Origin of the sequence: Bradyrhizobium icense (assembly GCF_001693385.1) — a bacterium.
Taxonomy (GTDB): Bacteria; Pseudomonadota; Alphaproteobacteria; order Rhizobiales; family Xanthobacteraceae; genus Bradyrhizobium; species Bradyrhizobium icense.
Window position 1 is genome coordinate 5,895,769 of record NZ_CP016428.1, and the last position, 54,690, is coordinate 5,950,458.

Here is a 54,690-nt window from a genome sequence, read left to right on the forward strand (position 1 = left end):
ATACCTATTTAGACGGCTATAGATGGTTTGCAAGCGGATCTTTTGAGAGGGCCCCATGCGCCTGACGTCGTTCACGGATTTTGCGTTGCGCGCCCTGATGCGGCTGGCGGGCGAGCCCGGCCGTTCCTTCGCCACCAATGAGATCGCGGCCGAGTTCGGCATTTCGCGCAATCATCTGGCCAAGGTGGTTCGTGACCTCTCCGACAGCGGTTTCATCTCGACCCAGCGCGGCGTCGGCGGCGGCTTCATGCTGGCCCGCCCGGCCCAGTCGATCACCATCGGCGAGGTGGTGCGTGCGCTGGAGGGGCCGCCGCTGGTCGAATGTTTTCGCGAGGATGGCGGTAGTTGCGTGCTGAAGCCGCGCTGCCGGCTGAAAGCGAAGCTGGCTGCCGCCCGCGAAGCCTTCATGCGCGAGCTCGATGCCACGACGCTGGCGGAATGCGCCTACCCCGCGCAGCCCAGACGCAGTCAGGTGACCGCATGAAGCCCATAGAGAAGCATCAGGGCCTGCACATGAAACCGATCGAATTCGAGAATGGCACCGTGCAGATTGATGCCGTTATCGTCGCTGAAGGCCTCGGCCTTGCGCTGCCGCTCCTTCAGAAGGAGATGCGGGCGGGCAGGATCACGAGCTTTGCCGAGCGCGGCGTCGATGCCGACTTTGGCCGGCATCGGCTGACCTTCCTGTCCGCACACCGGCGGTTTCGCGTCGTGGTCGACGAAACAGGTACTATCGTCCAACGATCCGCGGTCGACTTCGGCGATTCGTCGCTGCCGAAATCGGTGCGCAAGCCCGGCGGATAAGGGCTATGCCTGAAGGGCCGGCGCTGGCGCGGAGGCTGGCCGTTTCCGGCTGGCGGGCTTCTTGCCGATGCCTCTGACACGGCTGCTGCCGTTCAGATGCTTGCCGTTCAGTGAATGGCCGTTGAGCTTCTTCGACTTCCGCTCAGCCTCTGCCTTCAATTTATCCTTTGCTTCCGCCTTGGCCAGCTTCTCCGCCTGCTTCAGCGCCTTGCGCTCGGCCTTGGCCTTCAGCCGTGCCTTCTCCGCCCGGGCCTCAGCGCGCTTCTTCTTGCGCTTCTTTTCGCAAGAGGCGCATTTGCAGCCGATCGGCTTCAGATAGGCTTTGAAATAGTCGGTGCCGTAATCGTAATTGATCTCCTCGCCCGGCTCGATGTTCTTGATGGCGCGAATGAACACCTTGCGCTTGCGAGGCTTGACGTCGGATTCGGCGTTCGGCTTGCAGGAATGGTTGATATAGCGGGCGATGTTCTTGCGCACCGAGCCGTCGATGGTCCAGCGGTCGTTCAGTTCGAACAGATATTTGTTCTCGATCGCGTCTTCTTCTTTCTTTTTCGAATCAAGAAGCGGCCCGAAGTAGCGGATGATCTTGGTGCCCTTCTTGATCGGCTTGGTGGCGAAAAGGCCAAGTCCAGTGCGGGAGCGGCCGACGCGATAGGGCTTGTTCGACGGTATGGAAGGCATGACGACTGAATGATGCACGCTCGAGAAAACAAGGAATTGCGAAGCCGCCCTTCTAGGACGATTCCGCGGCAATGTCAGGTGTTTCGCACATTCGCCTTGAACCTTCCCCAGATTGCACTGTCTACCCCCAAAGGTTCCACACAAGAAAGTCCAGATGAAACGCGCCTCCCATCGACAGCTCGCCGTGCCGGCCGCCATGGCGCTCTTCGCCGCGGCATCTGGCCTGATTTCACTGGCCAACGCCCAAACATTCGGCAGCAGCTACACGTCGACCGCGCCAAAGGACTGCCAAACGGTTGGCAAGCCCGAAGCCGACGGCAGCACGACGCAGGTCTGCCCCGGTAAATCGGGGTTGGTGGTGCTGATCAGCGAGGGCGACCTGCGTGAAACCGTCTCGGTCGGGCGAAACCGCGAGACCGCCGCCAAGGAGCCGGCCGCGGAGGCATGGTTCGGCCCTTTCAATTCGACCGGCCACACCGTCGAATGGCGGGCGGTCGACGGCAGGCCGTTCGCGATCATTCAGCGCTGGCTGATCGCCGACAACAACGACCTGGACAAGACCGGAAGCCCGATCACGAAACCGATGCTCGCCGTGACGCGGCTGCCGCCCGGGCCGGTCTGCCACGTCGCCTATATCGACGGCCAGGCCAACCGCAATCCCAACGAGCTTGCCCGCCAGGCCGCGGACGAATTTGCGCGTGATTTCAAGTGCGGCAAGGACGAAGTGAAGGTGATTGGCGAACGCGGCCGCGCGGTGGAATTGGCAAAGCGGTAATGGTAGACGCAGTCTGGCGCTTTCTTGCCGCATTAACGTCAAAGCTTCAGGCTTGAGTGCTTGAACCTTGTCAGACCTTGTTATTTCACCGCATCACCCGGGGCAGCGATGCACGTAAAACTCCTGGCACTCCTCATCGCCGGCATCGCCCTCTCCGGCTGCTGCGCCTCCGGAACTGGCTGCTCGACGCAGACCGCGGGCGCGCCGATTGCCTGGGACGGGTTAGGTGAACCACCGACGGCAGACGGTGAACAAGCCGGGGCAACCAAGCCGAAGCGGAGGACAGCCCGCAATCGCGAGATCATCCTTGGCCCGCTGAACGAAGCCGCACCGAGATCGGACGCCAGAGCGCGCTACGACGAATGGACACGTCAGCCCAACGAAGACGCGGAAGCCGACGCAAGGCTCGCGCGGCAAACCAAGATTTGCAGGGGCTGCTGAGCGGCACGCCACACGCATCGTCGCCGCGCAGCTACGTTACGCCCGCAACGAACTCCCGCAAAGCCGGCGTCCTATGGTCCCGGCGGTCGCGGCACTGTCGAACGCAGCATCGCGTCCAGAAGCTGGTCGACGCCCGTCCCCTCGGGTAGCCGGTGCAGGATATCCTTGAGCCTTCCGTCAAGCAGCAGCGTGGTGAAGCCGTGCACCAGCGACCACGCGCGTGCGATCGCGGCGGCCCGGTCCAGTGTCAGCGCCTCCAGCACCTCGCCGGTCAGCTTCTCGTTGCGGCTGAGGCTCACCGCGGTCGCCAGCCCCTGGAATGAGGCCGTAGCTGCCTCGTGCAGCGACGGCCGCGTCATGTCGAGCCGCTCGGTACGGAACATCAGCCCGTACATGCCGGGGCGCGCCTGCGCATAGGCGACATAGGCCTTGGCGCGCGCCATCGCCTTCATCAGCGGGAGTGTTTCGGTATTGCCCGCCGCGATCATCGCCTCATTGAAGCGCCGAAATCCGATGGCAGCAAGTTCGCTCAGGAGCCCGGTGAGATCGCCGAAATGATGGGTCGGCGCGGCATGCGACACGCCAGCCTCGCGCGCGACCGCCCGCAGCGTCAGGCCCGGCAGCCCCTCGCGTTCCAGCACCCGCTCCGCTGCAGCGAGCAAAGCGTCATGCAGATCGCCGTGGTGATAAGGGGGCTCGCCGGCCGAACGGCGACGCCGGCTCGCCGGCCTCTCCGTTACAGGTTTCGCCGCGCTGCGCCTTGCGGCGGGACGGATCGTTCTGGTTTCTCGCGATGTTCTTGCCATGCGACTCGTTATAACCGCAATTTTTACACTGTAAAGATTTGCTTGACGGCAGCTCGCAACATCCCTATTGTTATCTTTACGATGTAAAGATTAAGCCGGAGGAAACGCGATGCTCGACCAGGTGACGACCGAGATGGCCCGGACCAATCTGGCGCCGATCCCAATGGAACGCGACGCGCCACATCTCAAGGTGACCGGCGAATTGCCGCGCGAACTCAACGGGACGCTCTATCGCAACGGCCCAAATCCGCAATTCGATGCGCCCGGCGCCCATTGGTTCGTCGGCGACGGCATGCTGCACGCCTTCCATCTGGAGAACGGCCGCGCCAGCTATCGCAATCGCTGGGTCCGCACCCCGAAATGGCTGGCCGAGCACGACGCCGGCCGCGCGCTGTTCGGCGGCTTCGGCCGCAAGCTGCCGGGTGCGCCGGCCGGGACCACCGACGATGGCGGCGTCGCCAATACCAATGTCATCTTCCACGCCGGAAAACTGCTGGCGCTCGAGGAAGGCCATCTGCCGACCGAGGTCGAACCGGGCACGCTCAATCGACTCGGCTATTGCGACTACAAGGGCGCGATCAAGGGTCCCTTCACCGCGCATCCGAAGATCGATCCCGTGACCGGCGAGATGGTGTTCTTTGGCTACAACGCCGCCGGCCCTCTCACCCCCGCCCTCTCCTTCGGATCGGTCAATGCCTCCGGCGTCGTGACGCGGTTCGATCGCTTCGAGGCGCCCTATGCCAGCATGGTGCACGACTTCATCGTCACCGAAAACCATCTGCTGTTTCCGATCCTGCCGATCACCGGCAGCATGGATCGCGCGATGCGCGGCAAGCCGCCCTATGCCTGGGAGCCGGAAAAAGGCGCGTATGTCGGCGTCATGAAGCGCAACGGCCCGGCGAAGGATCTCGTCTGGTTCCGCGCCGAGAGTTGTTACGTCTTCCATGTCATGAACGCGTGGGAGGAAGGCAACCGCATCATTGCCGACGTGATGCAATTCGAGGAAGCGCCGCTGTTTACCCATCCAGATGGCTCGAAGACCGATCCAGCGAAGGCGCGCGCGCGGTACTGCCGCTGGACGTTCGACCTGTCGGGCAATACCGACCGCTTCACGCAGACCTATCTCGACGATCTCACCGGCGAATTCCCGCGTATCGACGACCGCCGCGCGGGACTAGCGAACAGCCACGGCTGGTACGCCTGCGCCAATCCTGACCTGCCGATGTTCGGCGCACTGTCCGGCATCGTCCATGTCGACGGCACTGGTAAACGTCTCGGCCATCACCTGCTGCCCGCCGGCGATACCATTTCCGAGCCGGTGTTCGTGGAGCGCGGGCCTGATGCCGCCGAAGGCGATGGTTGGCTGCTCGCCGCCGTCTGGCGCGCGCGGGAGAACCGCAGCGATCTTGCGGTGTTCAACGCGCAGGACGTCGAAGGAGGTCCCGTTGCGCTGGTGCACCTCGGTCACCGCGTGCCCGACGGTTTCCACGGCAATTGGGTCGGGGCGGCGTAAGTCAGCCCGTTATTCTCCGATGTGCAATTGCACATCGGAGGCATCGCGCAGCGACGAGCCCGGAATCCAGAGGCTAATTAATCTCCAGATTCCGGGTTCGCGCTAACGCGCGCCCCGGAATGACGTGTTGATAGACACACGAACACCCCATTTTGACACCGTAAAGATTTTCCTTGACGAGTCCGACGCCCACCCCTACGGTATCTTTACGATGTAAAGATTAGCTCACCGGGAAGCCGTCATGACCATCTTCCTGATCCTCGCCCCCTTCGGCTCGTTCGCCCTGCTGATGCTGGTGACATCGGCCGAGATCAGCCTTTTCGTTGCGGCCACAATCTGTCTCGCCGTCATCGGCATCGACGTTCATCGCGGTCGCTCGATCAAGATGCTCGGCGCAGGCTCGGTCGTCATATTTGCCGCGCTCGGCGGCTACGTCGCCTGGGTCGATCCGAACCTCAGCCATTCGGCTGTCAAGCTGACGGTCGATGTCGGCGTGCTCGCGATTTCGCTGGTCTCGCTGATCATCCGCAAGCCGTTCATCCTGCAATATGCGCTTGAGGAGGTCGATGCCGAGACGGCCAAGCAGCCCGGTTTCCTGAAAGCGGTGTATCTCATCACCTGGGCCTGGAACGCCGCGTTTGTCCTGATGATCATCGGCAATTTGCTGACGATATATGTCCCGGGCTTGCCGCTCTGGTCGGGACTTGCGATCGCGTTCGCTGCCCGCAACAGTGCCGTCTACTTCACGGCATGGTATCCACGATATCGCAAGACGAAGTATGGTACGCCGCCTGCGAGCGTCCTCCCCTGCATCCACTGAATCAGACTTCCAACCGAAACACGATCAGCAGAGAGCAAGACGATGAAGGACGTATTCGCCAGACTGGGTGCGGATTTCTTCTCCACCATCCTGTTCATCGCGATCTACCTGACGACCGACAACGTGCTGCTGGCGACCGGCGTCGCGATCGTGGGCGCAATTGCGCAGGTGATCTACTCGCGCGTCAAGGGCAAGGAGCTCGGCTACATGACATGGGCCAGTCTTGGGCTGGTCATCGTGCTCGGCAGCGCGACGCTTCTGACCCACGACCCGCGCTTCGTGCTGGCGAAACCTGCCATCGGGCATTTCGCGATCGGCGTCATCATGCTCAAGCGCGGCTGGATGTTGCGTTACACGCCCTCCATCGTGACGCAGACCGTTCCCGAATATGTCACCTTCGCGGGCTACGCTTGGGCCGCACTTTGTTTCTTGCTCGCTGCCGGCACCATCGGCGTTGCGATGACCGGCGACATGAAGCTGTGGACGTTCTACGTGACCGTCGTGCTGGTCGGCGCCAAGATTGCCGCCTTTGCAATTCAATACATTGCGTTTCGTAGTTTGGTCGGCAGCCGGCTTCGCGCCGCCGCCCAGCGAGCCTGAAAAATACGCGTCAAAAGCGCTTGAGACGATTGGGCTTGTGTGGCGAGATAGGCTATACCGCACACGAGTTTGGCGGATCTCGCAGGCCATTCCGGCTTGCCGTGGGAAGTGTCGGGGAGACAAAGATGGCCGTGGACGGAAACTGGAATATCACCATGAGCACGCCGATGGGCGAGCGCAAGGCGACGTTGTCGCTGCAGAGCGCAGGCAACACGTTGACGGGGACGCAGGGCGCCGACGGCAATTCCGGCGAAATTTTTGACGGCACCGTCAACGGCGACGACGTCGCCTGGAAGATCTCCATCACCAACCCGATGCCGCTCACGCTTGCCTTCACCGGCAAAGTTTCCGGCGACAGCATGTCCGGCGAAATGGGCATCGGCCCGATGGGCAGCTTCCCATTCACGGGGGCGCGGGCCTGAGCCCCGCGGCGCGTCAGAACCAAATCTGCATCGACAAGCCATGAGCATCAAAGGGCGGCGATCCCTCGGGAACGCTGCCCGAGGGCTCATGCGCGGCGAGAGCTGCAGCACAGGCGTCCAAGACATCATCTGGCTTTGCTCCAGTACCTATGCGGGCGCGCGTAAGCCACCGTTCGATATCTTCGAAGCCTTCCCGCCTCAACAGCTTTTGGCGCAACAGGATTCCAGCTTCGGATTTCTTTGACTGCAGCGGTTCACCGCCGTTCAATCGCTGAAACACGAGTTCGGGATGGGTTTCACGAATATCGAGAGAAGGATTTGCGCGGACAAAGGCATCGACCTGCATGATCTTGGAGCCGAGATGCCAGAGCTGACGAGACACGCGCTTCTGTCCACGCCGCAGCGCCTCGTCATTCGCCCTGTCTGGGTGATCGAATTCTTCCCACAGCCACCGCCGCGCTCCGTCAAAGACACGGCAAGTATGGGGCCGCAATTTCTCGCGAGCCAACAAGTCGCAGCATCGTCGGCCGTCGTCGCCCATACCGATTGGGATGTCGATCGCTACCCGGTCGAATGGAGTAGATAGCGCGTCGGCAATATCGCAATGGAAACCAATCTTCCGCTGGCCGTCGTCCAACGACACGGCGACCCAGCCCTTGCTGAATCCGTCGAGGCCGATCGCCCTCACCCCAGATTCAATTCCTTGAAGAAGTCGTTGCCCTTGTCGTCGATGATGATGAAGGCCGGGAAATCCACCACTTCGATGCGCCAGATCGCTTCCATGCCGAGTTCGGGATATTCCACCACCTCGACCTTCTTGATGCAATGCTCGGCGAGATTTGCCGCCGCACCGCCGATCGAGCCGAGATAGAAGCCGCCGTGCTTCTTGCAGGCCTCGCGCACCGCGACCGCGCGGTTGCCCTTGGCGACCATCACCATCGATCCGCCGGCGGCCTGGAACTGGTCGACGAAGGAGTCCATCCGCCCCGCCGTGGTCGGGCCAAACGCGCCGGACGCGTAACCATCGGGCGTCTTCGCGGGGCCGGCGTAATACACCGGATGGTTCTTGAAATAATCCGGCAGCGGCTCGCCCCGCTCCAGCCGCTCGCGCAATTTGGCGTGGGCGGAATCGCGCGCGACGATCATGGTGCCGGTCATCGAGACCCGCGTCTTGATCGGATAATTCGACAGCGTCGCCAGGATTTCCTTCATCGGCTTGTTGAGGTCGATCTTGACGACCTCACCGCCGAGCGACTGCTCAACCGCCGGCAGATACTGCGCCGGGTTATGCTCGAGTTCCTCGAGGTAGACGCCGTCCTTGGTGATCTTGCCCAGCACCTGGCGGTCTGCCGAACAGGAGACGCCAAGCCCGATCGGGAGCGAAGCGCCGTGGCGCGGCATCCGGATCACGCGCACGTCGTGGCAGAAATATTTGCCGCCGAACTGCGCGCCGACGCCGAGCGACTGCGTCATCTTGAGAATTTCCTGCTCCATCTCGAGATCGCGGAACGCGTTGCCGTCGGCCGAGCCGTGGGTCGGCAGCGCATCGAGATAGCGCGCGGAAGCCAGCTTCACCGTCTTCATGCAAAGTTCGGCCGAGGTGCCGCCGATCACGATGGCGAGGTGATACGGCGGACACGCCGCGGTGCCGAGCGTGAGCACCTTCTCCTTCAGGAACGCCAGCAGCCGGTCCTTGGTCAAAACCGACGGGGTCGCTTGGAACAAAAAGCTCTTGTTGGCGGAGCCGCCGCCCTTGGCCATGAACATGAACTTGTAGGCGTCGTCACCCTCGGCGTAGATCTCGCACTGCGCCGGCATGTTATTGGCAGTGTTCTTTTCCTCGTACATCGACAAGGGAGCCACCTGCGAATAGCGCAGGTTACGGCGCAGGTAGGCATCGCGCGCTCCTTCTGAGAGCGCCGCCTCGTCGTCGCCATCGGTGATGACGCTGCAGCCCTTCTTGCCCATGATGATCGCGGTGCCGGTATCCTGGCACATCGGCAGCACGCCGCCGGCGGCGATGTTGGCGTTCTTCAGGAAATCGAAGGCGACGAACTTGTCGTTGTCGCTGGCCTCCTTGTCCTCCAGGATCGAGCGGAGCTGCTTCAGATGGCCCGGCCGCAGGTAATGATTGATGTCGCCAAAGGCCGCCTCCGACAGCGCCCGCAGCGCCTCGCGCGATACCACCAGCATGTCCTTGCCGAGCACCTTCTCGACCCGCACGCCCTCGGTCGTGATCTTCTTGTAAGGCGTGGTATCCGGCCCCAGCGGAAACAACGGCGTATGCTTGTAGGGCGGAACGGGTTTCTGGTCGGGAAAAGCGGTTGGGGCGTTCATGTCGATATCTCGGGTTGGAGCCGGCGGCAGCCGGAACGGCGCCGCAGCGATAGACCCGTTCTAAGCATTTTTCGACCAAAAGGAAGGTTTTGCTGGCCCGGCAGACGAGGCCGAAGCGGCAATTGCGGCCGCCGATCGGCGTTTGAACCGTTCTTGGCCATCTCCAGACAAACCCGAGATTTCCGATGGTCCCTGAACCGATTGCGACTGTAATGAACTCCGCCATCACATTGCCCGACGCAGCTTCCGTCCCCGCGCGCCCACTGCGTCTGCTCGGGCTTTATCTGTTTCTGATCATCATTGCCGCGATCGAAGCCTTCGAAGGACTCTCGCATTGGCCGATGCTGTTCGGCGATATGTCGGAAGTTCCCGGCCCTGGCATCGGTGGCGCGATCATCAAGGCGTATGTGGTCAGCCATCCCCTGCTGGCGCTGGCGGCGCTGGCGTTTGCCACCGTTGGCCGGCTGCATTATGCCGTCATCGCACTCGGCGCGCTCGTGCTGATGAACTGGCTGAACTACATGCCCTCGGTGGTGCGGCACGGTTTCGACTTCAGCGGCATCGCCGCTTTGCAGACCCCGGCCCAGGTCGTCGCGTTTCCGCTGATGGCTGCCTGCGCCATCGCCCTCGCCGCACGCGGGGAGCGGCTGGGGCTTGCCACCCTCCTGGCCAGTATTCCCACGCTGATCGACGTCCTCACCGTGATCGTCAATGTGCTCGGCGTGATCGTCTTTGCGATCGGCATCATGATTTACGGTTTCTGACGCACATCAAGATCAAGTTGACTTCCGCGCGCCGCCCTTGCAGGAAATCCGCGCGCGGGCTTCAATGGCGCAAAGGGGCATTCACAATGGCTTTGGGATCACTATTTCGCCGACCGACCTTGCTTGCCGCCACACTGGCGCTGGTTGCGATTGTCGGCGTATCGCCGGCACAGGCCGACCGCTGCGACGATATCGCCAAGGAGTTGAAGAACCAGATCGACGGCCTCAAGATCAGCGTCAATACCGGCAACATGATCTATCTGACGCATCCGGCGGCGAAAGAGCTGTCGCTCGGCTGCCGCGGCCGCAATTATTCCAACGAGCTCTACGCCAAGACGGACCGCAAGCCGAAGCCGCAATTCTTCGAACTGGTCGCCTCCGCCGGCGCCATCATCTTCACGATTCCGAAGCCCGACGTTGCGACCGGCTCCTCACGCTGCATCAAGCGCATGGGCATTCTGCGCGGCGACAAGGTTTCCATGCGCTTCCGCCGACTCAACATGGAATGCACGCGCACCAAGACCGAAGCCTCGATCGCGGTGACCCGCGGCAAGGACGAATAGGCCCAAGCCGCTCCCGATCCGGCGCATTCTAACGATTCCGCGAGCCGTCCGTTCACCATTGAACGGGATTGACCGCGTCGGCGCGGGATTGCCGGGCCGGATTCACCAACCGTTCGTTTCAACCCGGCCAGTATCGGAGGCAGCCAAAAGGATGCTTCCGATGAATGTCTCCCCTGTCCCCGCAACGGTGGTGGTCAAACCGCCTGAAGTCCCCGTGTTCAAGGCTCCCGACAAGATCCCCGACGTGCAGAACGGCGCTGCCGCCGACGGCACCCGCACGCCGCAGCCGACGCTGATCGCTCCCCTGCCGCCGGGTCAGGGAACGCGGATCGACCAACTGGCTTGAGCCAACCATCCAGTTATCGTCACCCGCCAACGGGTCGGCGCGTAGCGCCGCCCGATGACAGGCGGGTGACAAGTATTCCAGAAACGTCGCCTTGAGCCGATAGGCTGCAGCGCACTGGATACCCGCCTTCGCGGGTATGACGGGCGGAGGAAAGCGGACACCCCCACCTCATCGCCGCAAGTTTGCCGAAAAAATGCGCGATCCTGTTGAGCGTGGGGCCAATGGAACCCGCGCATGATCGCCAAGCTTTTGCTGCAGAACACCGTCGTCGTCCTTGCCATGGGCGCGCTGTTGTTCGCCGCGGCGGGTTCGCTGGACTGGCCGGGGGCGTGGGTGATGTTGATCGTCAGCGCGATCCTCGGTCCCGCCTGCGGATTGTGGCTTGCCAAGATCGATCCGGCGCTGTTCGCCGAGCGCATGCGGCCGACATTTCAGGCCGACCAGCCTGCCGCCGACAAGAAGTTCATGCTGATATTTTTCGCGGCGCTGCTGATGTGGTTTGTCGCGATCGGCCTCGACCGGCGGACCGACGCCTCCGATGTTCCGCTGCCGATGCAGGCGCTCGGCCTTGCGATGTTTTTACTCTCGATCGCGTTCATCATGTGGGTGTTCCGCGAAAATTCGTTCGCCGCGCCGGTTGTGAAGGTGCAGGCCGCGCGCCATCAACGCGTGATCTCCAGCGGGCCCTACGCCTTCATCCGCCATCCCATGTATAGCGCCGTCATGCTGTACTTCATCGGAATCCCGCTGCTTCTGGGATCGTGGTGGGGTGTGGCGTTCGCGCCGGTATTCGCCGTGCTGTTCGCCGTTCGCGCCCGCATCGAGGAGCGCGCATTGGTCGAAGGGCTTCCGGGCTATGCTGACTACGCCGCCCGCGTGCGCTATCGTCTGGTGCCCGGAATATGGTGAGATGACGAAAGCTGACCGCGATGCCCGATAGCAAGACCTATACCGGCGGCTGCCATTGTGGCCAGGTGCGCTTCGAATGCACCACCGACCTTTCGATGGTCACCGCCTGCAACTGCTCGATCTGCACCAAGAAGGGTCTGCACTTCACCTTCCTCGACCCGAAAAGCTTTCAGCTCCGCGCCGGCGAGGAGAACCTGAAGGAATATCTCTTCAACAAACACGCGATCCATCACCAACTTTGCGTCGATTGCGGCGTCGATGTCTTCGCGCGCGGCAAGAAGCCCGACGGCACCGACGTGGTGGCGGTGAATGTGAGCTGCTTTGACGGCATCGAGCTGTCGAAGTTGACGATGACGCCGGTGGATGGGAGGAATATGTGACGGCGGAGTGGTCATTCCGGGGCGATGCGTAGCATCGAACTATGGTGCGCAATTGCGCACCTGAGGTCTGGTGCTGGCGCACCACCCCGGAATGACGGCTTCAAGCATCCAGCGCCTTGTACCTTCGGAAAATCCCCTCCTCGTTGAATTCAATCCTTCGATCGCTCGCCAGATACGCCTTGATGTTCGGCCGCACCGCGACGCGGTCGCGCAGTTCGACGAGACCGGGAATTTCGCTCTCGAAGGCCTCCATGCGGTTTGGAAATGCATAGCGCAGGCCTTCGACGATCTGAAACAGCGACAGGTCGACATAGGTCAGGCGGCGACCGGTGACATATGTCCCGCCATTGGCCTGCAACAGGTCTTCGAAGTAGCCGAGGTATTTCGGCACACGCGACTTCCAGAATTCCTCGGTGCGCTTCTTCGCCGGCGCCTTCTGCTCCTCGTAATAGAGCGACGGCCCGAGCGGATGATGGGTGTCGTGAACTTCAAGCACCAGATCGGCGATCGTGAGCTGCAATTGGTGCACCCACAATTTGCCGGCTTCCGCCTTTGGCGCCAGCCCGTGGCGCGATCCGAGATACAGCAGGATGTTGACGGTCTGCCCGATCACGAGCTTCCCGGCTTTCAGGAACGGCGGCGCGAAGGGCGGCGCTCCCTTTCCCGCTTCCATCATCCGCGTCATCGCGGCCATCCCGTTGCCGTGGCGCGCCACGTCGACGTAGCCGGCGCCGGCTTCTTCCAGCGCGAGGCGGACGTATTCGCCGCGGCCTTGAATCATTGGCCAGTAGTAGAGCTCGTAACGCATCGATGACACCTCCGCTGCCGGTTTGACCGACCTAACAAATCATCCTGCGGTTCGTTCGTCACGCCAAACGCGGCATCCGCGCGACCGATGCGGGATGGAACGCCTCGCCCAGATCTCCACAGGTCCGAATCTGTCCGAATGCGAGCTGGCGTGTTAGGTTGTTCCCGTTTGAAGCGTCGGTTTTCACAACACCACAGGAGAATGTGATGGCGGACAACAAGAAGCGCGGCGGAGCCGATCGCGGGCTGATCGCGTTGAGCGAGCCTTATGAGGTCGCCTATTGGTCGAAGAAGTTCAAGGTCACGCCCGCCAAACTGAAAGCCGCTGTCAGCAAAGCAGGACGCTCCGCAAAGAATGTCGAAGCTTACTTCAAGCTGCAGAAGCACAAAGCTGCCGACAGGGCACGGATCGCGTTGAGCCAGCCCTATGAGGTCAGCTACTGGTCGAAGAAATTCAAGGTCACGCCGGCCAGGCTGAAGGCCGCGATCAAGGCCGTCGGGCATTCGTCGAAGGCGGTCGGCGCACATCTCGCCAAGGCCAAGCGCAAGGCGCCCAAGAAGGCGAAGAGGAGTGCAAAGAAAAAGGCCGCCTAGCGACGGCCTCAAGCCCGACGGTTATCGGCATCAGCACCGATCGCTTGGGCGCGTCGTCGACCAGGGCGACGGCCAAGCGACGGCGACTGAGCGGCGCCTTAGGAGCCGCAGGTGCTACAGCACGGCGCTACGGGGACCTAATGAGCGGAGCCGATATCAGTCGGGCATTCGCACGACCCGCTGGCTCGATCCGACACGCTTGTCAGGTATCGGATCGACTGCAAATGGTTTCAATCGTCGTCGTCGTCACGGTGCCAGCGGCGCATCGGGCCGTAGCGCTCGCGAACGGAGTTACGCATGTATGTCGGTCGTCCGCGATCAGCGTCGATGCGGACGCTGCGCCGCTGATAAATTGTCCGTCCACGGCCGTCGTCGGTGGTGATTGTATCGACGCGGGTGTGAACGCCATTCGACGAGTTAGAGCTGGAATTCGATGACGTGTTGCCGGCCAGCGCCATCGGCGTTGCCAAGACGGTAAAGACCAACGCGGCAAGGACTCGTTTCATTGCAAGGCCTCCGGATGCCGATTGGCAACTCGCCAAACACTCAGGGGTTCCGCAATCGACCCCACCAAAACCTATGTCGATTAATTGCTTCCCGCGCGTGCAACCCCGGGCGAGCATGACGGAAGACGCAGCAAGCGTCAGAAAGCGATCTTGCCAGGGCGGACGCGGGGATTTGCGGGAAACCGATCAGGGTGGTTTCACGATCGAGCTTTGCCGCCCGAACGGCGGCGCAGGGGGACCTTTTCATGCACCGAAACGCAATCAACCGCATCGCCGCGCTTGCCGGCTACGTCGCAATTTCCTGTCTCGCTGCCGGATCGAACGGCGCTTCGGCCGCCGAACTGCTCAAGGCTCGCCTTGCGCAGAACCTGGCACCTATCTCTGCCCTTGCGATCGTCGCCAAGTCAAAGGGGATCTTCGAAAGGCACGGGTTAGACATTACGGTTTCCAATTTCACGTCCGGCAAGCAGTGCCTGGATACTGTGGTTGGCGGCGGCGCCGATATTGCGACGACGGCAGAGGCGCCGGTCACTGCCGCCGCCATGGCCAACCAGCCCATCGCCTTTGTGGCCGGCATGGAATACTCCGATCTCAAGACCGTCGTGGCAGCAAAGTCCGGCATCAAGAGCAAAGCCGATCTTCGCGGCCGGAAGATCGCGTTTACCGCCGGTACCGGCAGCGAAGTCTATACCGCGACGCTGCTGAAATCGGCGGGGCTGACACCCAACGACGTTACGCTGGTGAATTTGCGGCCGCAGGAAATGCTGCCGGCGCTGGCCGCCGGCAGCATCGATGCGTTCGACACCTGGGAGCCTCATATCGCCAACGCCAAGAAGGCGCTCGGAGCAGCCGCCGTCGAACTCGACACGAAGGGTACCTACTCCGAGACCTTCAATATCGTCGTCATGCGTGCCTACCTCGATGCCAACCCGGCCCTCGTCAAGAGATTCATCGCGGCCCTGATCGAAGCCGAGACCTGGGTCAAGGCAAACCCGAATGATGCGATCGCGACGGTGGCGGATGCCGTCGGCATGAAGCGCGACGACCTTCAGCCGATCTGGTCCGACTACGTGTACCGCGTGCGGATCGATGACAGGCTAATTGAAATCCTGAAGACCCACGCCGCGTGGCGTCTCGCCAGTGGCAATCATCCCCCGGGGGCTGTGATGCCGGACTTCAGCAAGGTGATCGTTTCGGAGCCGCTGAAGAGCCTCGACCCGGCGCGCGTCACCGTCACGTCGAAGTAGGATACTCGTCCATGAAGCATGACGGTGCCTTGAAGGCCGACGAAGACGGCGGCGAACGTGCCCGCGCGCGCTCGGATGCAGGCCGCTTGCAGCGGCTCAATATTCTCATCGGCGCGCTTTCCATCCCGTTGTTCGTACTGCTCTGGGAACTGATCGCCCGGTCCGGCATCGTCAACATCGTCCTGTTTCCGCCCCCGTCAGTGGTCGCGGTCGCCATCGTCGAATGGATGCGCAGCGGACAATTTTTCCTGGACCTGACTGCCAGCCTTTACCGGGTGGCGACCGGTTTCACGGCGGGGGCGGCACTCGGGATCTTCCTGGGAATTATGACCGGTCAATTTCCGATCGTTTCGAGCCTGCTGTCGCCGTTGTTCCACATCCTGCGCCCGATCCCGCCAATCGCATTCGTGCCGATCGTCATCCTCTGGTTCGGCCTGTCGGAGACCGGCAAACTATTCCTCGTGGTATGGGGCGTGTTTTTTACGGTGTGGCTCTCCACGCATATCGGCGTACAGAAGGTGGATCGCGGCCTGATCCGGGCCGCATTGATGCTGGGCACGCCGCGGCGGCAAATGCTCCAGGAGATCGTGCTCTTGGGAGCATTGCCCTATATCGTGGTCGGATTGCGCACCGCGGTCAGCATCGCCTTCTACACCCTCGTGGCGGCCGAACTTGCCGGCACATTCGCCGGCATCGTCTACCGGATCGAGATCGCGCAACAGAATCTGCAAACCGGCCAGGTGATGGGCGGTCTTGCTGCGCTCGGGCTCATATCATTCGTTGCCGATCGAATGTTTGCAGCCCTCGCCGAACGCACCGTGTGGTGGCGCTGATGCAGCCCGGCCATCGATCGAATGCAAAGCTCTCTCTTGCCAGCCTGCAACCGGCCGCGACGGCCGAGCGGCGCGAACCGGCCATTCAGGTTTCGAACCTTAGCATTGTCTTTGACACCAATCGCGGCCAGCTAATCGCAGTGGACCGGGTTTCCTTCGACGTGCCGCAGGGTGAATTCGTGTGCATCGTCGGACCGTCGGGATGCGGAAAGTCGACCGTGCTCAATACGATTGCCGGGCTCGAAGTGCCGTTCGAGGGCAATATCCTGGTGGACGGCTCGCCGGTGCGCCGTCCGCGCCCCGATGTCGGCATGGTGTTTCAGCAGCCGCATTTATTCCCGTGGAAGTCTGTCCGGCGGAACATCGCTCACGGCCCGCGGATGCTCGGAAAATCGGCGAAAGAAGCCAATGCGATCGCGGATGACCTGATCGCGATGGTCGGACTCAAGCGCTTTGCCGACGCATTTCCGAACACGCTTTCCGGCGGCATGCAGCAGCGCGTCGCCATCGCGCGAGCGCTCGCAAACCAGCCGCGGGTGCTGCTGATGGACGAACCGTTCGGAGCCCTTGATGCCCAGACCAGGGCGGTGATGCAGGACAATTTGCTGGAGCTGCGCGACAGGATCAAGGCAACGATCGTCTTCGTCACCCACGACATTGACGAGGCAATCGTGCTGGCCGACCGCGTCCTGATCATGAGCGCCGGGCCGGGACGCATTCTTCGCCAGCTCGATGTCGATCTTCCGCGACCGCGATCGAACGCGATATTGCTCGAACCGGCCTATCTCGCGCTCAAGAAGGACTGTCTCGACGTCATCCGCGCCGAAGGATTGCGCGCATTCCGCCAATCGGATGAGACTTGAAATCCGCTTGGCATGATCCTTGAATAACTGGATCCGTCTTTCGGAGACGGAGGCGGCGATGCACGGGGCAAATACACTGGTGGCGGCCGGCGTGATGCTGGCGGAATCGGACATCATGGTGAGGCCCCTGCCCAGCCTGCTGGATGGTCTCGGCAAGGCCGATTGCAATCGGCTTCGCGCAATCGGCCGTGAAAAGGTACTAGAACCCGGTCAACTGGTCTGGAGTCAGGGTGATGAACAGACCGGCATCTACCTGATCGGTTCAGGACGCATCCGCAGCTACTACGCCGCACCGTCGGGACGCGAGGTTACCCTCGCCTACTGGTTTGCGGGCAATTTCGTCGGAGGCCCCGATCTGTTTGGGACGGGGCCGCACATGTGGACGTCGGTCGCCGTCGAGCGAAGCCAACTAACATTCCTGCCCGGGGCCGCTTTGCGAAGGCTTGCGCTGGAATCCTCTCCCATCGCCGTCGCCCTGCTCGACGCCCTGGCGTTCAAGGCGCGATGCTACTCCGCCATGGCGCAGATGCTCGGAACCCGCTCCGTGACAGAGCGGCTGCACCGTTTGCTGATCTTCCTGTCGCACATCTATGGCGTCAAGCGAGGCAACGAGATCGTCATCGGCACCCCGTTCACCCATGGTGACCTTGCAAATCTGATCGGATCTACGCGGCAATGGGTAACGGTGCAACTGGCCCGACTCCAGGAGGAGCGCATCATCCGGTACGACCGGGCCATGATCTCGATCCTCGATCTTGCAAGTCTCGATCAGGAGATGAATTAGCTTTCGTTTTCCGGCGTGCGAGATCTGAGTTCGAACGCCGCGCCGCCTCCGTCGGGATCGAGCCGTCGCGCCAGGTCGATCAATTTCCGGTCACACCAGGCCGGAGCCAACAACGTGAGGCCCATCGGCATGCCGTTCGACAATCTCGCATCCGGGATCGCCACCGCGCAAAGATCGAGCAGATTGGCAAAATACGAGTAGTAGCCCAGGCGATTGTTGAGCGTGACCGGATCGCGGTGCATGTCGTCCAGTGTAAACGGGCGCGGCGCCGTCGGGACCACGAGGGCATCGAGATCGGCGAAGATGTTCTGCGCGGCGCGGCGCAGCCGATACAGACGGTGAATGGCCGCAAAGGCGTCCATGGCTGAATAGCTGGATGCCGATCGCAACACCGTCTTTGTGACGTCCAGCAAGCCGCCGTTCTCGACATCCGTCAGCGCAGCGATGACCGAGCGGCGCTCGGCGACCCATGGGCCGCTGAACATCAATTCCCCGGCTTGTTTGAAGGGCGCAAAGTTGATTTCGACCGCCTTGCCGCCGAGCCGTGAAAAGCGCATACAGGCGCGCTCATAGAGTTCGGCGCATTCGTCCATTCCGAAGCACTCGATATCCGCCGAAGCAATGCGGCCGAACTGGAAGGCCTTGCCGCATCCAGCGGCCGTGGAATGCGTTGCGGGGCGGCTGTAGGGGTCTTCGGGATCAAACCCCTCGATGACATCAAGGATCGCTTCGCCGTCCATGACGGTATTGCAGAAGATAGAAACGCAATCGATCGTCGGGCAGTTGGGGACCAGTCCGCGCGACGATACAAGCCCGATCGTGGGCTTGATGCCGACGACCTCATTGAAGCCTGCCGGAATGCGCCCCGAGCCGCCGGTGTCGGTGCCGAGCGCAAACACGACGTGGCCAGCCGCAACCGCAACCGCGGACCCGGAACTGGAGCCACCCGAAATATAGCGCGCATCGGCAACCGACGCGCAGGAGCCGTAAGGCGAGCGAGCGCCGGAGAGGCCGGTGGCGAATTGATCCAGGTTGGTCTTGCCGAGACAGATGGCGCCGGCAGCAATCAGCCGTTCCACGCTTTTCGCTGAACGCGACGGCATATAGCTGAAGGCCGGACATGCGGCGGTCGTCGGCATCCCCTGGACATCGATATTGTCCTTTACGCCAAAGGGAATCCCGAGCAGGGGCAGGTTTTCGCCGGCCCTGGCGCGCACCATCAGCCTGCGGCACTCTTCGCGCGCTTCCTCGTGAGGGCGAACATGGATCCAGCAATTGCGATGGGGCTCGCGCTCGATGCGCTGGTAGGCCATCTCGATTGCCTTCAGCGGATCGGAGGAGCTCCCGACGCTGTCGAGGAGCGTTTCAACGCGTGCATTCAACTGGTTCAACGAAATATCTCCCTCTTCATCGGCGCCGTGAAGTTGCGGGAGAGCCGTGGGGGCAACAAGCAATTAAGCGCCTTGCCCGAACAAGATGCGCCGGCAATCGGATACGGCACCACCTCGCGTCAATTCGCCGCGAAGCAATAGAACAGCCCGTCGCCGCCGGTGCTCCTCAGGTCGGCCTGCGAACAGCCGCCGTCGGGCCCGCGCGAGGGATGCGATGAATTCCAGGATTTCGAGGCGTCGTCATCGCCCAGCCCCATGCGATCGGAATGTCCGACCATTGCGGCGCCTTGTGTCGAACTCGTCCAATTCCTGCAGGTGCGATCTTCGCCGGCGGTAAACACGGGTGCCGTCGGGCTGCGATCCCGTCAGCACGTCGTGGCGATTGGGCGTATCGCCACGGCCGTTGATCACCTCGCCCTTCCGAGCGCGGTCTGCTTGGTTAGGCCGTTGGCGCCGGCAAGACCGCCGAAATTGCCGATGCCGTTGGTGGTCACGAAGAAGCTGGTCCCGCAAAGAAAAAGGCGCTGCGGAACAAACCGCAGCGCCTTCTTCGTGTTGGTACAGGCGATCAGCTCGTCTGCTGGATCGCCGAGAGTTCCCAATCGCCGCCACGACGGCGGGCGAAGGTCCAGACTTCGGTGGCCTCGATCGGGGTTTCGCTGCCCGCGACCAGACGGCCACTGGTGCGCTCAAGGGTCTTGTCGACCAGCGAGAACCGCATCGCCACGCTGGCATAATCGGTTTCGCCTTCGCGCCAGGCTTCCGCGAGATCGCCCTGCAGCAGCTTGACGTCGGACACCTTGTTGACGTCGTTGCGGGCCTTGTTCTCCTCGAGGTCCTTCGAGAAGTACGACACCATCTCGGGCGTCGCGAGCGTATGCAGCTTGGCCACATCCTCGTTCGACCAGGCGGCCTGAACCTCGCCGAGCAGTCGCTCGAAGGCTTCATAGTCGGCCGGCTGGATTTCCAGCGCCGGCTGGCTCGAACCCAGCCCAAAGCCACCCAGTCCGGAGCGGAAGCTGGTCTGGGCGCCGGGGCCTTCAGCAGGCCCACCAGTAGCAGACGCGTTGGCATAGGCGGAGGCCGGTGTATGGCGGCGCTGCCACCACGACATCGCCAGACGCACCACGATCACGATCAGCGCGATCTGCAGCAGCAAGCCGATAATCGAAGACAAGCCGCCGAGGCCGGAGAACAATCCGCCGCCGAACAGCATGCCGAGCAGGCCCGCGCCGAGGAAGCCCGCGGCGAGGCCGCCGAGCATGCCCATGCCGGGCCGGTTGAAGAACCCGCCCTTGGCTGCCGCGCCCGCGGCCGGAGCGCCCACAGCGGGACTGCCCGGCTGGGTAAAGGTGCGATTCATGGGTTGTGCCGCATTTGGCGCGGTGGTCGTGCTCGGGGGTGCCGAATAGGTCCGCGATCCCCGCGAACCGGAGCTGCCGCCCTTACCAACGCGGGCGTCAGCCGCATCGATTGTGATCGCCAAAGGAACCGCCACGGACAGGACAATGGCCATGGCCCGTACAATTCCGCGCGCAGTCTGCGTGAAATTCATGTCTTTTTCCTCGTTCCCCGGCATGGGGAAGTGCCCCTAAGATGGTCAGAGCTGCCCAAAAGTGAAGCCATTTCCGGGAACCAGCGCTGCGGCCCTCGGTCGCGGGGATGTGACGATTTGGCCGTGAATCAATGATTAACGCGATGACGGGCACGGCCGGCACCCTGCCCGGCTGGAACCGATTAGCGCCCGGCCAGACGTCACGACGCCGTCATCGTTTCCTTCACCTTCTCGACCAGCGCTGACAGCGCAAACGGCTTCGGCAGGAAGGCGAATTGTTCGTTCTCCGGCAAGCTTTTGTCGAAAGCTTCTTCAGCGTAACCTGAGACGAAGATGATCTTGAGATTTGGATTGCGCTTGCGCATTTCGCGCAGCAGCGTCGGGCCGTCCATTTCCGGCATCACCACGTCGGAAACGACGAGATCCACCGCACCGTCCTTTTCGTCCAGCGCCTCCATCGCCTCGATGCCGTTGGAGGCCTCGATCACGCTGTAGCCGCGCGAACGCAGGCCGCGTGCGTTCAGCGAGCGCAAGCCCTCCTCGTCTTCCACCAGCAGGATGGTGCCCTGCCCCGTCAGGTCGGGCCGCGGCTTCGGCGGTTCGGCCGCCCCTTCCTTGGCCGCACCATTGGCGGCGTGCGCCTCCGGCTGCGCTTCCAGTTCGGGCCGATGACGCGGCAAGAAGATGCGGAAAGTGGTGCCTTCGCCCGGCGTGGAATCGACATAGATGAAGCCGCCGGTTTGCTTGACGATGCCATACACCGTGGAGAGGCCGAGCCCGGTGCCCTTGCCGACCTCCTTGGTCGAAAAGAATGGCTCGAAGATCTTGTCGACGATCTCGGCCGGGATTCCGGTGCCGGTATCGGAAATGTCGATCCGCACATAATCGGCGGCCGGCATGCCCTTGTGCGAAAGCTGGGCGGCTTCGTCTACCGTCACGTTGGCGGTCCTTACCGTCAGCTTGCCGCCATCGGGCATCGCATCGCGCGCGTTCACCGCGAGATTGACGACCACTTGTTCGAACTGCGAGACGTCGACCTTGACCGGCCAGAGATCGCGACCGTGCACGAGGTCGAGCTTGACCTTCTCGCCGATCAGGCGGCGCAGCAGCATGGTTAGGTCGGAAAGTGCATCGCCGAGGTCGAGCACCTGCGGCCGCAGCGTCTGGCGGCGCGAGAACGCGAGCAGTTGCCGCACCAGCGTCGCCGCGCGGGTCGCGTTCTGCTTGATCTGCATGATGTCCTGGAACGACGGATCGGTCGGCTTGTGCGCGTTCAGGAGGAAGTCGTTCGCCATCATGATGGCCGAGAGCACGTTGTTGAAGTCGTGCGCGATGCCGCCGGCGAGCTGGCCGACCATGTCCATCTTCTGCGACTGATTGATCTGGTTTTCCAGCGTGCGGCGCTCGGTGGTCTCGAGCAGATAGACGATGGCGGCTTCGGTATCGCGCTCGTCCTCCTCGACCGCGGTGACGAAGAACTGTCCCCAGCGCTCCTTGGCGCCGTCGAGCATGACTTCCACCGGCGCGATGTCGCCCTGCCCTTCGGCCGCCTGGTTGATCGCCGAGATCAGAAGGCTACGCTCGCGCGCATTTACCGTGCGGAAGATCGACTTGTTGGCCGCACCATCGGAGCCCAGGCTTTGCGCAAGCTTGGCGAAGCGGGCGTTGGCGCGCACCACCGTACCGCCGCGGTCCACCGTCGCAATCGCCATCGGCGTATGGTCGAAGAACCGCATGAAGCGGACTTCGGCGGCTCGTTCGGGGTCGGAATGCTCGTCGCGCGTGCGGCTGATCACGAGCGTGCGCGATGAACCGGGCGAGCCGTCGGCGCCGAAGGCGAGCTTGTGATAGAGCCGGACCGGCATGGTCTTGCCGCCGCGCATGCGCAGATCGATGTCGAATACTTCGGTTTTGACCTCGCCGGGTACCGCGACGATCGAGGTCAGGAGCGCGGCGCCATCGCCGGAGACGATATCGGTAAGCTTCAACCCGCCGGATCCAATCTCGGCGAGATCGTAGTCGAGCCAGTTCGCCAGCGTGGCGTTGACATAGATGACGTCGCCGGCCGGATCGACCGAGAAGAAGCCGCATGGCGCATGATCGAGATATTCGATCGCGTGCTGCAGTTCCCGAAACACATCTTCCTGGCGCTCGCGGTCCCGCGTGATGTCGGCGATCGACCACACCGCGTATTTTGCTTCGCGCTTGCTCTGGCCGAGCGGGCGAACCCGCATCCGCAGCCAGCGGCCCTGCGCGCCGTCAGAGCCGGCGATCCGGACCTCCTCCTGCTGCCGCTTGCCTTCGCGGGCGGCCTTGAGCAGGCGGAACACGGCTTCAGAGACGTCGGGATTACCGATGAAGACGCGCTCGACCGGCCGCACGTCCTGCGGCGTGGCCGCCCCGGTCAGCGCCTGATAGGCGGCATTGGAATAGACCACGTGGCCTTTGGGGTCGGTCACCGCCAGCCCGTCATAGGCGTGATCGGCGATGCGGCCCATCACCGGATCGTCGGAGGTGCGGTCGGTGAAGCGGATGATACCGGCGGCAAAAGCGAACAGATTGAACAGGCCGACCATGGCCAAAAGGGCCAGCACGCCGAGGATATAGGGCTGGGCCTGGGCGCGGCCGATGGTCATCAGAGCCACCGCCATCGCGACAATACCGGCGGCTACCAGCAACACCAGCACGATGCTGCCGCCCCGCCGCGCCGGCTCGTGGGCCGCGAAGGGCTCGGTGGGCGGATGGCTGTCGGTTTCGGCGGTCATCTGAAGAGGCACTGCCCGTCGGCAAGGAGGTGACGCGCTGATCCGCGCGCCGCTCCTGAGTGCCTGAATCGGACCCGCAAGCGCAAGTCCATCAGGCGGTTATTTGACAGATTGAAGGCATTTCAAGGCGTTTTCCAGCGGTTCCCCTCACATCCTTCGGCTAGCAAACCCGTTCCTGAGGCGCATGACATAACCGATGATCTCGGCGACCGCGTGATAGTGCTCGACCGGAATCTCCTCGTCGATATCGACAGTGGCATGGAGCGCGCGCGCCAGCGGCACATTCTCCACGATCGGAATGTCGTGCTTCCTGGCGATTTCCCGGATCTTGAACGCGATGTTGTCGACGCCCTTGGCGACGCAGACCGGCGCCGTCATGCCGCGATCGTAGGACAGCGCCACCGAATAGTGGGTCGGGTTAGTGATGACGACGCTGGCGTTGGGAACGGCGGCCATCATGCGCTTCTTCATCCGCTGCACCCGCAACTGCCTGATACGGCCCTTGATGTGGGGATCGCCTTCGGACTGCTTGAACTCGTCCTTGATCTCCTGCAGCGACATCTTCTGGCGCTCGAACCACTGCCGGTACTGGAAGAAATAGTCGGCGATCGCGACTGCCGCCAGCATCGCCACCACTGCGCCCATCAACTGCAGCGTCAGGCCGGTGGTAACGCCGAGGATCGCTGAAGGATCGAACATCAGGAACGATTCCAGGCGATCACGTTCGGGCCACAGCACCGCCATCATGACGGCACCGAGCGCGATCAGCTTGAACAGGCCCTTGGCGAAATTCGCCACCGCCTGCTTGCCGAAGATGCGTTTCAGTCCCGCACCGGGGGACACCTTGCTGAACTTCGGTTTCAGCGATTCCGACGACCACACCAGCCGGTGCTGGATCATGTTGCCGGCGATCGCGGAAAGCGCCAGCATCAATAGCGGCACGCCGATCGCGCCGAGCACGGCATAGCCCAGCGTGTTGCCGAGCGCGAGCAGCGCCGCGCCGTCGGTGCGAAGCTGGCCTGCATTGGCGATCAGGTTGCGCAGCGGCATCAGGATGCCGCCGCCGATCGACCCCGCGAACGTCGATAATATCAGCGTGCCGCCAGCGATGATGAACCAGGTGTTGACCTCCTGGCTCTTGGCGACGTCGCCCTTGGCAAGCGCATCGTCGAGACGTTTTTGCGTAGGGTCTTCTGTTTTGTCGTCTGAATCGTCGGCCATCGCGGCGCTCTAGTTTTTGTTTGAGCATGATCTTCTCGGAAAACCGGTACCCACATTTCCGGATCATGCTCTATTTCAGTGGCGTCAGCTCGTGCATCACGCCGGTAAAGTAGTTGAGATAGGTCGCCATCATTCCGGTGAGGACGAGGCCGAAGATCAAAAAGCCCACCATGATCGACAGCGGCACGCCCACGAAATAGACCTGCATCGCCGGCATCAGCCGCGCCAGCACGCCAAGCCCGATATTGAAGACGAGGCCGAACACCAGAAACGGCGCCGAAAGCTGTATGCCGATCTTGAAGGCAGTGGCAAAGGCGCGCGTGGCGAGCGCCGCGACGTCGCCGCTCGGCATCAGTTCGCCGGGCGAAAAAATACGATAGCTCTCGTTCAGCGCCGCGATCACGAGATGATGGCTGTCGGTGGCAAACAGCAGCGTCATGCCGAGAATGGTGAGGAAGTTGCCGATCAAGAGGCCCTGCTGCCCCTGCGTCGGGTCGACCGCGGTGACAAAACCGAGGCCGAGTTGCTGGGCGATTACCGATCCCGCAACCGACAACGCCGACAGCGTGACGCGCGCGGTGGCGCCGAGCACGATGCCGATGACGATCTCGTGCACCATCAACACGGCGAGCGAGGCCATCGACGTCAAGTCGACCTGATAGGCCGTGCGGTGCAGCGGCAGGATGATCAGCGTCAGGAGAAGCGCGATCGCGAGCTTGATGCGCACCGGGATATTGCTCTCGCCAAACCCCGGCAAAAGCATCACCATGGCGCCCACGCGGGCAAACACCAGCATGAAGGTGGCGGCAAGGGCCGGCAGCAGCGATATGTCGACGCGCATTTATTCACAATGCATCAACCGCCTATGATTCGCGACGATATCCGCATCATGTGACCGTGCAGCGAATCGGCCATGAACGGCAGCGCAAGCAACAGCGTGACGAAGATTGCGAGGATCTTCGGCACGAAGATCAGCGTCTGTTCCTGGATCTGGGTCAGCGCCTGGAACAGCGAGACCACGACGCCGACCACCAGGCCAATCACCATCAGGGGCGACGACACCACCACGATGGTCCAGATCGCATCGCGCGCCACGTCGAGAGTTTCAGCACCGGTCATTTCAGTCTCTCAGTTCCCTGTTCTGTCATTCAAAGGCCCGCGAATGGCGAGCGGAATAGCGAATGGGGCCAGGAAATGCGGCAGTGTTTGCCTACTCGCCATTCCCTTTTCGCTACTCGCCCTCCTCAAATCGGCATCTTCATAATGTCTTCGTAGGACTGGATCACCCGGTCGCGCACCGACACCAGGGTCGAGACCGCGACGTCGGTCTCCGCGACTGCCGTCACCACGTCCATCACGTTGGCTTTGCCCGAGGTCATCGCCATGGTCTGGGCATCGGATTTCTTGCCGGCGTCCAGCACGCTTCCCACCGCGTCCTTGAGCAGCGCGCTGAAGGACGGGCCGCCGGTGGATTGGCCGCCCTTCTCTGCGCCGCCGGTTTCCATGATGCGCGAAAGCGCGGCGTAGGCGTTTGCTGCAACGGTGGGTGAAGCCATTTTCTATGGTTCCTGTTCAGGCCTTGAGGATGTCGAGGGTGCGTTGAATCATGCGGCGCGTGGCGCTGATGATGTTGAGGTTGGCTTCGTAGGACCGCTGCGCCTCGCGCATGTCGGTCATTTCAACCAGCGGATTGACGTTCGGATATTTGACGTTGCCGGCCGCATCCGCCGCCGGATTGCTCGGCTCGTGCTTGACGCGAAACGCCGACTGGTCAGCCCTGACCTTGCCGAGCGTCACCACGCGGGCGTCCAGCGTGCGGTCGAGCGCTGACGAGAATGTCGGCACCTTGCGGCGATAGGGATCGCCGCCCGCCGATGGCGCGGTGGACTCCGCATTGGCGATGTTTTCCGAGATCACCCGCATCCGCCCCGCCTGCGCGCGCAGGCCGGAGGTCGCGATGCTCATCGAGCGGGCGAAATCGCTTCCATCATCTGCCATGATCCGGTTCTCCTAATCGCGGGCGTCAGCGTTTGCCGATGGCGGTTTTGAGCAGGCCGAGGCTGCGGCTGTAGAGGGAAGTGGCGGCCGCATAATCCATCTGGTTGGCCGAGACCTTCAGCATCTGGTCTTCCAGATTGACCGAATTGCCGGCAGGCTTGGTCAAGAAGCCGCTCCTGCCGCCGTCCCCCCTGAAGCTCTGGCGGCCGCCGGCGACGCCGATATGGGTGGCGCTCGTGCGCAGCATGGCGAGCGAACCCATCGCACCGCCGACATTCGCGCCCTTGTTGTCGAACTTCGGTTCGACCAGGTCGCTCGGCCTGAAATTCGGGGTGTTGGCATTGGATACGTTTTCGGCGAGCACGCGCTGGCGCTCCTGGTGCCACTGCATCTTGGTACGCAGCGCCGACAGGATCGGAAGGTCGTTGATGGCCATCGCGAGCTGTTCCCCGTTAACCTCTGGCAGACGCCGCGAGGTAGGCAGAATTTGCCCGGTGTATGGTTAACGGCTGGTTAAAATCGCGCCTGCGGCCGTAGACGTCGGCCAATGCCCGCAAAACGAGCGCATTTTCGCCACGAAAACTGCGTTAACCAGCCGCAACCAACGCGGCCTGGGGCGCTCAGAAGTCGTTTTGGGTCAAGCGATTCTTGGTCTATTAATTAACCGGATGGCGGCGTTCGCCGCGGGGATTAAGAAATAAGGCTGATCTCGGGCGTGATTCGCCGGTTGCGGATCGCTCAGGGCTTGATCCGGCAGACGGGAACCGCATTCCCGAAGGGATCATGCTCGGACAGGAAGACCTAAGACCGCACTCGTCGAAGCCAGCATCAAGAGAACGGCCCGTGGCCGGGGACTAAAGAATGCAGACACTGACATTCCTCTTCGCATTCATCGCCGTTCTGGCGCTGATCGGCGTAGCCGCATGGCTGGTCCGCCGGTTTGCCAACAACCGCCTCGGCGCCAACACCCAGCGCGGGCGGATGCCGCGCCTCGCCGTGATCGACGCCGCTGCTGTGGACGGCCGCCGGCGCCTCGTGCTGGTGCGGCGCGACAATGTCGAGCACCTGCTGATGATCGGCGGTCCGAGCGACATCGTGGTCGAACCCAACATCGTGCGTGCAACGCCCAATCGCGATCAGATGGCGCCGCGCCCGGCGGTCGGCGAGCAGCCGCCGCGGATTGCGCCATTGCCCGACGCCGCCTGGAGCGAGGAAGCGGCGAGATCCGATTTGCGATCGACGGAGGCCTTCGACCATCACGCCGAACCGCAAATGCCGGAGCCGCCGCTGCGCCCCGCTCGTCCCTCTTTCGCGGACGATATCCGCCGCCCCGCGGCCCCGCCGATGCCGGAACGTCGCGGCGACCCACTGACGGGCTTTGCGCCGGAATCGATCAGCGGTCGTCCCGAATCATCGCCGCCGCGCCTGACCCGCCCCGAACCGCTGATGCCCCGGCCGCAGCGCGAGTTGCCCAAGGCACCGCCAGTTCGTGAGGCACCGCCAGTTCGTGAGGCACCACCGGTTCGTGACACAGTGCCGGTCCGCGACGCGGCGTCAGTCCGCGAGGCACCGATAGCCCGCGAAGCACCGCCTGTCCGTGAGGTGCCGCCCGTCCGCGCGCCGGAACGTGCAGCCGCGGCTCCGCCGCCTCCGCCCCCTCCAGCCCCCGCACCGTCGAGCGCCGATCAGAATCTCGCCGAGATGGCGCAGCGGCTGGAAGCCGCCCTGCGCCGGCCGGCCGAACCGGTGGCACCGCCGGTAGCGCCGGAAACGCCGCCTGCCCGTACCGGTCGCAGCGAGCCTCCCGCTCCCGCTCCCAGCCCCGCTCCGCAGAAGAGTGGCTTTGAGAATCTCGAAGACGAGATGGCGTCCTTGCTGGGCCGTCCGAAGAACCCTTCGTGAGGCCGGCGACTTCTCCGCGTAGAGTTTTATTTTTCTTAATCCTGACAGTCGCCGGATCGCTCGCCGATCCGGCGCTGGCGCAGGACATCAGCATCAGTCTCGGCCAGGGCGGCGGCGGGGTGACCGAACGCGCGATCCAATTGATCGCGCTGTTGACGGTGCTGTCGATCGCGCCGTCGATCCTGATCATGATGACGTCGTTCACACGGATCGTCGTCGTGCTGTCGCTGCTGCGCACGGCGCTCGGCACCGCGACCGCCCCACCCAACTCCGTGATCATTGCGCTTGCGATGTTCCTAACCGCGTTCGTGATGGGGCCGGTGCTGCAGAAGTCCTATGACGATGGCATCAAGCCCCTGGTCGCCAACGAGCTCGGCGTCGAGGAAGCGCTGCAAAAGGCCGCTGTGCCGCTCCGCGGCTTCATGCAGAAGAATGTCCGCGAAAAGGATCTGAAGCTGTTCGTGGACCTGTCGGGCGAGCCGCCGCCGGCGACGCCGGAAGACCTGTCGCTGCGGATTCTGGTCCCGGCCTTCATGATCTCCGAACTGAAGCGCGCCTTTGAGATCGGCTTCCTGCTCTTCCTCCCCTTCCTGATTATCGATCTCGTGGTCGCATCCGTCCTGATGTCGATGGGTATGATGATGCTGCCGCCGGTCGTGGTGTCGCTGCCGTTTAAGTTAATCTTTTTTGTGCTGGTCGACGGCTGGTCGCTGGTGGCTGGGAGCCTGGTACAAAGCTATGGCGGGGGCTAGCAACCCATTCCTGCCGGTCCCGCGCACAATTAGGTCAATATTGGTTACGTATTTGCGGCGGAGTTTCCCAAGGAATTTAAGGTGAGATTAGTTCCTTCGTGCACAATGGATGCTAGGGAACAGACTTACCGAACGCATCACCGGATCAGAAATGGCAGGCCAGCCGATCGGCGACATGGACGTCGAATACGCCACGACGATTGCCGACCGGGCTATGCGGTTGATGGCGCAGCAGTCGGTCCCTCCCACTCCCACGAATTTCGCCGTCTGGTTCGAATATGCCCTGGGCGGTTCGCTGGCACTGCGAAAGACCATCGACATCCTGATCGCGGGCAGGCGCAAATTCGACGCTGCAACCAACCACGAACTCTATATCACCTATGTGGCGCAGGCCGGCGCCGATCCGTTTGGCGATCTTCCGGATCAATTGAGCGGGCTGATCGAGACCGCGCAGGAATTCCTCAACGCTGCCGTCACCGACAACCGCAGCCACATAGAGGCGCTCGGTGAAGTGTCTTCCGAGGCGGCCGCTACCGGCGATCCCCGGGCGATCATTGCGAAGCTGGTGGACGAATTGTCAAAGGCGACGGCGCGAGCCGCAACGCTGGAGGCAAACTTCGCCGCCACCTCGGAGGAACTCGACAGCATCCGCGACTCGCTCAAAGCGGCCGAGCAACGCTCCAATACCGATGCTCTCACCGGGCTGGCCAACCGCCACTCGATGGATGAATTTCTTCGCCTCGCCCAGATCGCGGCAATGGAAAGGGACGAACCGCTCAGCGTCTTCCTGATCGACATCGATCACTTCAAGAAATTCAACGACGATTATGGCCATCAGGTCGGCGATCAGGTGCTTCGGCTGGTAGCCAAGGTCTTGCAGGAAGGCGTTCGCGAAGTCGATCTCGCCGCCCGCTACGGCGGCGAGGAGTTGATCGCGGTGCTGCCGGGGGCCGATCTGCAGGCTTGCACAGCCGTTGCCGAGCGCATTCGCCGCCGCATTGCCGAAGCGAAGCTGACACGCCGTGCGACGGGCAAGGAGATCGGCAGCATTACGGTTTCAATAGGCGTGTCACAATTCCGCCTCGCCGAATCAGCGGAAGCCATGATCGAGCGCTGCGACCGCGGGCTTTATCAAGCCAAGCGACTCGGCCGCAACCGCACGGTGACGGAAACAGAGCTCGAGCCCGAGGCCGGTGCGGCCTAGCCCGATCGCGCCGCGATCAAGGCGTCTGATTGAATCCGGTCCTGTTTGCTCCCGCACCTGTCCCGTTCGATGGCAAACAAGAAGTCGCGCTCCCGCTCCGGTGCCGGAACTATTGCCACAATCCCGGCTTATCTCCGATGCCTCACAGCCGGGAGTGTTTCATGAAAATCGCAGGGATGATTATGGCTGCCACCGCGGCCCTCAGCATCGCCGGGACGTCGGCTCTTGCCCAGCAAATGAAGACCGGAATGGTGACCCGAATAGATCGGATCAGCGGCACCATCTCGATCAGGGATATGCCGGAAGGCACCACCGGTGCGAACACCGGCGCCGCGACCGAAGAGTTCAAGATTCAGGATGGCGCGCGGCTGAACGCCCTGCACGCCGGCGACAGGGTCACGTTCGCCGTGAACGACACACCGGGGACCAAGACCATCACGAAGATCGACAAGACCGACGCCGTCACGAAGATCGACAAGAAGTGAGATTGCCGAAGCGCCATCCGCCTCGGGGTGTCTTGCTTCGAGTGGAGAAAAGCGAGGCCCGAAGTGCCCTGCAGTCCGGGCCTCCAACCGGAACTGCCCCGTCCGGAACGAGGGGCCGCTCGGTACAGAAATCACTCTAAGAAATCCTAACCGGCGGGCCTTGATCTGCCGCAAACGCGCGCACGATCCAATCCCCCGGAAACCTCGCGCCCGCTCTTACAGGTGCCCCTCCGAGCGCGGCGGTGCCCGATCGAGCGAGGCGCGGATTTCCGCAACCGCCTCATCGCAATATTCGTTCAGTTTCTGCAATCGCTGCTGTAGCGCCCGTAGTTTTCCGGCGCGTTTCGCCGGCCCTTCCCGATCAATATTGAACCTGTCGGCGGGCGATGGGCGGGATGCGGCAGCCTCCGCGGTCGCCAGCGCTGCTCGCATCGATGTGTCGTGACCGTTGGAAGACATTTTTTGCACGCCTCACCAATGCAGAATCCGGTCGGATTCGATCCCGGATGGATTCGATGTGGTAGTGCGCTGGCGGCCCGAATGTGCACCGCACAGTGTGTTGTTTGGATGCCCGGTCGGGGTCGATTTGGTGGCAAAAGATCGACGGCGACCGTGAATTCGCCGCTAACCTCGTAGTCTTACGGACTCAATTCTCCACGATTAAGATGCAATCAAGAGCCAGTCTCGCTCGTACTTTCATTTGTTGCTCAGCGATAATTTGAATATGCCCGCTCCGGATTCAGAGACCGGTTTGCCGCCGCGCTGCGAAATTTGCGGCGTTGGCACGGTCAGGATCGGAAAGCTGCCCCGGATCGGATTGCGCCCACTCGTCTACGTCTACAAGTGCGACGCTTGCAACCAGATCACCTCGATCGAGCCCGAGCGGCGGGAAAAACGCGACTCGTCATCGCTCAAGGTGACGCGTCGGCCACAATCGTACCGGCACGAATCACGATAGTCCTTAAAAACGCGCTTCCCCTCGCCGGACCGGGTTTCTTCCCGGCCATGCCGTATGTAAAGCTTCGGCCAAACTCCGCGTGAAGAAGAGGCTGGGGCATGTCCGAGGATTTTGTTGACGAACTGCACAACACGCTCGGCAAGGGCGCCGTGCTATCAGGCGCTGACATCGACACGCGCTATCACCACGACCTCGCCGGCAATCCAGTGCCTAAACCGCGCGCAGTCGTCCGCCCCAGAACGACGGAGGACGTCTCCGTGCTGCTGCGGCTCTGTCATCGCGAAGGCGTACCCGTTACGACACAAGGCGGCATGACCGGGCTGGTCCGCGGCGCGCTGCCGAATGCGAACGAAATCGTGCTGTCGATGGAGCGCATGAATAGCGTCGAAGAGGTCGATGCCTCCGCCGGCGTCGCCATCGCGCAGGCCGGCACGCCGCTGCAAAAGCTGCAGGAGCGGGTCGAGCAGGACGGCCTGATGTTTCCGCTCGACCTCGGCGCGCGCGGCAGTTGCACCATCGGCGGCAACATCTCGACCAATGCCGGCGGCAACCGCGTCATCCGCTACGGCATGACGCGTGACCTGATTCTCGGTCTCGAGGTCGTCACCGCCGACGGCACCGTTCTGAAGGGCCTGCGCAAATACATCAAGAACAACACCGGCATCGATTTAAAGCAGCTTTTCATCGGCAGCGAAGGCATCCTCGGCGTCGTGACGCGCGCCGCGCTGCGTGTCTTTCCCGCGCCGGCGGAGCGGCAGGTGGCGTTGTGCGCCCTGCCTTCGTTCGGCCAGGTCACGACATTCCTGAGGATGGCGCGGGAAAGTCTCGGCGGCGAATTGACCGCATTCGAAGTGATGTGGAATGCCTACTACCGCCTCACGGTCGAGCGCGTGAAGGGCGTGGCCGGACCGCTGCCGACCCATCATCCGTTCTACGTGCTGCTGGAGGCTTCCGGCAGCGATCCCGAGCGCATCCATGCCGATCTCGAGAAACTGCTCGAGACGGCGATGGGCGACAACCTGATCCTCGACGCCACGCTCTCGACCTCGCATGCATCCGCCGCCGCGATCTGGCGAATCCGCGATTCCAGCGTTGAACTCGGCCGTACCTTCCCATACACCGCCCGCCTCGGCTTCGATGTCAGCCTCGCCATCGGCCGGATGGAGGAATATGCCGACACCATCGGATCGCGGGTCAGGGCCATCGATCCGCACGCGTTTGCCATTGTGTTCGGCCATGCCGGCGACGGCAATCTGCACCTCAACGTGCATCACGAGCACACACCCGACAAGCGCGACGAATTCGAGAAGCTCGTCTACGACATCACCGGCGAATTCGGCGGCTCGATCTCGGCCGAACACGGCATCGGCATCCTGAAGCGGCCCTACCTCAAAATGAGCCGCACCGAAGAGGAAATCGAAACCATGCGCACGCTCAAGCGCGCGCTCGACCCGAAGAACATCCTGAACCCGGGGCGAATTTTCACGGTGTGATGGGGAGCGACTGCCGTTCACTCCTTCAAGTCATACAGCCGCTATCGGGGCCGACGGAAACGCGGCGGCGTTACTGCACCGCACTCGCCGTCCTCGTTTCGGCAATGATCCGCAGCGAAGCGGCTTGGCCCGCATCCGGCTCCGAATCGGCAGCGATTGGATCCGTCAGCGATGGCGGCAATTTCTGCACATGCTTGGTGAAGATCCTGACGATCTGTCCCTTTACGCACGGCCCTTTGTCGAAAATCTCGGATGCGATGCTCTCGACGGTGTCCCTCAGCGACAAGAACTGCGCCTGCCTTGCCATGCTCTCCGTCCCTTTGACGCCTCCGAGTTCATCCATCGCGGCGTCGCTGATCTGGCACTCGACCGTATCCGCGTCGTTCAGCATGGTGAACCTGAACGCCAAGCGTTCGTTGTCGTGTCCTATGATTCGGTCCCGGGTCAGTGGCATTGGGCGGCTGGCTAGAAACGATTGCAGGAGGCGCCAGAGAGACGCTGAAGCCTTCCCTAACGGGCCAACTCGTCAAAAATTAGGCTGTAGCACGTCGGACTAGAGCTCGGCCGAGCCGGACCTCTTCATACCTCTCCCTTCCAGATCAGCCATCGGTAAATGCCGAACAGATTGATGAGTGTCACCACGACGTTTTGCACCATCAGTGCATATTCCGCAGTCAGATAGCCGACGACGATCCAGATTGTCGATGCCGCGGCGAGTACCACGAACGCCCAGCCGGTAGTTCGTGGCCGGGCCCGGGCAGCCAGGATCAGCCCGGCTCCGATCGTTCCGGCGGTCGCCGCCCAGCGCAGGATTTCATCCATCACGCTCGCGCTCCGCAGAGGGCCTCGGTCGAAACGCGGCTCCTATGCAGGCGCAATCGTGGGCAAGCCCGCGGGCTGAAAATTTTCCTCCTCATGCGCCGACCACCATTGCACTACGGCTCGAGCGACCTGGTCCCACAGCGGCGTCGGAAGATCAGGCACCGCGATCCTGACCAAGTGGCGATTACGTGCGATATCGCGGAACCACTCCGCTGCGCCGAAATCGAATCCGAAACTGCCGGCATGCCGCAGCAGCAATCCGTCCCTTCTCAGGTCGTCGCACAACTCCGCCGCCATTTGCTTTGTCGGCTTCTCGTCGAGCATCCGCTTCGGCGCCAGTGTGACATAGAGACCGTGCGCGAAATGCAGCTCCGCCGCTGAGCCGGCGAGCGCGGACGCAAAGCAGCGTGCCGTCCGCCTGCTGTTGCGCAAAATAGCCGCCACCCGCCTGTCAGTCAGAGCCCGATAGGTTTTCGTTCCGACGTAGGGCGGGAAATGCGCAGGCACCGCCGCGCCGCCGAACAGTCGCACGGCATTGCGCATTTCGCTGGCGAGGCCCTCTAGCCGCTCCTGCTTGGCCGGGGCGACGTGCTTTTCGCAGGCGACGAGAACTGCAGAGCCGAGCCGCCCGTACTCCACCCCGAGGGAGTCGAGCTTGGTATGGCTACGCACGAGCACGATCGGGACTTCCCAACGTCGCGCCCAGCTCACAACCCGGCGGATCCGCCCCGAGCCCGTCGAGAAGCAGGTCGTATCGAAAATTACAAGATCGAGCTGCGGCGTTTCGCAACGGAGCGTCGCCTCGAATGCGGCAGCGGGCGTGCAGGAATCGAACAGAAGAATTCGGGATGGGCCGGCATCAGAGGCGACCTCGTCGGGAGAGCTTTTCAGGAGGACCAGGCGAAACTGACGTGCATGATTTTCGATCAGCTCCAGGGTCTCGCCATAGGAGCCAGGCAAAGCCAGGATGTCGGCCTCAGGCACCAAACGTGCGAAGGCCAGCAGCAGTGCCGATATCGCCGCCATCCCGGAGGACGTATAGATGGTCTGGTTCGCCGCTGTCGAATGGTCGAACTGGTAAAAGGATGGGCCGCGCACTTCGAGGTCTGCGCGCTGATAGTCGTAGCTGAACTGGAACGGCCCGGCACGGAGCCGGCCCGGATGTGCCCAGGCAGTTTCTGTGAGCGCCCAATCGTGCAGCGCATGCTGCGCCTTCAGGGCGGCGGCGATGTGAAATTTGTGCTCAATCACCTCGGGCACTGAGGTCGGACGCCGCAGCGGCAAGGGGGCGTCGAGGAAGCCGCTCAATAACGTGAGTTCCTCGTATTTCCTGTCGAGATAGGCCTCAAATGTTTCCATGGCCGGCTTCGATCAATCCTCCCTCGCGATAACGTGTCGGGAGGACATTGGGTCCAGGCCATGGGACACGCTTTGGCTCGCCTTGGCCCCGTCAACGCAGCTTCAACCCTTCCAGCCAGCCTTGCGTAAACCCTCGACCAGATGGGCGTGGGCGTCCGGCCGAAACCACGGAGCTCTGTTGCGAACATACATATCGAAGGCCGCCGGTGCGTGGGAAACGGCCAGCTCCAATGCTTCGTTCGCTTCCGCTGTGCGTCCAAGCTGGCCCAGCGCCGCCGCGACCCAGCGGTAGATCATCGGAAAATCGGGATACGACCGCAACAGCCGCTTCGACGCCTCGAGAGAAGCCTCGTATTCACCGCAAAAATATAACCCGGACGCAATGTGCAATAAACGTACCGCTAGATAGGGATCACGCGGATCGAGCCTGATACACTTTTCGAGAGCTGTGAGTCCCTCCTTCGGCCGTCCCGCGAAGATCAGCGTCGCGCCTCGGTGGCCGTGCGCGATCGCGAGGTTAGGACTCATCGCGAGAGCTCGCTCGATCTCCGCCAACGCGCCGTCCGCCTCGCCGCGCGATTGCAAGGCCCAGCCGAGGCACGAACGGGCTTCCGCATCGGCCCCATCAAGAGCGACCGCTCGGCGGGCCAAGCCCTCGGCCGAACGTTGCGCCCCTGCCAGCTCCAGGGTTTGGTAAATTGCGGCCGCTTGCAGCTGATACAGGGCGAGCGCGCTGTAGCCGCCGGCAAAGGTCGGGTCGTGATCGATTGCTTGCTTGAAAAATTCCGCTGCCCTCCGATCGTCATCCGCAGTGGCCTTGCTCAAATGCCACAAACCGCGCTGATAGGCCGCCCAGGCATCAAGGCTCCCCGGCGGCTTGCGCATCGCCCGACGCAGCTCGGCGCCTGCAATGGCGGGGGCCAGCGCGGTGGTCAGTGCTTCAGTGAGTTCATCCTGCACAGCGAAAATATCGGCGAGATCGCGGTCGTATCGCTCGGCCCAGACGTGATTGCTGGTTTCCGCCTCCACCAATTGTGCGGTCACGCGGATGCGATTACCCGCCTTGCGCACGCTGCCTTCGAGCACATAGCGCACGCCAAGTTCACGCCCGGCCTGCCTCACGTCGACCATCCGACCTTTGTAAGTGAAGGACGAGTTTCGAGCGATAACGAACAGCGAGGGATAGCGCGATAACGCTGTGATCACATCCTCGACAATCCCGTCGGAGACGAATTCCTGCTCGGGGTCGCCGCTCATGTTGTTGAACGGCAGTACGGCGACGGATGGCTTGTCCGGCAACGCCAACGTCGCGCGATTAGACCTGGGAGTCGCAGGCCGCTGACTTGCGTCGATGATGATGCGGTAAACATGGACAGGTCGGGCGATATTCTTCAGCGTCTGCTCACCCGCATCCTCGATATCGAAAGGTACCTTATCGCGCGCGTGATTGAGGACCGTCTCGGATATACATATGCCGCCAGGTTCGGCGAGCGCCTCAAGACGCGCCGCGATATTCACACCATCGCCATAGAGGTCACGGCCTTCTATCATCACGTCCCCAAGATTGACCCCCACGCGAAATTCAATTCGTTTCTCCCGCGGCACCCCGGCGTTGCGTTCGACCATGCCCTGCTGAATGTCGATCGCGCAGCGAACTGAATCGACCACGCTCGGAAACTCAATTAGGATTCCGTCGCCGGTCGTTTTCACGATGCGACCGTGATGCTGCTTGTTCTTTGGATCGATCAGTTCACTGCGAAGCTCCTTGAGGCGAGCGAGCGTGCCCTCCTCGTCCGCACCCATCAATTGGCTGTAGCCGGCAATATCGGCGGCGAAAATGGCAGCGAGCTTGCGTTTGGTCTGATCTGAGGCCACAGGAGCAGGCCTCCCAAGCGCTATTCAGAGATTCCGGCAAAAGTATTTCGAATGCAGGCTGCGTCCTGCTCGTCGGGGTTGATAGTTATCGAATATTTGTGACCATCCTGACAACTGACGCTCCAGTTATCGATCCCGGATTCAGTGCCACCTTGATAGGCGCTCCGAACAACAGCGCCACAAGCCCGCTTCTTATTTTTCAGCACGGAGGTCCAGAAAGCGAGATGCTTCGCCCGATCCAATTCAAGTATCTTCATCGTCATTTGGTTAGCGGCGTGAGCCATTTGGAAAAGCTCCGGAGCCATGGCCTCGGGTCGCACGACGGTTGACGTGGCGGCGCTCGCGTTTTTCGAATGCAGATCGGCATCCAGAACAAGCCATATGACCGACGATATGAAGATGAAGCTCGCGGCCGCCGCCGGAAGAAAATTACGTGATCGTTTCAGCATGTCTTTCGTCCCGGAGTTCGAGACATCAGCAGCCGTCGCAGCGTCGCGCGGCCGCAGAAACCTGAGGAACTAAAGCACTTCGTGAGCAAGCCAATAGCTGCGATCAAGCAGGCACGGACGCGTCGCAAAAAGATGAAGGGTGGGGCTGACAAATAACCTATGGTACCGCGTCAGCTCGGCTCGAAAGTTGCGTGCATAGCGGCGAGTCGTGCACCGGGATGAATAACCGAGCATCCATCATCTGGATGTCACACTCGGTCACACGAACTGGTCGGTGAACAACCATGATCCGGTCAGCGGCAAATTCAATTCACGAATTATGAACGCGTGGAGGTTTAGCGCAACCGCTGGGGCTAACTAACCGGAGGTCAGGCTTCGTTGTCGGACCTGCCATTACTTCGCCGCGCCGATCCGCCTGATGCCGGCCATCGCCGGCAAGGCGCCGGTGTGGACCGGCTCGCCCTTGGAGATTTCCGGCGACAGCGGCGCGCGAGCTGTCGCATCCGGGAAGCGGATCCTCATTTCACGGATGAAGCCGTCGAGCGTGTCGACGCTGGCGGCCATCTTGGCAATCAGAGCGAATTCGGCGCTGTTGGAGGCGGCCGGCTTGCTCGCGGTCTCGAATGCGAACCGGTCGGCCTCGCCAGTCATCAGGGGCGCGTATTTCTCGCGGAAACGGGCCAGGCCGATCGCATCCTCGGCCAGCGCATAGCCGACGACCGCGCGGATCACGTCGCTCTTCTCGGCGGCGTTCAGCGGTTTGAAATCCCGCCAACGGTCCGCGTAGTACAGTTCGATCTGCTCGGAAGCCTCCCGCCACTGCCGCGAGGCCCAATAGATGTCGGAGCGCAGCCGGATCGCTTCGCGTCCGGTGATGTTGGAGATGATATCGAGCGCGAGGTCGTGGCGACCGACGTCGCTCTGGGCCCGTGCCTCCAGGAGTAGCCGCTGCTGCCGCAATTCCCCGGACAGATCGGCAATCCGCGTCAGGCGCAGCGCCGTGATCGCCCGGTCTGGTTTGCGGTTGGCCAGGTAGACCATGGCAAGCCGGGCCGCCACCTGCGCGCGCGCGGCGCCTTCCAGGCGTTTGTCGACCTGATATTGCAGCAGTTCAGCGGCCTGGTCGAGCAGGTCGATGGCGGCCAGCCGGTCCGCGAGGCGCCGGATCATTTCATCACCACGACGGCCGATCGGCGTCAATTCACGATACTCATAGAACATGGCGAGTGCATCGACCGGCTTCATGTCATCGGCCTTCTGGCCGAGATAGAGCTCCGTGAACAGCGCGGACGCCGCATCCTGGCCCTGCCGCGACAGTTCGGAGTTGGGCTGCAGCTTCGTCGCGGTCTTGGCGGCGGCGAGCGCCTCGGCATAGCGCCCGTTTTGGGCATAGAGCTGCGTCAGCTTGTTCAATGCCTTCAACTCGATCTCGTCGCCACGCCAGATGACCGACAAGATCTCCAGTTCGCGCATCAACTCGGCCTGACCGAGTTCGCCGCGCCGGTGCCGCAGCAGGGCCTCCAGCAGCCTCGCTTCCGCAGACGCCTGCCGGTCGCGGGACTGCGCCGCAAACCCGTAAGCATCGAGCGCGTCCTTTTCGTGTCCCAGTGCCTCGGCTAGGCGCCCGCGCAGCACCGCGATTTCAGGCTTCATCTCGGCGGGAACGCCGATCACCTGGAGTTCGCTGCGCCGCCGCGAGGCACCGGCATAGTCCTTCACCTCGAGCGAAGCCCGCATTGCGTCTACGGTGACGATGCGCTGCAGTTCCGGCGGCAGCGCGGCGATCGAGAATTCGGCGTTCTTGAACTTTTCACGTGCGTCCGCCCATTTTTCCTGGCGGGCGAACGCAAAGCCCTTCCACAATTGGGAATCGTAGCTGTTGCCGATCGCCGGATTGGCGAGGTCCTTCAGCGCGTGCTCGGGATGCCCGATCAAGATGCTGGCGACCGCGTGCACCATCAGCACGGCGGCGTCTTCGTTCCCTTGGATGGTCTCGGAGAGGATGAGGTTCGTCACCCCTCTCGCCTCCTGATACATGCCGCGCGACATGTAGAAGTTCGCAAGTTCGAGGCGGGCGTGCGCCTTTTGCTCAGGCCCCGCGGCGGCCGCGGCCTTGATCAACGCATCCAACCGGGCCAGGAATTTCTCTTCCCGGTTCTTGCGCCATTCATCGGCGTCGAACAACGGCCTCACCGCCGCGGTGGCGCGTTCGGCCGCGACGTCGGCGGACGACAACGTCAATCCGCCGGGCCGGCCGAGCATCACCTTGTCGGCACCGACCTCGGCTTTGATATCGTCGGAGTTCGGATGCACCACCACGCCGTGCACCGATTCCAGCAGCGACAGTTCGACGAAATCCTGCCGCTTGATGAGGCCGCGGGTCGGTGGCGGCGCGGTCACGACCCACAGCGTATCGCCTGCGTCGGGATCGACCAGCCGGTGCATCGCGCCGGGATTGGCCAGCGGCACGGTGACATTGGCAAGCGCGGGATCGGTGATGTTCCGCAGCACCATCAGCGGCAACGGCGGCGTCTGGCCGCGGTCAGCGAAGGTCAGCGTCCACTCGGTGCCGTTGGAGCGGCCTTCGCTTTCGAGCGAAGGGATCTGCGGCCGGTTGAGGCGGATGCGAATGACCTGGCCCTTTTCCAGCGGCAGCCGGCTGACATCGCCAATGATGGCGCCGCCCTTGCTACGGATCGGCTCGATATCGACCGGCTTGGTCTGGTCGAACACCAGCCATACCGTGTCGGCACGGCGAAACAGCGCAGCCGGGGTCGGAGCGGCAAAGGAGAAGGTCACGCGCAGGCCGTCGCTGTCACGCCTTGCCTCGACGGCGGGGGTCTTGTCCTTGGCACCGCCTTCCGGCGGCGAACTGAACGCCGCCGGCGCGGCCTTCGTCGGCGGCTCCACGGAAGATTGAGCTTGCTTGGGTGCCACAGGCTTTGGCGGCTCCGCCGCGGTGGCCTGGATCGGTTCGGCGGGTTGCGCCGCTTTCACGGCTTCCGCCGGAGCCGACGTTTTTTCCGATGCAGCGGCCATCTTCCCGGTCGTGGGAATAGCGTTGCCATTGGCCCGCGGCGCCTTTTCGACGTCAGGCATTGCGGCCTCCGCAGCGGCCGGTGCTTCATTCACCTGCGCGGGCCTGATTTCGATCCCGGCCTGTTCGGCAATCGCCTCCGAAGTGACGGGCGGAATTTCGGCTGGCTGCTGTGGTGGCGGCGATTCCTTCAAGGCCTTGTCGCGCGAAATCCGCGAGGCAGGTCCCGGCTTGGCCGGCACGGCCGGTTTGGCTGCGGCTTGGGGCTCGGCCAGCGCGGGCTTTTCCGGCTGCTGGAAGGCGACGTCGATCACATAGTTCTTTTCCTCGCGGAAGGAATGGACGTCGACCTCGCCGATCAGCACGATGTCGACGGCAGAAGAGTCGACGTCGGCGCGCTGGTTGATCGAGGCGATATTCGGCGGCGCCGCCACCTTCGCATCCGCCAGGTCGAAATTGAGCACGCTGTTGAACTGCAGCGTCAGCTTCTGATCGTTCAGCACCGACGAGACGTTGACGCCGTCGGGCATCTCGAACACGAAGCGGACGAAGGTCGGCTGCACCGAGGCGCGGACGCGCACCGGGGGCTTCTTCTTCGCGGATGCGACCGCAAGCTGGGCGCGGAGCGCGCGCTCGGCGGCCCGCGCCCGGTCCGCCAGTTCGCGAACGACCGCGGCAGGAAGCGGGGGCGGCGGCCCGGTCCAGCCATCGGGCAGGAAGTCGACGAAGATCCGCTCCCCCGCCGTCATGGTGTTGACGGTTGCCCGCCGCGCCAGCGACAGCCGGATCGCCGTACCGTCGGGATCGCGCCGCGCCGAGCCGACATAATCGGGGACGGCATCCGACAGCTTGTCGACGGGAATGTCCACCGGGCGCTTGAAATGGATGATAATGATCGAACCCGCGGTCGAAACGTCGGATTCGACGTCCTCGGCCAGCTTCAATACCAGCCGCGCGAAGCCGCCTCCGGACGTAAACGTGGCCTCCCCCCGCACGGGATCGTCGGCCCGGCAGGGCTGCGAAATAGCGAGCCCGGCGAGCAAGAGGACGAGAGCGAGCGGCCGGCCAAGGCAAAGCCGGGCCGCCCGCGCCAAAGCGCGGCCCTGCGACCCAGTTCCAGCGGCAGCCCTTTGCCCCATCCAGGAAATCTCGCGGCCTCAATGAGTTCTGCGGCGAAGCGCCCTCGCCTGCGGGTTTGAATCTTGGATTGGCCGACTTAAGGCTTTGTTAACGTCAACTCATTGATTTCGCTGAAGGCGCCGGCAAGCCCATCCGCCGGCACGGGCGGATGCACCACCCATCAAAGAAAGGGCCGGAATGCGGCTCTTCTCGGCCTCATCGTTGCAGACGCTGCGGGCTCGCGGCTGTCGCGATCGCCATGGCGCCGCCCAACGCCAGAATCAGAATCATTATCGCACGACGAATGGAACCAACGTCAGCCGTCCCGTTTTAGGAGAGGGCATGGATTCGGGATGTGCGGCCGGCAATCGATCACCAAAGCTCCCGAGTCTGCCAAACCTGGCTCAGGCAGCCAAATTCGGAGTGCGTGAAATGGCAACCCAGATCGTGATGGATCGTACTGGCGACACCCGGCATACATTCGACGTCCATGATCGCGCGGAGGTCGAAAAGGCCGAGCGGCGTTTCAAGGAATTGACCGGCGCAGGCTTTACGGCAGCGGTTCGATCGGGGCCCGGCGAACAACGGGTTATCCGCTCCTTCGATCCGACGGCGGAGGAAACGCTGTTTTATCCGCGTCTCGTCGGCGGCTGACGGCAGTGACCCAGCAGATCGTCCTTGCGATATGCTCGTTCGTCCTGGCTTTGCTCGGTACGGTGCTGCTGTCGGCGCTTTCGCTGGCAGTGGCACGGTCCGGTTCCTGCAGCAAATCGTTTCGCTTCGAGACTGAGGCACGAGCCCTTACGCTCTTGAAGGATTGGCTGTCGCCGAAGCAGCGCGCCTCTTACGAGCGATTCCGATATTTCGACGTCGTCGGCAGCCACACCGGGACGCGCTATCGGATCCATCATGGGACGCAGACGAACATCGAGGAAATCAGCGGCACCGGCCAACATGTCTGCAAATGGTGCTTTGTTCCCGATGGCGACCTCGTCGCCGGCGATGTCATGCTGGCGCAGAAAATCGCCCTTGAAACCAACGAGCGCGGGGCTCTCGCCGTAGCCCACCGCTCGTTCGTCTCATCGGGGCCGCGCAGGTTCTGACCGGCGCCAATACCGTTGCCGGGGACGCAGCCTGCGTCAGTTCGGCTTCGGCTGCAGGATCTTGCCTTCGATCTTCGGCAACTCGGCCACGGGAGCGGATTTGTCGGCGCCTGCGCGGCGGGCCAGTTCGACGGTCAGCCGCTCAGCCGCTTCCGGCTGCATCAGGCCCAGAATGTCCGACATCTTCCGCGGCGCGATCTGCGAGGCGATTTCGTAGAGCACGGACATTTCCAACCGGTCGAACACCTTGGCGGCGTCCTTCGGCTTCATGCCTTCGTACATCGTGATGATGCCTTTGAAGCGGGCGGCGTCCTGTTCGGCCTTCTGCCCGCTTGCGGTCGAGATCCTCACCTCGGTGGCCTTCATTTCCTCGACGCGACCCTCGATGCGCTTCTCGGCTGATTTGAGAAGGCTTTCGCGAATTTCGATTTCACGCGCGCGCTGCTCCAGTTCCTGGCGCCGCGCCTGCAGCCGTTCCAGAATGGCGCGCTCCGACGGCGACACCGATTGCGGGTTCTGGTCGGGAAACACCACGACGCCGTCGGGCTTCGGCGCCTCGGTAGCCGGCGCTGCCGGCTTCGGCGCCTCTTCCTTTTTCTCTTCCTTCTTGACCGAACCGGTGATGTCGGCGGCTTCCGGCCTGGAGCCGCCGGGGTAGCCCAGATTGTCCTGCGCCCACGAGCGCTTGGCCGGCTGGCTGGCCTGATAATCGAACACGTATCCGCCATCGATCACGAGGCCGGCGACCTTCAGCACCGCAAGGCCGAAGATCGCGACCAGCACGACCGGGATGACACGGATATCGCGAAACGACTTCATGCGGCGAGGCCACTGGCCTTTCGGCGTTCGGAGAATGCTTCAGCTGCCGCGGCTACCGCCTTGGCTGTAGATATCCTGGGTGCTGCGGGTTCGGCTTCTTGCGAGGGCCGCGCCGCGATCGCGATCTTGGACAGCCGTCGAATAACGCCGTCGCCTTCGGCGAGCATGCCCTTCAGGTGCCCCGCCATCTGGGTCGCGGCGGCGAGCTGGCTGCCGAGATTTTCGTTGACGTCGCGCACGGTGTGCTTGAGGCCGCCGATCGCCCGCTCGGCGATTTCGGTTGCCGTGATCAGTTCCGCTATCGTGGCTTTCAGCGAATGCTCGTCCGCCTTCAGCCGCTTCAGCCGCTTGTTGAGCAGCATGCAGTAGCCGATCGTGAGCAGCAGCAGCACCGCCACCAGACTCTCGATTACAATGCCAAGGGAATGACTCATTGTGCCTCCATCAACTTGGTCTGTTCATCGGCCTTCTCGAACATCGCGAAGGTGGTATTTGGTTTGCGCAGTTGCTTGGTCACGCGGATCGCGACGCGGTCGCCGACCCGTCCCATCCGTCCTTCGGTCAGCGTGACGTTGCCGCAGCGGACCGACACCAGCGCATCGGGCCGCATCTCCAGCGGCAGCGTATCGCCGACCTTCAGCTTCATCAGATGCTTGAGCGGAATGTCGGCTTCATAAAGGACGGCATCGACGGATATCTCGGCCTGCGCCACTTCGGTAGCGAAGTGCCCTTCCCAGATCGGATCGCGGCCGAATTTTTCGCCCATGAACATCTGGAGCAGAACCGGGCGGATCGGCTCGATGGTCGCATAGGGCAGCAGCAATTCGATATTGCCGCCGCGGTCTTCCATGTCGATGCGCAACCGCACCAGGATCGCCGCGTTGGCGGGCCTGGAGATCGCGGCGAAGCGCGGATTGGTTTCCAGCCGGTCGATCGAGAACGTCACCGGCGACAGCGGCCGGAACGCCTGCTCGGCGTCTGAAAGCACCACCTCGACCAGCCGCTTGACGAGGTTGGTTTCGATCGTTGTGTAGGGCCGGCCCTCGATGCGCAGCGAGGTCTGACCGCGGCGGCCGCCGAGCAGCACGTCGATGATCGAATAGATCAGGCTGGAATCGACCGTCGCAAGTCCGAAATTCTCCCACTCCTCGGCCTTGAACACGCTGAGCACGGCCGGCAATGGAATTGAGTTCATGTAGTCGCCGAAGCGGACCGAGGTGATGCGGTCGAGCGAAACTTCGACGTTGTCGGAGGTGAAGTTGCGCAAGCTCGTGGTCATCAACCGCACCAGGCGGTCGAACACGATTTCGAGCATCGGCAGACGCTCGTAGGACACCATCGCGGAGTCGATGATGGCGCGAATGCCGGAATGGTCGTCGAGATTGACATCGCCGACGGTGAAGCCGAGCAGATTGTCGATCTCTTCCTGCGACAGAACCCGCTCGCCGGAATTCTTGTTGCCGAATTCGCGGCCGCCATCCTCGACCATGGCCGCCCATTGCAGCGCCATGCTCTCGGAGAGTTCATTGGCGGCGGCTTCTTCCGCAGCCGCCGCGGGATCCTCGGAGTCCAGCGAGGCTTCCCATTGCGCGGCAATGGCGTCCTGGTCCATCTGGTCTTGGTTGCCGGCCATGATGCTAGATCCGCCCCATCACTGCACGACGATTTCCTTGAACAGCACGGCGCTCACCTGCTGCGGCGCCACCGCGTTGTTGACGCGCTTAGTCAACTCTTCCTTGAGGCGAAACAGACCCGCCGAACCGTTGATGTCGGAGGGACGCAATTCGCGCAGGTAAGTCTGGAACAGGTCGGTGACGCGCGGCAGGTTCGGCTTGATCGCCTCAACCTGCTTCTCTTCCTTGATCTCGAGCACGACCTTGACGCGGAGATATTGCACCCGCTCGCCCGGGGCGCCGACCAGGTTGACCATCATGTCGGGCACTTCGATGAAGGACGGCGGCTTCGGCGGCGGGGCTTCGGCGTGCTTCTCCTCGCCATGGCCCCGCATCAGGAAGAACCAGCCGGCGCCAGCACCAAGGATGGCAACGAATCCGGCGACCGCAATGATCAGCTTGAGCTTGCCCTTTTTCGACGATGCGGCATCTGCGCCGTCTGCGCCTTCCGCCTGCTCGTTGTCAGCCATTGCCCCGCCCGCTTCCACTGGGAACGAACGCGGTTGCCACCAGCCTGGGTAACGATGCCCCCACAACGCGAAACAAAAGCCGCCAGCGCACACGCGCCCTCTACACGTGCAACGCTAGGGTAATAATGGTTAACGGAACCTTTCCATTCGCGTCCAACTGGGAAAAATCTGCCGGGCAAACATGGTCAACAAGACCTTTCCTGCCGCCCTCGCCGCCCCAGAAAAAAGCCTAACCCTTTAAAAAAACAGGATTTCCCGACTTGGCACGGCTTTCGCTGAGTAAACGGCGTGACCGGCCGGCTTGGGAGAGCCCAAAGGTTTACGAATGATCCGGACCACGGGCTTGGGAGAGCCTGCTTCGGATCGATCAAGGGGAGAACCACCGATGGAGAATATGCTTCTCGTCGGACTTTCGCGGAAGATGACGTTGGAACGGCAGTTGGATGTCGTCGCCAACAACGTCGCGAACATCAACACGACCGGTTTCAAGGCCGACCGGTCGCTGTTCGAGGAATATCTGCGCTCGCCTGCGCATGAAGACAATTTCGTGCATGCCGACCGCCGCGTCTCCTTCGTGCATGACCGCGCCACCTTCCATGATTTCTCGGCCGGCCCCTCCGAGCAGACCAAGAACCCGCTCGACGTCGCGATCGACGGCAACGCCTTCCTGGTAGTGCAGACGGCCGCCGGCGAACGTTACACCCGTGACGGCGGCCTGCAGATCAACAATCAGGGCCAGCTCGTGACCGCGAGCGGCGATCCGGTGCTGGGTACCTCCGGCCCGATCGTGTTCCAGCCGACCGACAAGGAAATCAATATCGCGGCCGACGGCAACATCACGGTCCTCGAAGGCACCGGCCGCACTGACTCGGTGCGCGGCAAGCTGCGGCTGGTCTCCTTTGCCGACCCGCAGACGCTCGTGAAGGAAGGCGGCAACCTCTACTCGGCGGGCCAAGGCATCGCCGCCCAGCCCGACACCACCTCGCGGGTCCGCCAGGGCTTTATCGAGAAGTCGAACGTCAATTCTGTCCACGAAATGAGCCGCATGATCGAGATCACGCGCACCTACACGCAGATCTCGGCGATGCTGCAGCAGCAGCACGACCTGCACCGAACCGCAGTCGAGAAACTCGCCGACGTTCCGGCATAACGCTTAAGGCATAGATCGATGCGCGCACTCTACACAGCAGCGACCGGCATGGCGGCACAGGAACTCAACGTTCAGGTGATCTCCAACAACATCGCCAATATGCGCACCACCGGCTACAAGAAGCAGCGCGCGGCGTTTCAGGACCTGATCTACGACCATGTGCGCCGCGTCGGCGCGCAGGCTTCCGACCAGGGCACCATTCTGCCGGTCGGCGTCGATATCGGCGGCGGCGTCAAGACCGTCGGCACGCCGCGTCTGATGAGCCAGGGCACGCTGTCGCCGACCGGCAACGACCTCGACGTCGCGATCCGCGGTGAAGGTTTCTTCAAGATCCAGATGCCCGACGGCACCTATGCCTATACCCGCGACGGCTCGTTCATGATGGACGCGCAGGGCCGCGTCGTCACCGCCCAGGGCAACCCGGTGCAGCCGACGATCACGATCCCGCAGAATTCCTCGCAGATCACCATCAACGCGCAGGGCCAGCTCACGGTGATACTGCCGGGCTCGACCACGCCGACGCTGGTCGGCCAGATTGGCCTGACCCGCTTCATCAACAAGGCCGGCCTCAACCCGATCGGCGACAATCTGTTCACGGACACCCCGGCCTCCGGCACGCCGCAGGACGGCATCGCCAATACCGACGGCTTTGGCGACATGCAGCAGGCCAACCTCGAACAGGCCAATGTCGAGGTGGTGACCGAAATCTCCGACCTGATCGCCGCCCAGCGCGCCTATGAGATGAACGCCAAGGTCGTCAGCGCAGCCGACCAGATGCTGCAATCCACCTCTAACATGTTCCGCTAAAGGACTGGTCATGATCGCCCGCGCCCTCCTTCTGGCCACTGTCCTGATCGCTGCATCGAGCACGGCCGCGGTTGCGCAAACCCGGGAAAGCTTCGCGAACCGCAACGCGATCGCCGCGCCCGTGCTGCGCGCCGACGTGCAGGTATCGGGCGACCTCGTGCGGATAGGCGATGTCATCGACAATGCGGGCAGCGCCGCGCAGATTGCGATCTACCGCGCCCCGGATCTGGGCACCACCGGCTCGCTGCCGGTAGCGCAGGTACTCAACACCCTTCGAGCCCATCATGTGATCGGCGTCGACACCCGCGACCTCAGGGAAATTTCGGTGACGCGTCTGGCCCGCACCGTCGAAGGCAAGAACATCGAGCTGCAGGTTGCGCAAGCGCTGGAGCGCCGCAATGGTCTCGGCGACGCCGCCAATCTGTCGCTGACCTTCGACCGCGATCCCGGCGACGTCAGGCTGGACGCCGGCTTCAGCGGTAGCCTGCAGGCGAGCATCGTTCGCTACGACAATCGCAACGGCCGCTTCGACGTCACTTTTGAGATCGCCAACGAGAACGGCGCCGCCGCTGCCAAGCTGCGCTATACCGGTACGGCAATCGAGACGATCGAGGCCGCAGTGCTGGCGCGCAACGTGGAGCGCAATGAGGTCTTGAAGTCTTCCGACGTGGTGGTCGAGCGCCGCCCGAAAGCGGAAGTCGGTCCTGATGCTGCCCTGCGTGATCGCGCGGTGGGCATGCAGGCCCGCCGTCAGCTTCGCGCCGGCCAGGCCATCAGGACCGCAGATCTCGCCAAGCCCGATCTGGTACAGCGCGACCAGAACGTCATGTTGATCTACGAGACGCCCGGAATCTACCTCACCATGCGCGGCAAGGCGCTGGACAACGGCACCGAAGGCGACGTCGTCACTGTCATGAACCTGCAGTCGAAGCGCACGGTGTCCGGCACTGTGACTGGCCGTGGGCAGGTCTCGATCTCACCACCGGCGTCACGCCTGCCGCAGACCAGCGATGCCACTTTGCTCGGCAAAGCACAGCCGGTAGCCGTCGCCATCGTCAATTCGCCAGCCGCTTCAAAAGCCGAGTAATGTAAATGTCAGTTCCCCGTCTCAACCGCATCGTTCTCTCCGGCGCCATGTTGTCGCTGGCTGCCTTGGCGAGCGGTTGCTCCTCGATCGACCGTCTGTCGCAGATCGGCGAAAAGCCGAAGCTGACGGAGATCGAAAACCCGACTACGCAACCCGGCTACAAGCCGGTACAGATGCCGATGCCGAAGCCGGAGCAGGCCTCCTACAACGCCAACTCGTTGTGGCGGAACGGCTCACGCGCCTTCTTCAGGGATCAGCGCGCGGCGCGCGTCGGCGATCTGCTGACGGTGACCGTCAACATCACCGACAAGGCCAACATCGCCAACGAGACCCAGCGCAGCCGCACAAGCAAGGAAGACTCAGGGATCACCGACTTCATCGGCGCCCAAACGATCACACAGCCGAACAAGATCCTGCCCGGCCGCCTCCTGACCACGGACTCGACGTCGTCGAGCGACGGCAAGGGTTCGGTCAATCGCCAGGAAGCCCTGCAGACCACGGTTGCCGCGGTCGTCACGCAGGTGCTGCCGAACGGCAATCTCGTGGTCGAGGGCAAACAGGAAATCCGTGTCAATTTCGAAATCCGCGAACTGATCGTCGCCGGCATCGTCCGCCCCGAAGACATCCAGAGCGACAACACCATCGATTCCACCAAGATCGCGCAGGCCCGCATCGCCTATGGCGGCCGCGGCCAGATCACCGACGTGCAGCAACCCCGTTACGGCCAACAGGTGATGGACGTGCTGCTGCCGTTCTAGCTTTTTTGAGCTCCCACACTCCATTGCGAACCTAGGCGCGATGAAGTGTATCAACGCGGCCTCCGTCAGCTCCCCTGGCGGAGGCCGTGGTCGTTTTCCGATGCAAGGAGCCGCATCATCTTGGATCTCCAGCGCAAGCCGCCTGCCCCTCGTCGTCTTCCCGTTGGAACCGAACCTACCCGCCGGCGTTCCTGACAGCAACGATCTGCACGGAGGCTAATCATGGGCCGCGGAATGCCATCGATGACTGCCCTTCTCGGGCTTCTCGCCATTGCCGGATATCAGAACCGCGACAAACTGGCAGAACTTCTCAAGGGCGTTGGGGGCCAGCCGAACACAGGCGGGGGGCAGCAGCCGCTGGGCGGCTTGCTGGGCAATTTGAGCGGAATGTTGGGCGGCGCCGGGGTTGGCGGCCTGCTCAACGGCGGGATCGGCGAGTTGCTCGAAAGTTTCAAGCAAAACGGCCAGGGCGAGAAGGCCGAATCCTGGATCAACCAAGGCCCGAACAAGGATGTCTCGCCTCCGGAATTGAAGCAAGCGATCGGGTCCGACGTTCTGGCACAACTCGAACAGCAGACCGGACTTTCGCAGGAAGAGATCTTGGCCAGATTGTCTCGCGAGCTTCCGGCAGCCGTCGACAAGTACACGCCGGACGGCCGTTTGCCCACAACGTAAGCGAATGGACGTGACGTTGGGGCAAGCAACAACGGAGCATCGAGATGGGCATACTTTGGACGATCATCATTGGTTTCATTGCTGGCGTGATTGCGAAATTCATCATGCCCGGGGACAATGAGCCCTCGGGCTTCATTCTCACCACCATACTGGGCATCGTCGGCGCTTTCGTGGCGACCTATCTCGGCCAGGCGCTCGGGTGGTATCAGCCCGGAGAAGGCGCGGGCCTGATCGGTGCGGTAGTGGGCGCCATCATTGTTCTCTTCGTCTACGGCCTCTTCGCCGGCCGGCAACGGCGAGCGATTTAAGAGCTGGACCTGATGGTCTTCAGGGGCGGGCTTGGCTGTGGATCAGCGGAGCGGTCCCCTTGCGAACTCACGCGAGAGCCGCTGTTCAACGCGGTCTCCGTGAGTTCTTTTGGGCGGAGACCGCGGTTCAGTACAGAAGAACTCACGATGCCAGCGCGGTTAGAAGCATCCGCGCGAGATCGGCGCTGAGGTAAGGCTTCGGCAGCAGCAGCACGCCGGCGTCGAGACGGCCGTGATGTATAAGGGCGTTCTCAGCATAGCCAGAGGTATAAAGCACTTTGAGCCCCGGGCGCCTTTTGACCCCTTCGGTCGCGAGCTGCCGGCCATTCATTCCCCCGGGGAGCATTACGTCAGTGAACAGCAGGTCAATGCGTTCGGGTCCATCAATGATTGCCAGCGCCTCGGCAGCATTGCCGACGGCGCGCGTGTGGAACCCGAAACGGGTAATCTGCGCCACGACGTATTCGCGGACCAGCGGGTCGTCCTCGACAATCAAGATAGTCTCGTCGCCATGTTCGCCCGCATACCCGCCAGTCTCGCCGGCGGGCGCCTCCAGGCCACCACCCGTGGCCTGCGGCAGGTATAGCTTCACGGTCGTGCCGTGGCCCTCTTCGCTGTAGATCTTGATATGTCCATTCGACTGTTTAACGAAGCCATAGACCATGCTGAGGCCTAGTCCCGACCCCTTCCCGGCTTCTTTGGTGGTAAAGAATGGTTCAAACACCTTTTCGAGCAGGCTGCTGGGGATTCCTTCCCCCGTGTCACTTACTGCAATCATGACGTAGTTGCCCGGTCTAACGTCGCTGTTCAGGCGAGCGTAGTTCTCATCGAGCACCACATTCTTGGTTTCTAACGTCAGCTTGCCGCCATCATGCATGGCGTCACGCGCATTTAGGGCGAGATTCAGGATCGCGGTCGAGAGCTGACTGGAATCAATCAGGGCCGGCGCGGAATCGTGCGCCAGCATCGATTCGATTTCGATGTGTTCGCCGAGGGTCGGTCGTAGCAGACGCGCTGCATCGATTACCAACGCGTTGATGTCGGTATTGCGTGGCTGCAGCGGCTGTCGACGGGAGAAGGCCAACAAATGCTTCGTCAGTTCAGCCCCCCTTGCTGCGGCTCCATTGATCAGATTGGTGATCTGAGCGAGATGTGGACGATCCTTGACAGCATCGCTGAGGATTTCGATGGTCCCGGTGATCACGGTTAGAATGTTGTTGAAGTCGTGCGCGACGCCACCGGTGAGCTGGCCGATGGCTTCCATCCTCTGCGCTTGTCGGACCCTGGATTCGGTGGCCTCTCTCTCCTCAAAGCGCTTGACCATGGCCTCGGCCTCGCGGCGCTGCCTGACTTCCTCCTCAAGTGCGGCATAGGCATTCGCAAGCTGAATGCGCGTGGGCAGCACAAGGATCCGCGGCAGCAGTAGTAGTAGTGCTGCCGTGATCGCGACCGAGATCAGCGCCAGCAAAGCTTTGGTCAAGGCCTCGATTTCATAGGCCGGCACCCACATGGTGTAGATCGACAGCAGGCGGGTCGCTCCGCAGACCGCGACGAAGATCGCGAATATCAAGAATACGCCCCGGAACATAAGCTCGCGATGGCGCCGCCACACGAAGAACGCGAGGACAAACGCCGTAGCAAAGAAGGCGCCGGCGACCATCGCGTCGGAAACGACATTCAGCCAGATCAATTCCGGCTTCCACAGTAAGCACGCGCCGTGCGCGGTGAGCGTCGACATGTGGAATAGCTCCAACAAGCGGCCGCAAAGCGTGCAACCGCAATCCTCCGATCCGTCCGTCGGAGCGACGGAAATTATTCAGCTTTTTCGTCACCCGCACAAGCGCAGCGCTGGTCTCGACGAATGTTACTGCCCCGTCTGAGAGCCATCAAACCCGCATGTTGCACTTTCGGGAACAACTAAGCGGAGGTTTCGTGGAAGCTTAACAGGACGGCAACGGCCTCCGCTGGGGTGTGCCGACCAAGCCTACTGGTGTGTCAGTGGCCCTTAGCAGACATGTCTACCGATGTCGGTTCGTGGGTAAGCCAAACGCCACACCCGCATCGAGGTGTCGGTGGGTAGCTGCCACACTTCGGAACGTTTGCTCCCGCTTCATCTACCTCAGCAGGAGGAGTCCCATGGCACTGGAAGCAAACGAGACCGGCAACCTGATCGGCAGCGACAAGGTCGAGGGAACTGCTGTCTATGGCGCCGACCGCAACAAGATCGGCTCGATCGAGCGCGTCATGATCGACAAGAAGAGCGGCAGGGTGTCTTATGCCGTGCTCTCCTTCGGTGGCTTCCTCGGCATCGGCGACGACCACTACCCGCTACCTTGGCAATCGCTGAAGTACGATACCTCGCTCGGCGGCTACGTCACCGGCGTGACGGAAGCGCAGCTCAAGGGCGCACCGCATTACGGCAACGACAACACCTGGAACTGGAGCGATCCGACCAGGGCCCGCGCCGTCAACGACTATTATGGGATCGCGATGTAATCGCGGTGACCTCCGAAAGGCTCGCTTCAATGGCGGGCCTTTCGCCTAGCAGGCGCGACCGCGCACGCAGAACCCGCGTTCGCCTGTCAGCGGAGAACTATTCCTGCTGCCTTGCGTTGTGATCTGCAAAAAGGCGGAGCAATGGGAAAATTCTTTTTGATCGTTATCGCTGTCAGCGTCGCCGTTCTGCTGGCGATGAGCGCGTACGTCATCAGCCTCTGACACGATGAGGCTTGCCAACAGCTCGATGAGCAGCGCCCGGCGTGGAATCGGCCACCGGCCGGCCAAAAAGCAGACCCCGGCGCCTCTCGGGGGAAAGATTGCGCCAAGGCCTGAAGGGTTGCCGCGTGTCTAAAAACACGATTGCATAATTTTCCCGGCCCAGAATCGTTCCCGCCCTAAGTTACCTCTTCGTGGTTCCTCCGGGAGAAGTGGCATCGCCCTTCTTGTCCACTGCACCTGCAGTCCCCGCGCCCTGCGTGCTGGCGTCCTTCGATGACCGCCTGGAGTTGCTGGTCGTGGTGCCCGTTGCGCTGTTCTTCGTGGCGGCTTCGCCGGTCACCTTCGAAGCGGATCCGCCGGACTGTGAACTGCCACCCGCGGCATTGCCCTGTCGTTTCTCGTCTGGTGCACACCCCACCAATCCAATTGCGGCTTCTGCACTACGTTCCTGGTCGTAAGCCGCATCCACCACGAACGCACGCAACGTGCCGCACCAGGCCACCGAAACTGCCTATCGAGGCTGGTCAAATCACCGCTGCTGCTTCCGCCGTTTAAGGGAGGCGTATTGCGATAGCCGCTGACACCTGGCGCAGGACGCGGTGGACGCGGCAGCGTCGGGTGCGCAAGTTTGTCGCAGGCGGCATCAACTGAGCGAGCACCGGCGCGCAGACGAACGGCGCTCAATGCCTTCGCCGGGACTTCGGCCGGCAGCGCACGGCCAGCCGATGCAATTGGTTAACGAGGCTACGGGCGGCGACATCGCAGGGCCCCGCCATCCGCGGTTGCCGCCAAGCGGACGAAAGTCTCTCGTGCAAAGTCTCTCGTGCCCGGCGAAGTTTTCAATTAACCATTAATGCGTCGGCGACGACGGGCACGACGGATTCGCGGCCGGGGGAAAGCACGACATAAGTCGTTAGACTCATTGCGCAAGCACCGCCGGTT

58 protein-coding genes and 1 pseudogene are annotated in these 54,690 nt (G+C 62.5%); 32 read left to right on the forward strand and 27 right to left on the reverse strand.

Translation table 11 applies throughout. The annotated features are described in order from the left end of the window. Positions 1-55 precede the first annotated feature (55 nt). Complete coding sequence (locus LMTR13_RS27550) at positions 56-484, forward strand: RrF2 family transcriptional regulator (RefSeq protein WP_065730517.1); 429 nt, start codon at positions 56-58, stop codon at positions 482-484. After that, entirely contained in the window at positions 481-804 is a 324-nt protein-coding gene (locus tag LMTR13_RS27555) for a DUF6522 family protein (RefSeq protein WP_236843173.1), read from the forward strand. The genes LMTR13_RS27550 and LMTR13_RS27555 overlap by 4 nt, the downstream gene beginning before the upstream one ends. A 3-nt stretch (positions 805-807) precedes the next feature. On the opposite strand, the gene LMTR13_RS27560 is transcribed toward LMTR13_RS27555, so the two are convergent. Next, complete coding sequence (locus LMTR13_RS27560; RefSeq protein WP_065730518.1) at positions 808-1,485, reverse strand: SET domain-containing protein; 678 nt, start codon at positions 1,483-1,485, stop codon at positions 808-810. Positions 1,486-1,681: 196 nt separating this feature from the next. On the opposite strand from LMTR13_RS27560, the gene LMTR13_RS27565 reads away from it, so the two are divergent. Together LMTR13_RS27565 and LMTR13_RS27570 are read left to right on the forward strand one after the other, a co-directional pair. Next, on the forward strand, positions 1,682-2,260 hold the full coding sequence (locus tag LMTR13_RS27565) for a hypothetical protein (protein ID WP_156796040.1): 579 nt from the start codon (positions 1,682-1,684) through the stop codon (positions 2,258-2,260). 108 nt (positions 2,261-2,368) lie between these two features. After that, entirely contained in the window at positions 2,369-2,701 is a 333-nt protein-coding gene (locus LMTR13_RS27570; protein WP_065730520.1) for a hypothetical protein, read from the forward strand. Positions 2,702-2,772: 71 nt separating this feature from the next. On the opposite strand, the gene LMTR13_RS27575 is transcribed toward LMTR13_RS27570, so the two are convergent. Beyond that, positions 2,773-3,507 (reverse strand): TetR/AcrR family transcriptional regulator, encoded by a 735-nt coding sequence (locus tag LMTR13_RS27575; protein WP_065730521.1) that lies wholly within the window; start codon positions 3,505-3,507, stop codon positions 2,773-2,775. 109 nt (positions 3,508-3,616) lie between these two features. Between LMTR13_RS27575 and LMTR13_RS27580 the strand changes: the two genes are divergently transcribed. The 4 genes from LMTR13_RS27580 to LMTR13_RS27595 all read left to right on the forward strand — a co-directional run bounded on the left by LMTR13_RS27580 (position 3,617) and on the right by LMTR13_RS27595 (position 6,862). Beyond that, positions 3,617-5,020, forward strand: coding sequence for a carotenoid oxygenase family protein (locus LMTR13_RS27580; RefSeq protein WP_065730522.1), 1,404 nt, complete (start codon positions 3,617-3,619; stop codon positions 5,018-5,020). 241 nt (positions 5,021-5,261) lie between these two features. Further along, on the forward strand, positions 5,262-5,840 hold the full coding sequence (locus LMTR13_RS27585; RefSeq protein WP_065730523.1) for a hypothetical protein: 579 nt from the start codon (positions 5,262-5,264) through the stop codon (positions 5,838-5,840). Between the two features lie 42 nt (positions 5,841-5,882). Then, a complete protein-coding gene (locus LMTR13_RS27590) occupies positions 5,883-6,440 on the forward strand; it encodes an inner membrane-spanning protein YciB (protein WP_065730524.1) in 558 nt (185 codons plus the stop codon). A gap of 125 nt (positions 6,441-6,565) precedes the next feature. Further along, the gene (locus LMTR13_RS27595; RefSeq protein ID WP_065730525.1) at positions 6,566-6,862 is read left to right on the forward strand and encodes a hypothetical protein; all 297 of its coding nucleotides are present in this window, start codon (positions 6,566-6,568) and stop codon (positions 6,860-6,862) included. A 13-nt stretch (positions 6,863-6,875) separates the two neighbouring features. On the opposite strand, the gene LMTR13_RS27600 is transcribed toward LMTR13_RS27595, so the two are convergent. Both LMTR13_RS27600 and LMTR13_RS27605 read right to left on the reverse strand, forming a co-directional pair. Beyond that, on the reverse strand, positions 6,876-7,550 hold the full coding sequence (locus tag LMTR13_RS27600) for a DUF429 domain-containing protein (RefSeq protein WP_083219261.1): 675 nt from the start codon (positions 7,548-7,550) through the stop codon (positions 6,876-6,878). After that, the gene (locus LMTR13_RS27605; protein WP_065730526.1) at positions 7,547-9,199 is read right to left on the reverse strand and encodes a fumarate hydratase; all 1,653 of its coding nucleotides are present in this window, start codon (positions 9,197-9,199) and stop codon (positions 7,547-7,549) included. The genes LMTR13_RS27600 and LMTR13_RS27605 overlap by 4 nt, the downstream gene beginning before the upstream one ends. 185 nt (positions 9,200-9,384) lie before the next feature. Between LMTR13_RS27605 and LMTR13_RS27610 the strand changes: the two genes are divergently transcribed. The 5 genes from LMTR13_RS27610 (at position 9,385) to LMTR13_RS27630 (ending at position 12,161) form a co-directional block, all read left to right on the forward strand. After that, a complete protein-coding gene (locus LMTR13_RS27610) occupies positions 9,385-9,963 on the forward strand; it encodes a hypothetical protein (RefSeq protein ID WP_236843174.1) in 579 nt (192 codons plus the stop codon). 86 nt (positions 9,964-10,049) lie between these two features. Further along, positions 10,050-10,526 carry a hypothetical protein gene (locus LMTR13_RS27615; RefSeq protein WP_065730528.1) on the forward strand — a complete coding sequence of 159 codons (477 nt, stop codon included), beginning with the start codon at positions 10,050-10,052 and terminating at the stop codon, positions 10,524-10,526. A gap of 160 nt (positions 10,527-10,686) precedes the next feature. Continuing rightward, a complete protein-coding gene (locus tag LMTR13_RS27620) occupies positions 10,687-10,872 on the forward strand; it encodes a hypothetical protein (RefSeq protein ID WP_156795833.1) in 186 nt (61 codons plus the stop codon). Between the two features lie 234 nt (positions 10,873-11,106). Then, positions 11,107-11,781: a methyltransferase family protein gene (locus LMTR13_RS27625; protein WP_065730530.1), complete on the forward strand. Its 675-nt coding sequence runs from the start codon at positions 11,107-11,109 to the stop codon at positions 11,779-11,781. A gap of 20 nt (positions 11,782-11,801) precedes the next feature. Further along, complete coding sequence (locus LMTR13_RS27630) at positions 11,802-12,161, forward strand: GFA family protein (protein ID WP_065730531.1); 360 nt, start codon at positions 11,802-11,804, stop codon at positions 12,159-12,161. A 100-nt stretch (positions 12,162-12,261) separates the two neighbouring features. Here LMTR13_RS27630 and LMTR13_RS27635 read toward each other — a convergent pair whose 3' ends face one another. Then, complete coding sequence (locus LMTR13_RS27635; RefSeq protein WP_065733018.1) at positions 12,262-12,969, reverse strand: glutathione S-transferase; 708 nt, start codon at positions 12,967-12,969, stop codon at positions 12,262-12,264. 206 nt (positions 12,970-13,175) lie between these two features. On the opposite strand from LMTR13_RS27635, the gene LMTR13_RS27640 reads away from it, so the two are divergent. Beyond that, positions 13,176-13,562, forward strand: coding sequence for a DUF3606 domain-containing protein (locus LMTR13_RS27640; RefSeq protein WP_065730532.1), 387 nt, complete (start codon positions 13,176-13,178; stop codon positions 13,560-13,562). Between the two features lie 230 nt (positions 13,563-13,792). Here LMTR13_RS27640 and LMTR13_RS27645 read toward each other — a convergent pair whose 3' ends face one another. Next, positions 13,793-14,068 (reverse strand): hypothetical protein, encoded by a 276-nt coding sequence (locus LMTR13_RS27645; protein ID WP_065730533.1) that lies wholly within the window; start codon positions 14,066-14,068, stop codon positions 13,793-13,795. 245 nt (positions 14,069-14,313) lie between these two features. On the opposite strand from LMTR13_RS27645, the gene LMTR13_RS27650 reads away from it, so the two are divergent. The 4 genes from LMTR13_RS27650 to LMTR13_RS27665 are packed head-to-tail and all read left to right on the forward strand — an operon-like array spanning position 14,314 to position 17,795. Next, positions 14,314-15,315: an NrtA/SsuA/CpmA family ABC transporter substrate-binding protein gene (locus tag LMTR13_RS27650; protein WP_065730534.1), complete on the forward strand. Its 1,002-nt coding sequence runs from the start codon at positions 14,314-14,316 to the stop codon at positions 15,313-15,315. An 11-nt stretch (positions 15,316-15,326) separates the two neighbouring features. Next, on the forward strand, positions 15,327-16,148 hold the full coding sequence (locus LMTR13_RS27655; RefSeq protein ID WP_083219262.1) for an ABC transporter permease: 822 nt from the start codon (positions 15,327-15,329) through the stop codon (positions 16,146-16,148). Continuing rightward, positions 16,148-17,011: an ABC transporter ATP-binding protein gene (locus LMTR13_RS27660; RefSeq protein WP_083219510.1), complete on the forward strand. Its 864-nt coding sequence runs from the start codon at positions 16,148-16,150 to the stop codon at positions 17,009-17,011. The genes LMTR13_RS27655 and LMTR13_RS27660 overlap by 1 nt, the downstream gene beginning before the upstream one ends. A 19-nt stretch (positions 17,012-17,030) precedes the next feature. After that, a complete protein-coding gene (locus LMTR13_RS27665) occupies positions 17,031-17,795 on the forward strand; it encodes a Crp/Fnr family transcriptional regulator (protein ID WP_236843175.1) in 765 nt (254 codons plus the stop codon). Here LMTR13_RS27665 and atzF read toward each other — a convergent pair. The 10 genes and pseudogenes from atzF to flgB form a co-directional block, all read right to left on the reverse strand. Next, a complete protein-coding gene (atzF, locus tag LMTR13_RS27670) occupies positions 17,792-19,186 on the reverse strand; it encodes an allophanate hydrolase (RefSeq protein WP_065733021.1) in 1,395 nt (464 codons plus the stop codon). The two genes, LMTR13_RS27665 and atzF, sit on opposite strands and share 4 nt — an antisense overlap. A gap of 119 nt (positions 19,187-19,305) precedes the next feature. Next, positions 19,306-19,644: pseudogene (locus tag LMTR13_RS27675) on the reverse strand (lectin); the annotation flags it as partial. A gap of 110 nt (positions 19,645-19,754) precedes the next feature. Further along, positions 19,755-20,765 carry a Tim44 domain-containing protein gene (locus LMTR13_RS27680; RefSeq protein ID WP_065730536.1) on the reverse strand — a complete coding sequence of 337 codons (1,011 nt, stop codon included), beginning with the start codon at positions 20,763-20,765 and terminating at the stop codon, positions 19,755-19,757. A 176-nt stretch (positions 20,766-20,941) separates the two neighbouring features. Continuing rightward, positions 20,942-23,506, reverse strand: a complete 2,565-nt coding sequence (cckA, locus tag LMTR13_RS27685) for a cell cycle histidine kinase CckA (RefSeq protein WP_065730537.1) — start codon at positions 23,504-23,506, stop codon at positions 20,942-20,944. Positions 23,507-23,653: 147 nt separating this feature from the next. Beyond that, complete coding sequence (flhB, locus tag LMTR13_RS27690) at positions 23,654-24,727, reverse strand: flagellar biosynthesis protein FlhB (RefSeq protein ID WP_065730538.1); 1,074 nt, start codon at positions 24,725-24,727, stop codon at positions 23,654-23,656. Positions 24,728-24,797: 70 nt separating this feature from the next. Continuing rightward, a complete protein-coding gene (fliR, locus tag LMTR13_RS27695) occupies positions 24,798-25,568 on the reverse strand; it encodes a flagellar biosynthetic protein FliR (protein ID WP_065730539.1) in 771 nt (256 codons plus the stop codon). A 14-nt stretch (positions 25,569-25,582) separates the two neighbouring features. Beyond that, positions 25,583-25,846, reverse strand: coding sequence for a flagellar biosynthesis protein FliQ (fliQ, locus tag LMTR13_RS27700; RefSeq protein WP_057860162.1), 264 nt, complete (start codon positions 25,844-25,846; stop codon positions 25,583-25,585). A 125-nt stretch (positions 25,847-25,971) separates the two neighbouring features. Beyond that, positions 25,972-26,283 (reverse strand): flagellar hook-basal body complex protein FliE, encoded by a 312-nt coding sequence (gene fliE / locus LMTR13_RS27705; protein WP_065730540.1) that lies wholly within the window; start codon positions 26,281-26,283, stop codon positions 25,972-25,974. Positions 26,284-26,299: 16 nt separating this feature from the next. Continuing rightward, positions 26,300-26,725: a flagellar basal body rod protein FlgC gene (gene flgC, locus LMTR13_RS27710; RefSeq protein WP_057846814.1), complete on the reverse strand. Its 426-nt coding sequence runs from the start codon at positions 26,723-26,725 to the stop codon at positions 26,300-26,302. A gap of 25 nt (positions 26,726-26,750) precedes the next feature. Beyond that, a complete protein-coding gene (gene flgB / locus LMTR13_RS27715) occupies positions 26,751-27,161 on the reverse strand; it encodes a flagellar basal body rod protein FlgB (protein WP_065730541.1) in 411 nt (136 codons plus the stop codon). Positions 27,162-27,586: 425 nt separating this feature from the next. Here flgB and LMTR13_RS27720 point away from each other — a divergent pair, with 425 nt between their 5' ends. From LMTR13_RS27720 to LMTR13_RS27750, 5 genes are all read left to right on the forward strand, one after another. Beyond that, positions 27,587-28,627, forward strand: coding sequence for a flagellar biosynthetic protein FliO (locus LMTR13_RS27720; protein ID WP_065730542.1), 1,041 nt, complete (start codon positions 27,587-27,589; stop codon positions 28,625-28,627). Then, positions 28,624-29,379, forward strand: a complete 756-nt coding sequence (fliP, locus tag LMTR13_RS27725) for a flagellar type III secretion system pore protein FliP (protein WP_065730543.1) — start codon at positions 28,624-28,626, stop codon at positions 29,377-29,379. Before LMTR13_RS27720 ends, fliP begins: the two co-directional genes overlap by 4 nt. Positions 29,380-29,602: 223 nt before the next feature. Continuing rightward, a complete protein-coding gene (locus LMTR13_RS27730) occupies positions 29,603-30,583 on the forward strand; it encodes a GGDEF domain-containing protein (protein ID WP_065733022.1) in 981 nt (326 codons plus the stop codon). Between the two features lie 161 nt (positions 30,584-30,744). Continuing rightward, entirely contained in the window at positions 30,745-31,068 is a 324-nt protein-coding gene (locus tag LMTR13_RS27735; protein ID WP_065730544.1) for a copper-binding protein, read from the forward strand. A gap of 1,056 nt (positions 31,069-32,124) precedes the next feature. Next, the gene (locus LMTR13_RS27750; RefSeq protein WP_065730547.1) at positions 32,125-33,519 is read left to right on the forward strand and encodes an FAD-binding oxidoreductase; all 1,395 of its coding nucleotides are present in this window, start codon (positions 32,125-32,127) and stop codon (positions 33,517-33,519) included. Positions 33,520-33,589: 70 nt separating this feature from the next. Here LMTR13_RS27750 and LMTR13_RS27755 read toward each other — a convergent pair whose 3' ends face one another. The 6 genes from LMTR13_RS27755 to LMTR13_RS27780 all read right to left on the reverse strand — a co-directional run bounded on the left by LMTR13_RS27755 (position 33,590) and on the right by LMTR13_RS27780 (position 42,200). Next, a complete protein-coding gene (locus tag LMTR13_RS27755; protein ID WP_236843176.1) occupies positions 33,590-33,928 on the reverse strand; it encodes a DUF1488 family protein in 339 nt (112 codons plus the stop codon). A 170-nt stretch (positions 33,929-34,098) separates the two neighbouring features. Beyond that, complete coding sequence (locus LMTR13_RS27760) at positions 34,099-34,344, reverse strand: hypothetical protein (RefSeq protein ID WP_156795834.1); 246 nt, start codon at positions 34,342-34,344, stop codon at positions 34,099-34,101. A 39-nt stretch (positions 34,345-34,383) separates the two neighbouring features. Beyond that, positions 34,384-35,700 (reverse strand): hypothetical protein, encoded by a 1,317-nt coding sequence (locus LMTR13_RS27765; protein ID WP_065730549.1) that lies wholly within the window; start codon positions 35,698-35,700, stop codon positions 34,384-34,386. Between the two features lie 102 nt (positions 35,701-35,802). Continuing rightward, positions 35,803-37,575, reverse strand: coding sequence for an adenylate/guanylate cyclase domain-containing protein (locus tag LMTR13_RS27770; protein ID WP_065730550.1), 1,773 nt, complete (start codon positions 37,573-37,575; stop codon positions 35,803-35,805). Between the two features lie 20 nt (positions 37,576-37,595). Further along, positions 37,596-38,024: a hypothetical protein gene (locus tag LMTR13_RS27775; protein WP_065730551.1), complete on the reverse strand. Its 429-nt coding sequence runs from the start codon at positions 38,022-38,024 to the stop codon at positions 37,596-37,598. A gap of 393 nt (positions 38,025-38,417) precedes the next feature. Continuing rightward, complete coding sequence (locus LMTR13_RS27780; RefSeq protein ID WP_065730552.1) at positions 38,418-42,200, reverse strand: ATP-binding protein; 3,783 nt, start codon at positions 42,198-42,200, stop codon at positions 38,418-38,420. Positions 42,201-42,612: 412 nt separating this feature from the next. Between LMTR13_RS27780 and LMTR13_RS27785 the strand changes: the two genes are divergently transcribed. Further along, positions 42,613-42,834 carry a hypothetical protein gene (locus tag LMTR13_RS27785; protein ID WP_057849287.1) on the forward strand — a complete coding sequence of 74 codons (222 nt, stop codon included), beginning with the start codon at positions 42,613-42,615 and terminating at the stop codon, positions 42,832-42,834. A 5-nt stretch (positions 42,835-42,839) separates the two neighbouring features. Beyond that, complete coding sequence (locus tag LMTR13_RS27790) at positions 42,840-43,283, forward strand: hypothetical protein (RefSeq protein WP_375293125.1); 444 nt, start codon at positions 42,840-42,842, stop codon at positions 43,281-43,283. A gap of 36 nt (positions 43,284-43,319) precedes the next feature. On the opposite strand, the gene LMTR13_RS27795 is transcribed toward LMTR13_RS27790, so the two are convergent. Genes LMTR13_RS27795 through fliL form a run of 4 tightly spaced genes read right to left on the reverse strand, consistent with a single transcriptional unit; the run spans position 43,320 to position 46,245 of the window. Next, positions 43,320-44,102, reverse strand: coding sequence for a MotE family protein (locus LMTR13_RS27795; RefSeq protein ID WP_065730553.1), 783 nt, complete (start codon positions 44,100-44,102; stop codon positions 43,320-43,322). Further along, positions 44,099-44,536 (reverse strand): DUF6468 domain-containing protein, encoded by a 438-nt coding sequence (locus LMTR13_RS27800; RefSeq protein WP_065730554.1) that lies wholly within the window; start codon positions 44,534-44,536, stop codon positions 44,099-44,101. Before LMTR13_RS27800 ends, LMTR13_RS27795 begins: the two co-directional genes overlap by 4 nt. Beyond that, on the reverse strand, positions 44,533-45,735 hold the full coding sequence (gene fliM, locus LMTR13_RS27805; protein WP_028348636.1) for a flagellar motor switch protein FliM: 1,203 nt from the start codon (positions 45,733-45,735) through the stop codon (positions 44,533-44,535). Before fliM ends, LMTR13_RS27800 begins: the two co-directional genes overlap by 4 nt. Positions 45,736-45,753: 18 nt before the next feature. Continuing rightward, the gene (gene fliL / locus LMTR13_RS27810) at positions 45,754-46,245 is read right to left on the reverse strand and encodes a flagellar basal body-associated protein FliL (RefSeq protein ID WP_065730555.1); all 492 of its coding nucleotides are present in this window, start codon (positions 46,243-46,245) and stop codon (positions 45,754-45,756) included. A 385-nt stretch (positions 46,246-46,630) separates the two neighbouring features. On the opposite strand from fliL, the gene flgF reads away from it, so the two are divergent. The 6 genes from flgF (at position 46,631) to LMTR13_RS27840 (ending at position 51,030) form a co-directional block, all read left to right on the forward strand. Next, on the forward strand, positions 46,631-47,395 hold the full coding sequence (gene flgF / locus LMTR13_RS27815; protein ID WP_065730556.1) for a flagellar basal-body rod protein FlgF: 765 nt from the start codon (positions 46,631-46,633) through the stop codon (positions 47,393-47,395). Between the two features lie 18 nt (positions 47,396-47,413). Further along, positions 47,414-48,202, forward strand: a complete 789-nt coding sequence (gene flgG, locus LMTR13_RS27820; RefSeq protein WP_065730557.1) for a flagellar basal-body rod protein FlgG — start codon at positions 47,414-47,416, stop codon at positions 48,200-48,202. Positions 48,203-48,212: 10 nt separating this feature from the next. Further along, positions 48,213-49,289: a flagellar basal body P-ring formation chaperone FlgA gene (gene flgA, locus LMTR13_RS27825; RefSeq protein WP_065730558.1), complete on the forward strand. Its 1,077-nt coding sequence runs from the start codon at positions 48,213-48,215 to the stop codon at positions 49,287-49,289. Positions 49,290-49,294: 5 nt separating this feature from the next. Further along, positions 49,295-50,047, forward strand: coding sequence for a flagellar basal body L-ring protein FlgH (gene flgH, locus LMTR13_RS27830; protein ID WP_065730559.1), 753 nt, complete (start codon positions 49,295-49,297; stop codon positions 50,045-50,047). A gap of 222 nt (positions 50,048-50,269) precedes the next feature. Beyond that, the gene (locus LMTR13_RS27835; RefSeq protein WP_065730560.1) at positions 50,270-50,722 is read left to right on the forward strand and encodes a YidB family protein; all 453 of its coding nucleotides are present in this window, start codon (positions 50,270-50,272) and stop codon (positions 50,720-50,722) included. Positions 50,723-50,766: 44 nt separating this feature from the next. Continuing rightward, positions 50,767-51,030, forward strand: a complete 264-nt coding sequence (locus LMTR13_RS27840; RefSeq protein ID WP_065730561.1) for a GlsB/YeaQ/YmgE family stress response membrane protein — start codon at positions 50,767-50,769, stop codon at positions 51,028-51,030. Between the two features lie 142 nt (positions 51,031-51,172). Here LMTR13_RS27840 and LMTR13_RS27845 read toward each other — a convergent pair whose 3' ends face one another. Then, positions 51,173-52,768, reverse strand: a complete 1,596-nt coding sequence (locus LMTR13_RS27845) for an ATP-binding protein (RefSeq protein WP_065730562.1) — start codon at positions 52,766-52,768, stop codon at positions 51,173-51,175. Positions 52,769-53,166: 398 nt separating this feature from the next. Between LMTR13_RS27845 and LMTR13_RS27850 the strand changes: the two genes are divergently transcribed. Continuing rightward, a complete protein-coding gene (locus LMTR13_RS27850; RefSeq protein WP_065730563.1) occupies positions 53,167-53,526 on the forward strand; it encodes a PRC-barrel domain-containing protein in 360 nt (119 codons plus the stop codon). Positions 53,527-54,690: the final 1,164 nt, after the last annotated feature.

What these genes read in the sequence shown, in the direction of transcription:
- LMTR13_RS27780 (WP_065730552.1), bottom strand. Translation starts at nt 42,200, where the DNA reads ATGGGGCAAAGGGCTGCCGCTGGAACTGGGTCGCAGGGCCGCGCTTTG.
- LMTR13_RS27800 (WP_065730554.1), bottom strand. Translation starts at nt 44,536, where the DNA reads ATGAGTCATTCCCTTGGCATTGTAATCGAGAGTCTGGTGGCGGTGCTG.
- LMTR13_RS27620 (WP_156795833.1), top strand. Translation starts at nt 10,687, where the DNA reads ATGAATGTCTCCCCTGTCCCCGCAACGGTGGTGGTCAAACCGCCTGAA.
- LMTR13_RS27570 (WP_065730520.1), top strand. Translation starts at nt 2,369, where the DNA reads ATGCACGTAAAACTCCTGGCACTCCTCATCGCCGGCATCGCCCTCTCC.
- LMTR13_RS27580 (WP_065730522.1), top strand. Translation starts at nt 3,617, where the DNA reads ATGCTCGACCAGGTGACGACCGAGATGGCCCGGACCAATCTGGCGCCG.
- flgG (WP_065730557.1), top strand. Translation starts at nt 47,414, where the DNA reads ATGCGCGCACTCTACACAGCAGCGACCGGCATGGCGGCACAGGAACTC.
- flgF (WP_065730556.1), top strand. Translation starts at nt 46,631, where the DNA reads ATGGAGAATATGCTTCTCGTCGGACTTTCGCGGAAGATGACGTTGGAA.
- LMTR13_RS27845 (WP_065730562.1), bottom strand. Translation starts at nt 52,768, where the DNA reads ATGTCGACGCTCACCGCGCACGGCGCGTGCTTACTGTGGAAGCCGGAA.
- fliR (WP_065730539.1), bottom strand. Translation starts at nt 25,568, where the DNA reads ATGCGCGTCGACATATCGCTGCTGCCGGCCCTTGCCGCCACCTTCATG.
- LMTR13_RS27680 (WP_065730536.1), bottom strand. Translation starts at nt 20,765, where the DNA reads ATGCCGGGGAACGAGGAAAAAGACATGAATTTCACGCAGACTGCGCGC.
- LMTR13_RS27795 (WP_065730553.1), bottom strand. Translation starts at nt 44,102, where the DNA reads ATGAAGTCGTTTCGCGATATCCGTGTCATCCCGGTCGTGCTGGTCGCG.
- flgB (WP_065730541.1), bottom strand. Translation starts at nt 27,161, where the DNA reads ATGGCCATCAACGACCTTCCGATCCTGTCGGCGCTGCGTACCAAGATG.
- fliQ (WP_057860162.1), bottom strand. Translation starts at nt 25,846, where the DNA reads ATGACCGGTGCTGAAACTCTCGACGTGGCGCGCGATGCGATCTGGACC.
- flgC (WP_057846814.1), bottom strand. Translation starts at nt 26,725, where the DNA reads ATGGCAGATGATGGAAGCGATTTCGCCCGCTCGATGAGCATCGCGACC.
- LMTR13_RS27850 (WP_065730563.1), top strand. Translation starts at nt 53,167, where the DNA reads ATGGCACTGGAAGCAAACGAGACCGGCAACCTGATCGGCAGCGACAAG.
- LMTR13_RS27660 (WP_083219510.1), top strand. Translation starts at nt 16,148, where the DNA reads ATGCAGCCCGGCCATCGATCGAATGCAAAGCTCTCTCTTGCCAGCCTG.
- LMTR13_RS27835 (WP_065730560.1), top strand. Translation starts at nt 50,270, where the DNA reads ATGGGCCGCGGAATGCCATCGATGACTGCCCTTCTCGGGCTTCTCGCC.
- LMTR13_RS27750 (WP_065730547.1), top strand. Translation starts at nt 32,125, where the DNA reads ATGTCCGAGGATTTTGTTGACGAACTGCACAACACGCTCGGCAAGGGC.
- LMTR13_RS27615 (WP_065730528.1), top strand. Translation starts at nt 10,050, where the DNA reads ATGGCTTTGGGATCACTATTTCGCCGACCGACCTTGCTTGCCGCCACA.
- LMTR13_RS27560 (WP_065730518.1), bottom strand. Translation starts at nt 1,485, where the DNA reads ATGCCTTCCATACCGTCGAACAAGCCCTATCGCGTCGGCCGCTCCCGC.
- LMTR13_RS27565 (WP_156796040.1), top strand. Translation starts at nt 1,682, where the DNA reads ATGGCGCTCTTCGCCGCGGCATCTGGCCTGATTTCACTGGCCAACGCC.
- LMTR13_RS27775 (WP_065730551.1), bottom strand. Translation starts at nt 38,024, where the DNA reads ATGCTGAAACGATCACGTAATTTTCTTCCGGCGGCGGCCGCGAGCTTC.
- LMTR13_RS27730 (WP_065733022.1), top strand. Translation starts at nt 29,603, where the DNA reads ATGGCGCAGCAGTCGGTCCCTCCCACTCCCACGAATTTCGCCGTCTGG.
- LMTR13_RS27555 (WP_236843173.1), top strand. Translation starts at nt 481, where the DNA reads ATGAAGCCCATAGAGAAGCATCAGGGCCTGCACATGAAACCGATCGAA.
- LMTR13_RS27575 (WP_065730521.1), bottom strand. Translation starts at nt 3,507, where the DNA reads ATGGCAAGAACATCGCGAGAAACCAGAACGATCCGTCCCGCCGCAAGG.
- LMTR13_RS27590 (WP_065730524.1), top strand. Translation starts at nt 5,883, where the DNA reads ATGAAGGACGTATTCGCCAGACTGGGTGCGGATTTCTTCTCCACCATC.
- cckA (WP_065730537.1), bottom strand. Translation starts at nt 23,506, where the DNA reads ATGACCGCCGAAACCGACAGCCATCCGCCCACCGAGCCCTTCGCGGCC.
- LMTR13_RS27585 (WP_065730523.1), top strand. Translation starts at nt 5,262, where the DNA reads ATGACCATCTTCCTGATCCTCGCCCCCTTCGGCTCGTTCGCCCTGCTG.
- LMTR13_RS27645 (WP_065730533.1), bottom strand. Translation starts at nt 14,068, where the DNA reads ATGAAACGAGTCCTTGCCGCGTTGGTCTTTACCGTCTTGGCAACGCCG.
- LMTR13_RS27785 (WP_057849287.1), top strand. Translation starts at nt 42,613, where the DNA reads ATGGCAACCCAGATCGTGATGGATCGTACTGGCGACACCCGGCATACA.
- fliM (WP_028348636.1), bottom strand. Translation starts at nt 45,735, where the DNA reads ATGGCCGGCAACCAAGACCAGATGGACCAGGACGCCATTGCCGCGCAA.
- LMTR13_RS27635 (WP_065733018.1), bottom strand. Translation starts at nt 12,969, where the DNA reads ATGCGTTACGAGCTCTACTACTGGCCAATGATTCAAGGCCGCGGCGAA.
- LMTR13_RS27640 (WP_065730532.1), top strand. Translation starts at nt 13,176, where the DNA reads ATGGCGGACAACAAGAAGCGCGGCGGAGCCGATCGCGGGCTGATCGCG.
- LMTR13_RS27765 (WP_065730549.1), bottom strand. Translation starts at nt 35,700, where the DNA reads ATGGAAACATTTGAGGCCTATCTCGACAGGAAATACGAGGAACTCACG.
- LMTR13_RS27720 (WP_065730542.1), top strand. Translation starts at nt 27,587, where the DNA reads ATGCAGACACTGACATTCCTCTTCGCATTCATCGCCGTTCTGGCGCTG.
- flhB (WP_065730538.1), bottom strand. Translation starts at nt 24,727, where the DNA reads ATGGCCGACGATTCAGACGACAAAACAGAAGACCCTACGCAAAAACGT.
- LMTR13_RS27735 (WP_065730544.1), top strand. Translation starts at nt 30,745, where the DNA reads ATGAAAATCGCAGGGATGATTATGGCTGCCACCGCGGCCCTCAGCATC.
- LMTR13_RS27550 (WP_065730517.1), top strand. Translation starts at nt 56, where the DNA reads ATGCGCCTGACGTCGTTCACGGATTTTGCGTTGCGCGCCCTGATGCGG.
- LMTR13_RS27840 (WP_065730561.1), top strand. Translation starts at nt 50,767, where the DNA reads ATGGGCATACTTTGGACGATCATCATTGGTTTCATTGCTGGCGTGATT.
- LMTR13_RS27595 (WP_065730525.1), top strand. Translation starts at nt 6,566, where the DNA reads ATGGCCGTGGACGGAAACTGGAATATCACCATGAGCACGCCGATGGGC.
- LMTR13_RS27610 (WP_236843174.1), top strand. Translation starts at nt 9,385, where the DNA reads ATGGTCCCTGAACCGATTGCGACTGTAATGAACTCCGCCATCACATTG.
- fliE (WP_065730540.1), bottom strand. Translation starts at nt 26,283, where the DNA reads ATGGCTTCACCCACCGTTGCAGCAAACGCCTACGCCGCGCTTTCGCGC.
- LMTR13_RS27605 (WP_065730526.1), bottom strand. Translation starts at nt 9,199, where the DNA reads ATGAACGCCCCAACCGCTTTTCCCGACCAGAAACCCGTTCCGCCCTAC.
- LMTR13_RS27650 (WP_065730534.1), top strand. Translation starts at nt 14,314, where the DNA reads ATGCACCGAAACGCAATCAACCGCATCGCCGCGCTTGCCGGCTACGTC.
- flgA (WP_065730558.1), top strand. Translation starts at nt 48,213, where the DNA reads ATGATCGCCCGCGCCCTCCTTCTGGCCACTGTCCTGATCGCTGCATCG.
- LMTR13_RS27630 (WP_065730531.1), top strand. Translation starts at nt 11,802, where the DNA reads ATGCCCGATAGCAAGACCTATACCGGCGGCTGCCATTGTGGCCAGGTG.
- flgH (WP_065730559.1), top strand. Translation starts at nt 49,295, where the DNA reads ATGTCAGTTCCCCGTCTCAACCGCATCGTTCTCTCCGGCGCCATGTTG.
- LMTR13_RS27625 (WP_065730530.1), top strand. Translation starts at nt 11,107, where the DNA reads ATGATCGCCAAGCTTTTGCTGCAGAACACCGTCGTCGTCCTTGCCATG.
- fliL (WP_065730555.1), bottom strand. Translation starts at nt 46,245, where the DNA reads ATGGCTGACAACGAGCAGGCGGAAGGCGCAGACGGCGCAGATGCCGCA.
- LMTR13_RS27655 (WP_083219262.1), top strand. Translation starts at nt 15,327, where the DNA reads ATGAAGCATGACGGTGCCTTGAAGGCCGACGAAGACGGCGGCGAACGT.